This window comes from Methylosinus sp. DMC45 (assembly GCF_056313885.1).
Window position 1 is genome coordinate 1 of sequence record NZ_JBQUZK010000009.1, and the last position, 46,247, is coordinate 46,247.

30 protein-coding genes and 1 tRNA gene are annotated in these 46,247 nt (G+C 62.2%); 15 read left to right on the forward strand and 16 right to left on the reverse strand.

Annotated elements, in window-relative coordinates:
* Nucleotides 1-33: 33 nt before the first annotated feature.
* Both ACT53T_RS03095 and ACT53T_RS03100 read right to left on the reverse strand, forming a co-directional pair.
* Nucleotides 34-612 (reverse strand): hypothetical protein, encoded by a 579-nt coding sequence (locus tag ACT53T_RS03095; RefSeq protein WP_476160005.1) that lies wholly within the window; start codon nt 610-612, stop codon nt 34-36.
* Nucleotides 613-816: 204 nt separating this feature from the next.
* Nucleotides 817-2,757, reverse strand: a complete 1,941-nt coding sequence (locus ACT53T_RS03100; protein WP_476160006.1) for an aldehyde dehydrogenase family protein — start codon at nt 2,755-2,757, stop codon at nt 817-819.
* A gap of 287 nt (nt 2,758-3,044) precedes the next feature.
* On the opposite strand from ACT53T_RS03100, the gene ACT53T_RS03105 reads away from it, so the two are divergent.
* Nucleotides 3,045-4,106 carry an AraC family transcriptional regulator gene (locus tag ACT53T_RS03105; protein ID WP_476160046.1) on the forward strand — a complete coding sequence of 354 codons (1,062 nt, stop codon included), beginning with the start codon at nt 3,045-3,047 and terminating at the stop codon, nt 4,104-4,106.
* Nucleotides 4,107-4,191: 85 nt separating this feature from the next.
* Here the strand turns inward: ACT53T_RS03105 and ACT53T_RS03110 are convergent, their stop codons facing one another.
* Complete coding sequence (locus tag ACT53T_RS03110) at nt 4,192-5,661, reverse strand: efflux transporter outer membrane subunit (RefSeq protein WP_476160007.1); 1,470 nt, start codon at nt 5,659-5,661, stop codon at nt 4,192-4,194.
* Between the two features lie 244 nt (nt 5,662-5,905).
* On the opposite strand from ACT53T_RS03110, the gene ACT53T_RS03115 reads away from it, so the two are divergent.
* From ACT53T_RS03115 to ACT53T_RS03140, 6 genes are all read left to right on the forward strand, one after another.
* Entirely contained in the window at nt 5,906-6,634 is a 729-nt protein-coding gene (locus ACT53T_RS03115; protein WP_476160008.1) for a TetR/AcrR family transcriptional regulator, read from the forward strand.
* 84 nt (nt 6,635-6,718) lie between these two features.
* Entirely contained in the window at nt 6,719-7,828 is a 1,110-nt protein-coding gene (locus ACT53T_RS03120; protein WP_476160010.1) for an efflux RND transporter periplasmic adaptor subunit, read from the forward strand.
* On the forward strand, nt 7,825-10,968 hold the full coding sequence (locus tag ACT53T_RS03125; protein ID WP_476160011.1) for an efflux RND transporter permease subunit: 3,144 nt from the start codon (nt 7,825-7,827) through the stop codon (nt 10,966-10,968). The genes ACT53T_RS03120 and ACT53T_RS03125 overlap by 4 nt, the downstream gene beginning before the upstream one ends.
* 81 nt (nt 10,969-11,049) lie before the next feature.
* Complete coding sequence (locus ACT53T_RS03130; protein ID WP_476160048.1) at nt 11,050-11,790, forward strand: SDR family NAD(P)-dependent oxidoreductase; 741 nt, start codon at nt 11,050-11,052, stop codon at nt 11,788-11,790.
* A gap of 161 nt (nt 11,791-11,951) precedes the next feature.
* Nucleotides 11,952-13,136: a thiolase family protein gene (locus ACT53T_RS03135; protein WP_476160013.1), complete on the forward strand. Its 1,185-nt coding sequence runs from the start codon at nt 11,952-11,954 to the stop codon at nt 13,134-13,136.
* Nucleotides 13,137-13,743: 607 nt separating this feature from the next.
* Nucleotides 13,744-14,994 (forward strand): tyrosine-type recombinase/integrase, encoded by a 1,251-nt coding sequence (locus ACT53T_RS03140; protein WP_476160015.1) that lies wholly within the window; start codon nt 13,744-13,746, stop codon nt 14,992-14,994.
* Nucleotides 14,995-15,078: 84 nt separating this feature from the next.
* Here the strand turns inward: ACT53T_RS03140 and ACT53T_RS03145 are convergent, their stop codons facing one another.
* From ACT53T_RS03145 to ACT53T_RS03165, 5 genes are all read right to left on the reverse strand, one after another.
* Entirely contained in the window at nt 15,079-15,486 is a 408-nt protein-coding gene (locus ACT53T_RS03145) for a hypothetical protein (protein WP_476160016.1), read from the reverse strand.
* Nucleotides 15,487-15,519: 33 nt separating this feature from the next.
* Nucleotides 15,520-15,831: a hypothetical protein gene (locus tag ACT53T_RS03150; protein ID WP_476160017.1), complete on the reverse strand. Its 312-nt coding sequence runs from the start codon at nt 15,829-15,831 to the stop codon at nt 15,520-15,522.
* A gap of 36 nt (nt 15,832-15,867) precedes the next feature.
* Nucleotides 15,868-16,902, reverse strand: a complete 1,035-nt coding sequence (locus ACT53T_RS03155; RefSeq protein WP_476160019.1) for a M12 family metallopeptidase — start codon at nt 16,900-16,902, stop codon at nt 15,868-15,870.
* Nucleotides 16,903-16,921: 19 nt separating this feature from the next.
* Entirely contained in the window at nt 16,922-18,901 is a 1,980-nt protein-coding gene (locus tag ACT53T_RS03160) for a hypothetical protein (RefSeq protein WP_476160020.1), read from the reverse strand.
* 325 nt (nt 18,902-19,226) lie between these two features.
* Nucleotides 19,227-22,655: a hypothetical protein gene (locus ACT53T_RS03165; protein WP_476160021.1), complete on the reverse strand. Its 3,429-nt coding sequence runs from the start codon at nt 22,653-22,655 to the stop codon at nt 19,227-19,229.
* A 296-nt stretch (nt 22,656-22,951) separates the two neighbouring features.
* On the opposite strand from ACT53T_RS03165, the gene ACT53T_RS03170 reads away from it, so the two are divergent.
* A tRNA-Gly gene (locus ACT53T_RS03170) sits at nt 22,952-23,055 on the forward strand.
* Nucleotides 23,056-23,191: 136 nt separating this feature from the next.
* Here the strand turns inward: ACT53T_RS03170 and ACT53T_RS03175 are convergent.
* The 7 genes from ACT53T_RS03175 to ACT53T_RS03205 form a co-directional block, all read right to left on the reverse strand.
* Nucleotides 23,192-23,479: a hypothetical protein gene (locus ACT53T_RS03175; RefSeq protein ID WP_476160023.1), complete on the reverse strand. Its 288-nt coding sequence runs from the start codon at nt 23,477-23,479 to the stop codon at nt 23,192-23,194.
* Between the two features lie 28 nt (nt 23,480-23,507).
* Nucleotides 23,508-28,142, reverse strand: a complete 4,635-nt coding sequence (locus ACT53T_RS03180) for a hypothetical protein (RefSeq protein ID WP_476160024.1) — start codon at nt 28,140-28,142, stop codon at nt 23,508-23,510.
* 349 nt (nt 28,143-28,491) lie between these two features.
* Entirely contained in the window at nt 28,492-28,971 is a 480-nt protein-coding gene (locus tag ACT53T_RS03185) for a very short patch repair endonuclease (protein WP_476160026.1), read from the reverse strand.
* Between the two features lies 1 nt (nt 28,972).
* On the reverse strand, nt 28,973-30,628 hold the full coding sequence (locus ACT53T_RS03190; protein WP_476160027.1) for a DUF2357 domain-containing protein: 1,656 nt from the start codon (nt 30,626-30,628) through the stop codon (nt 28,973-28,975).
* A gap of 9 nt (nt 30,629-30,637) precedes the next feature.
* Nucleotides 30,638-32,293: an McrB family protein gene (locus ACT53T_RS03195; RefSeq protein WP_476160029.1), complete on the reverse strand. Its 1,656-nt coding sequence runs from the start codon at nt 32,291-32,293 to the stop codon at nt 30,638-30,640.
* Complete coding sequence (locus tag ACT53T_RS03200) at nt 32,262-33,758, reverse strand: DNA cytosine methyltransferase (protein WP_476160031.1); 1,497 nt, start codon at nt 33,756-33,758, stop codon at nt 32,262-32,264. The genes ACT53T_RS03195 and ACT53T_RS03200 overlap by 32 nt, the downstream gene beginning before the upstream one ends.
* The gene (locus tag ACT53T_RS03205) at nt 33,755-33,958 is read right to left on the reverse strand and encodes a ribbon-helix-helix protein, CopG family (protein WP_476160032.1); all 204 of its coding nucleotides are present in this window, start codon (nt 33,956-33,958) and stop codon (nt 33,755-33,757) included. The genes ACT53T_RS03200 and ACT53T_RS03205 overlap by 4 nt, the downstream gene beginning before the upstream one ends.
* A gap of 341 nt (nt 33,959-34,299) precedes the next feature.
* On the opposite strand from ACT53T_RS03205, the gene ACT53T_RS03210 reads away from it, so the two are divergent.
* The 7 genes from ACT53T_RS03210 (at nt 34,300) to ACT53T_RS03240 (ending at nt 46,011) form a co-directional block, all read left to right on the forward strand.
* Complete coding sequence (locus ACT53T_RS03210; protein WP_476160033.1) at nt 34,300-35,496, forward strand: DUF932 domain-containing protein; 1,197 nt, start codon at nt 34,300-34,302, stop codon at nt 35,494-35,496.
* A gap of 173 nt (nt 35,497-35,669) precedes the next feature.
* Nucleotides 35,670-37,781 carry a ParB/RepB/Spo0J family partition protein gene (locus ACT53T_RS03215; RefSeq protein WP_476160035.1) on the forward strand — a complete coding sequence of 704 codons (2,112 nt, stop codon included), beginning with the start codon at nt 35,670-35,672 and terminating at the stop codon, nt 37,779-37,781.
* A gap of 236 nt (nt 37,782-38,017) precedes the next feature.
* Entirely contained in the window at nt 38,018-42,340 is a 4,323-nt protein-coding gene (locus tag ACT53T_RS03220; protein WP_476160036.1) for a strawberry notch-like NTP hydrolase domain-containing protein, read from the forward strand.
* 1 nt (nt 42,341) lies between these two features.
* Nucleotides 42,342-43,403, forward strand: coding sequence for a DUF7146 domain-containing protein (locus tag ACT53T_RS03225; RefSeq protein WP_476160038.1), 1,062 nt, complete (start codon nt 42,342-42,344; stop codon nt 43,401-43,403).
* Between the two features lie 329 nt (nt 43,404-43,732).
* Complete coding sequence (locus tag ACT53T_RS03230) at nt 43,733-44,671, forward strand: DUF2493 domain-containing protein (protein WP_476160040.1); 939 nt, start codon at nt 43,733-43,735, stop codon at nt 44,669-44,671.
* 583 nt (nt 44,672-45,254) lie between these two features.
* The gene (locus ACT53T_RS03235) at nt 45,255-45,428 is read left to right on the forward strand and encodes a hypothetical protein (protein WP_476160041.1); all 174 of its coding nucleotides are present in this window, start codon (nt 45,255-45,257) and stop codon (nt 45,426-45,428) included.
* A 142-nt stretch (nt 45,429-45,570) separates the two neighbouring features.
* The gene (locus ACT53T_RS03240; RefSeq protein ID WP_476160043.1) at nt 45,571-46,011 is read left to right on the forward strand and encodes a hypothetical protein; all 441 of its coding nucleotides are present in this window, start codon (nt 45,571-45,573) and stop codon (nt 46,009-46,011) included.
* A gap of 17 nt (nt 46,012-46,028) precedes the next feature.
* Here the strand turns inward: ACT53T_RS03240 and ACT53T_RS03245 are convergent.
* Nucleotides 46,029-46,247 (reverse strand): hypothetical protein (locus ACT53T_RS03245; RefSeq protein WP_476160044.1); only part of this gene is annotated, 219 nt, incomplete at its 5' end.

Here is a 46,247-nt window from a genome sequence, read left to right on the forward strand (position 1 = left end):
CCCCGCGTTCAGCAAACCTCGGCAGAGATCCACTTAAAATCCGCGGGGAGTTGTCCAGAGAAGCGGGGCCAGCTCTATGTCGAGCGTCAAAAACTGCCCGGCGACATGGCGGAACGGTATCTCTCCCCCTCGGGGATCGACGAAGCGAAAAGTCTTGACGTTGTGAGTGACCTGCAGGACTTCCTTCAGCGCCAGCTCGCCATGCCACCGGACCTTGCCGATTATCCGATCGTTCTTCTCATAAGGTTTGATCGAAGGTCGCAGCAAGGAGGTCTCTGGGAGCACTTCGACATGCTTGTGCTTGATGCTCGGCGAAGGGAAACATTTGCCAAACGCCAAAAGCAGCTTCGGGTTGCCAGAGATACGTATCTTCCTGCCGATGAGCGCCCATGCCAGACTTTTCTCTTTCGCGAGATAGCCCAACCACACCTTGGAATCCGCAGTCACGCGAATGTCGGGCTCCCCAGTCAGCCCGTCGCGCACGTTGATCTTGCATCGAGCCTCGCAGGTCGCTGATGACCGCGAGACAATGCGCTTAGCCGCCGTGAACGATCTGTTCATCAAATGCATGGAGATAACGACTTTCTCCGCCAACTTGAAAATCTTCGTCACGGATGGGCGCTCGGCCGCTCATAGGGCCGTCTGCGCGATGGAAAAATCCTGCCTCGAAGATGCGGCTTGCACCTTCATGCCGTATGCCGTGCGGATGTCGGAGATCTCGAGCGCAAGGTGTGCGGCTTCTGAGCCGAAAACAAAGGCCGGCTGCAGGGGAAGCGGCCGGCCCCTTGTATCTCACATCGACTCGAAGCCGGCCATTCAGGAGCCGACGACGCCGGCGTTCCAAATCTTCCCACTGGCCGGAATCGTCTCGTGACCGGAGTATGGGCTGACCTTGTTTTCCGCGATCCAGCGCTTCTCCGCTACGGACTCGAAAGGAGGCGGAATCTGGCCTTGAATCGACCAGAGGTCGGCTGGAAGCTCATCCACCGTGACCTCCCAGTCGAATCCGCGATCCTTGACCCAAGGGGCGATAAAGCTATCGATGGTGTGAACCCACCAGCTTCTCACAACAGCGCCATTCGCCGTTCGGGCCATCTGGTCGATTTTGAATCGCACGAACTTCGGATGCGGCTTACCGCCGACGAAAATGTTGTTCGCCGCCACCTCCTCGAAGATGACCACGACATAAAACGCTGGAATGGGAACCGTGCCGTACGCTTCGGTGATCTTCGTCACGAACTCCGCCTTGTCGGCGTCCGAGTAGGCCCCGACCGGAGTGTAAACCTTCCATAGCGGCATTGTGCTTCCTCCCTCGATGTTATCGGCTGCGCTCTGCATCCTCCGAGCAGGCGTCAGCCGGATTGGACCGGTCCCCAGGGCGGGGAGCCAGCCTGAACGACAGTGACCAGCTTGCGATTGACAAACTCGCCGAAACCCAACTCCGACAGCTCGCGGCCGTAGCCCGAGCGCTTGACGCCGCCGAACGGCAGCTCCGGGGCCGTCCATGCCGGCTGGTTCACAAAGACCATTCCACTCTCGATCCGATCGGCGACCGCGCGGCCGCGCGCTGTATCGCCGGCGAAGACCGAGCCGCCGAGACCGAACGGGGTGGCGTTGGCGAGGGCGATCGCCTCCTCCTCGGTGTCGACGACAAAAAGGGACGCAGGGACCGAACAACTCCTGCGAATAAACCGGATTTTCCGAGGTTATGTCAGTCAGGACCGTCGCCTGCAGATAAAAGCCCGGCCGGTCGATACGTGCGCCGCCGGCCACCACTGTCGCGCCGCCCATCTTGGCGGCGCTGATCTGGTCCAGCAGAAGGTTCAACGCCCGTTCAGAAGACATCGGCCCGAGCCCAGTGTCTTCCGCGGTCGGCTCGCCGACTTTCAGTCCCGCCATGCCTTTGACAAAGGCGTTCTGGAACGCCTGTCCTCGCGCCCGGCCGACTACGATGATGCGCTTGGACGACACGCAGCTCTGGCCCATGTTGAACATCCGGCCGAAGATTGCGCTTTCGACCGTGGACTCGAGCGGCGCATCCTCGAGGACGATGAGTGGGTCGCTGCCGCCCAGCTCGGCGACAACCTTTTTCAGATTGCGTCCAGCCCGCTCGGCCACGGCGGCGCCGGCGCGCTCGCTACCGGTGACGGTCACCCCGACGATGCGGGGGTCGTCGATCAGGCGCCCGATCTGCTCGATGCTGGCGAAAAGGTTGGTGAAGACGCCTGAAGGCGCTCCGGCGTCGCGCATCAGCCGCTCGAAGGCCAGCGCGCATTGCGGCACGCTTTCGGCGTGCTTGAGCAGCACGACATTGCCCGCGGCAAGTTGCGGGCCGACCACGCGAGCCACCTGGTAGTAGGGGAAATTCCATGGCTCGATCGCCAGGATCGCTCCGATCGGCCGGGTCTCGAGCACGCTGTCGGGGAAGCCGGACAAGGTCCTGGGCTTCGAGAATTCCTCGGCGTGGCTGGCGTAGTAATCGAGGATCGCCGCGGAAAGCTGAACCTCGGCATGGGCCTCTCCCGAGAGCTTGCCCATCTCGAGGGTCACGTAGCCGGCATACTCATTTTCGCGCTCCCACATCAGCGCGGCCGCTTTGGAAAGAACTTGAGCGCGTTTCCCGACAGGGCGATCGCGCCAGTCCGTCGTATAGGCCCATTGAGCAGTGGCGACGGCCGATTCGAGCGCCGCCTCGGAGATATCGTCGAAGGACTTCAAACGCGCTCCCGACGCTGGGTTCACCGTTTCGTAAGCCATGCGTCTCTCCGCGGTTGTGATCGAGCCACGGCCCCTTGCTGCGCTTGCTCGTCCGTGTCGTCGAGGAGCTTAGGCGTTCGCGCCGTCGTCAGTAACGTCGAACTATGCCAATCTAGGCGTTCGAACGTGCCAGTGGGCGGTGCTGGGAGACTTTACAGCGGCTCCGAATTATCCTGTCCGGCCTGGTCTCTGATCGCCGCACGATCATCCATTGCGTCGTGGCAGAAGAGGTGGTCAAATCGTGCCAATGCTCCTGGGAGAGGGGATCGTTGAAGGCCATCAAGATCGTGAATCCACTGCCAGACGACCACGACGCTCCAACGCAAAGCCTCCTGGGGTTGAGCGCGCTCGCCGCAGAATTGGGCGCACAGGGCGTCTCCGTTGAAAACCTTTTCGCGCGGACCGGTATCCAGCCTTGCCAGTTGGAGGATCCCAGAGCGCGCATGTCGCACCGCCAGCGGCTGGCCATTTACTCCAACGCCCGCCGATTGGCGACGCGACCGGAAGTCGCCCTGCTCGCCGGCGCGCGGCAGCGGCTGAGCGACTATGGCATCTACGGTTACGCCATGGTCAGCAGCGCGACCTTCGGCCAGGCGCTGCTGCTCTCGATCAAACATGTCACCATGGCTGGGCCAACCGTGAGGCAGATCAGCTTCAGCATCGAGAACAACACCGCCATTCTGCGTAGTCACGGCGTGGAGGCGCTCGGCGACCTGCTGCCCTTCGCCGCCGAGTTCTGGCGCAGCTCGATGACATCGCTGTTCAGCCACGTGCTGGGGACGCACTTTCCGACCAAGCGCATGATTTTCACCTTCCCGCGCCCGCAATATTGGCGGCTCTACGAGCGAATGTTCGATTGCCCGGTCGAGTTCGGCGGCGAGACCATGGAGTGGCATTTCGACCCCGCCGTCCTCGATCGAGCCTGCCCGAACGCCAATCCGATCACCGCCCAAGTCTGCCAGCAATTCTGCGATCGGGTGTTGGCCGAGACGACCGGCGGCGCCGATTTGGCGCGGCAGATCCGCGTCGTCTGCCTCAACAGCTCGCAGCAATTTCCGCCCGCGCGGGAGATCGCGGACAAGTTGGGCCTTTCTTTGCGCACCCTGCATCGGCGGCTCTCGGAGAGCGGCGTGTCATATCAGGAAATCATCGACGATCTGCGTCGATCGATCGCCGCCGAGTATTTGGAGAACACGAGGCTGCAGATCGACGAAGTCGCCGAACGCGTGGGCTTCGCAGATGCGACGAGCTTCCGCAAGGCCTTCAAGAAGTGGACGGGACATGCGCCCAGCGTCTATCGCGGCCTCGCGAAGGAGAGCCCGACGAGAGCCTCTCCAACGTCGGCGTGATTTGATCCATTATGATCCCCTCGTCGACCGTGGATGCGCGCCGGACGCCACGGAGCCTGTCTATCGTCAACTCCACCGTGATCGTTCACGGTGCGGAGTCGGGCGTTCCACCCAATGCTCGGAACACGCGGACAGCGGCCCTCGCGGTGTCTGCACGACTGCGAGCGAACGCGCTTCTGGCGACCAGCAATTGCCGATTGGCGTCGAGCGCGTCGGTGAGCGGTATTCCGCCGGCGCGGTAGGCGCTTTGCGCGAGAGTGAGGGCTCGCTTCGTAGCCGATATCTCCGCCTCCAGCTCTTGCGATTGCGCCTTGGACTGCGCGAAGGCGGTGAATGCGTTCTCGACGTCTTCGGCCGCGCGCAGGATCGACTGCCGATAGCTGGCGAGCGCCTCGGCATGCGCGCCTTCGGCCTGCGCCACCTCGGCGTCGATCTTGCCGAAATCGAACAGCCGCCAGCGCAAGCCCGCGACCGCCTGGGGCTGGAATGTCGCGGATCTGAAGAGGTGCGAAACATTCATGCTTTCGAAGCCGAGCAGCCCGGAGACGGAAATCTTCGGATAGTAGCCGGAGATCGCTTCGCCGATGCGCGCATTGGACGATGCGAGACGCCATTCCGCGGCGATGACGTCCGGCCGGCGGCGTAAGACGTCTATCGGCTTATCGCCTCCGAAAACGCGAGAAACCGCTGGTATGCTCGCAGGCGCTCTCAGCTCCGCCGCATAGGTCCCGGGTTGCGCGCCCATGAGAACGTCGAGGCGATTGAGCTGCGCCTCCAGATCGACGCGCAACGGCGGAAGCGCGCTGCGCGCCTGATAGAGAAGCGCTTCGGCTTGCGCCGTTTCCCGCGCCGATGCGAGGCCGAGGGAGGAACGTTGTCGAACGAGGTCGAGCAGATGCGCGTCGGTTGCGATCTGCCCTTCCGTCGCAGCGATTTGCGCCTGATCTCCGCGTATCTGAAAATAGGCGTCGCCGGCGTCCGCCGCCACCGAGACGCGCGTCCCTAGGCGAGCCGCCTCCGCGGCTTCGGCCTCGGCGCTGGCCGCCTCGGCGCCGCGACGCAAGCCGCCGAAGACGTCGATTTCCCAGCTCGAGCTGATTCCGAGATCGAACAAAGCCTGGTTCGGATCGTAGCCGGGCAGGTTTCTTCCGATCGCGCCGACCGGACTTTCGAGCGACTGGCGGATTTTCACCGCCTGCGCGGTCGCGTCCGTGGTCGGCAAAAGCTTGGCGCCGGCTTCCCGCGCGGCGGCGCGGGCCTGCTCGACGCGCGCGAGCGACGCCGCCAGATCGAGATTTTGGTCCAGGGCGCGTCGAATGATGCGTGTCAGCGTCGGATCGTCAAATCCCGTCCACCATCGCTCCAGCGGCGGAGACTCGTCCCGACGCGCCGGAAGGGCGCCGACGCTGTGAAAATCCGCGAGCGATATCGTCGGGGCCACATAGTCGGGACCGACTGCGCATCCCGAAACGCTCACGCCGAAGAGTGCCGCCGCCAGAGCGAGCGCTTTGTGATCTCGCGCGAGCGGAGATTTCGGAGTGGAGGCGAATGTCATCGGCCGGGCCTCTTCATATCGGGCAAAAGCGACGCTGCGCCGCCTCGGGAGCCGCGACCGCTGTCGCTTCAGCTCCCCGGCTCAGAAATAGGTTATGAGTGACGATATTGTCAATTCATAACTCGACGCGTAAGATGTGACGCATGCGAGCTATCACTCGGTCGAACGGCTGGAGTGGCCGGGTTCAACGCCATCGCGCCGCCTGGCCGAGGATCGACAAGTCCCATCCGAATAGGAGGTCAGAATGGACGCTGATCGCCAGACCCCTCATCCTCGAATCGCTCCTCCCGCGAGCCGAGTTGGATTTGAGCGCACGATTTTGGCATATGGTGGCTCCATGACAAAAAAGAGCGACCCAAAAGTTACTTCCGATTCGCCTCCGGGGCGCCGCGGGCCGGCTGAACATGAGCGGCGCGAGCAGATCGTGAACGCGGCGAACGAGCATTTCCGGCGTTACGGCTATAACAAGACGACGGTGGCGGACCTCGCCAGAGCGATCGGCCTGTCGACCGCCTATATCTACAAATTTTTCGAATCGAAGCAGGCGATCGGCGAAGCGGTCAGCGCAGCCGCTCTGGGAAGAATCATCGCCGAGCTGCAGAAGATCGTAGTTCAAAAGAAGTCGGCCGCCGAAAGGCTTCGCGCTATATACCAGCGCCTCACGCGCGAAAGCGCGGCGCTTTTCTTCAATGAGCGAAAGCTCCACGAAATCGTGATCACGGCCTGCTCGGAAGCGTGGCGGCCGATCTCCGACTACGAGGAAGCGATGCTGGGGCTCATCCGCGAGCTCGTCGCGGAAGGGCGCGAGAAGGGCGAGTTCGAGCGCAAGACGCCCATAGAGGAGACATGTCGCGCCATTCTCCAGACGATGGAGCTGTGCTGGAGTCCGCGTCTTCTCGAGCGGCACCTCGATGATCTCGAGGAGCGTGCGGCCGTCATGGCTAATTTGGTGCTGCGGAGCCTTGCCCCCTAGCTTGCGTTCTGTGATGAGTGACTGATTGACAATATCGTCACCAGTTTCTAATTTGGGTTCTGAGCTTGGCTTGGGACCCCGAACATGCCCCGATTTGAAAAATCGACTGTCGCCGCGACAGCTCTTATCGCCGCCTTGAGCCTCGCAGCCTGCGGCAAATCCGAACAAGACCCGAGAAGCAAGCAACAGCTTGTCCGAGTCGCGACCGTAGAGCGCGCCAGCGCGCCAGAGCGGGCCTTCACAGGCGTCGTCGCCGCGCGCGTGCAGAGCAATCTCGGCTTCCGAGTCGGAGGCAAGGTCATCGAGCGTCTGGTCGACACGGGCCAGAAAGTGCGAGCTCGCCAGCCTGTCATGCGTATCGATTCGATCGATTATCAGCACGCGATCACCGTTCGAGCCGGCGATGTCACCGCTGCGAAGGCCCGTTACGCTCAGGCGGCGGCAGACGAAGCGCGCTATCGCAAGCTGGTCGGCTCCGGCGCAGTGTCCAAATCGGCCTACGATCAGGCAAAAGCAGCAGCGGACGCCAACCGCGCCCAATTGGACGCAGCAGAAGCGCAGCTGAAAGTCGCGAAGGACGAGCTCGAATATTCCACTCTTCTCGCGGACGCCGACGGCGTCGTGGTCGAGACGCTCGCCGAGCCCGGCCAAGTCGTTTCCGCGGGCCAGATCGTCGTGAAGCTCGCACACTCCGGGCCGCGCGAAGCGGCCGTCAATCTGCCTGAGACGATACGACCTTCGATCGGATCGACGGCGCGGGCGACCGTATACGGGAGTCAGGCCGGCGCCGTCGCGCATCTGAGGCAGCTCTCGGACGCCGCAGATCCACAGACCCGGACCTTCGAAGCCCGCTACGTGCTGGAAGGCGCGGCGCAGCAAGCGCCGCTCGGCGCGACAGTCACCGTCTACCTCGCCAAGGACGATGCGGCTTCGGCGACCTCGGTGCCGCTCGGAGCGATCTTCGACAAAGGCGATGGACCCGGCGTTTGGATTGTGAACGGCGACACGGTTTCGTTCCGTCCGGTCCAGATCGCGCGCCTCGGCGCGGAAAGAGCAATTCTCGAGAAGGGAGTCGTCGCCGGCGAGCAGGTCGTGGCGCTCGGCGCCCATCTTCTGCACGAAGGCGAGCGTGTTCGCACCAATGGCGAGCGCGTGGAAGCAGGACAGGCTCGGAACGAGAAGGCGGCGAAATGAGCGGCTTCAATCTCTCCGCCCTGGCGGTTCGCGAACGGGCGATCACGCTCTTTCTTCTGATCGCCGTCAGCGCGGCGGGCGTCTTCGCCTTCAGCCGGCTCGGCCGCGCGGAAGATCCGGCCTTCACGATCAAGTCGCTGATCGTAACCGCCGCCTGGCCTGGGGCGACGGCCGAGGAGATGCAGAATCTCGTCGCCGAGCCGCTCGAGAAGCGGCTGCAAGAATTGCGCTGGTATGATCGCGTCGAGACCTTCACGCGCCCGGGCCTCGCTTTCATGACACTGACGCTGCAGGACAAGACTCCGCCGTCACTCGTTCAGGAGGAGTTTTATCAGGCGCGAAAGAAGCTCGGCGACGAGGCGCACAAGCTGCCTGCCGGCGCGCTCGGTCCATTCGTGAACGACGAATATTCCGATGTGAGCTTCGCGGTATATGCCGTGAAAGCCCGCGGCATGCAGCCGCGCGAGCTCACGCGAGAGGCCGAAGCGTTGCGCCAGCGCTTGCTGCATGTGGCCGGCGTCAAGAAAGTCGACATTCTCGGCGAGCGCCCGGAGCGAATATTCGTCAACTTCTCCTATGAGCGACTCGCGACGCTCGGCATCGCGCCGCGCGAAATCATCGATGCGCTCCGGCGTCAGAACGCGGTCACTCCCGCCGGATCGATCGACGCCAACGGGCCGCAGGTCTTCATTCGCATCGACGGCGCTTTCGACAGCCTGCAAAAGATCGCCGACACGCCTCTGGTCAGCGGCGGCCGTGTGCTGAAGCTGTCCGACATCGCGGAGGTCACACGCGGCTATGAGGATCCAGCGACCTATCTGATCCGTCACAATGGCGAGCCGGCCATGGCGCTCAGCCTCGTCATGAAGGAAGGGGTGAACGGCCTCGAGCTGGGAAAGGCGCTGGATGCGGAGGAGGCCAAGATCGCGCAGGAACTGCCAGCCGGGCTCTCCTTCACCAAGGTCAGCGATCAGGCCGTCAACATCGCGGAGTCGGTCGACGAGTTCATGCTCAAATTCTTTGTCGCTCTCGGCGTCGTCCTCGTCGTGAGCCTGGTCAGTCTCGGTTGGCGCGTCGGCATCGTGGTCGCGGCCGCAGTTCCGCTCACTCTCGCGGCGGTTCTCGTCATCATGCTGGTCACGGATCGCGTGTTCGATCGCGTCACGCTCGGCGCCTTGATCATCTCGCTCGGTCTGCTCGTCGACGACGCGATCATCGCCATTGAGATCATGGTGGTGAAGCTGGAAGAAGGCTTCGACCGCATCAAAGCGGCGGCCTATGCCTGGAGCAATACCGCCGCGCCGATGCTGTCGGGCACGCTCGTGACCATCATCGGCTTCACGCCTGTCGGATTCGCGCGCTCGACGGCGGGCGAATATGCCGGCAATATTTTCTGGATCGTCGGCTTCGCGCTGATCACGTCGTGGATCGTCGCGGTAGTCTTCACCCCTTATTTGGGCGTGAAGCTGCTTCCCGAAATCAAGCCGATCGAAGGCGGACACCATGCGATCTACGCAACGCCGAATTATCAGAAGCTTCGACGCTTCATAACATTGGCGGTGGATCAGAAATTCAAGGTCGCGGGGATCGTGATCGGACTATTCGTCCTCGCGGGCGCAGGAATGGGCGTCGTCAAGCAACAATTCTTCCCGACCTCGGATCGACCGGAAGTTCTGGCCGAAGTCCAGATGCCGGAAGGCTCGAGCATAGAGACGACCAGCGCCGCCGCCGCGAAGCTGGAGACTTGGCTGAAGCAGCAGCCCGAAACGAAAATCGTCACGACCTATATCGGTCAGGGCGCGCCGCGTTTCTTCTTCTCCTATAGTCCCGAGCTCCCCGACGCGTCCTTCGCGAAGCTGATCGTCCTGACGCCGGATGCAGAGGCCCGCGACCGCCTCAAAATACGCTTTCGCGAACGCGTCGCCGAAGGTCTCGCGCCCGAGGCTCGCATTCGCGTGGCGCAATTGGTGTTCGGCCCCTACACGCATTTTCCAGTCTCGTTTCGCGTCATGGGACCGGACACGACCAAGGTGCGCGCCATCGCCGATGAGGTGATGGCGGTGATGCGCGCCAATCCGAACACGCGCCAAGTCAATCAGGACTGGGGCGAGCGGGCGCCGACAGTTCACTTCGTCCTGGATCAGGATCGCCTCCAGCTGATCGGCCTCACCTCCGTCGACGTGGCTGAGCAGCTGCAGTTTCTGCTCACCGGCGTCACCGCCACGCAGGTGCGCGAGGATATTCGAATCGTCGACGTGGCGGGGCGCAGCGCGGGGCCGGAGCGTCTCGATCCGGTCAAGATCGGCGACCTCACACTCACGGGCAAGAGCGGGAATCCGATTCCGCTGAGCCAGATCGGCCACGTCGAGATTCGCCCGGAAGAGCCGATTTTGAGACGGCGGGATCGGACGCCGACGATCACGGTTCAATGCGACATCGACGAGGCGCTTCAGCCGCCGCAAGTCTCGGCTGAAATCCAGACGGCGCTGGCGCCGATCATCGCGCGCCTTCCCGATCAATATCGGATCGAGATGGGCGGCAACGCCGAGGAATCGAACAAGGCCAATTCGGCGTTGGTTCCGATCTTCCCGATCATGATTCTCTTCACGCTGTTCGTCATCGTCCTTCAAGTCCGGTCCTTGCCGGCGATGGGAATGGTGTTTCTGACGGCGCCTCTCGGATTGCTCGGCACGGTTCCGATCCTGCTGCTGTTCGGGCAGCCCTTCGGCTTCAATGCAATCTTGGGACTGATCGGCCTCTCCGGCATTCTGATGCGCAACACCTTAATTCTGATCGGTCAGATTCAGACCAATGAGGCCGAGGGCTTGGATGCCTATCACGCGGTTATCGAGGCGACTGTCCAACGCGCGCGCCCAGTGATCTTGACGGCGCTCGCCGCCGTCCTCGCTTTCATTCCGCTGACCCACTCGGTGTTCTGGGGCTCCATGGCCTATACGCTGATCGGAGGGACGGCTGTCGGCACTGTCCTGATCCTGCTCTTCCTCCCGGCGCTCTACGCGATCTGGTTCAAAGTGACGCCTGCGGGCGCGAGTCCGACGATCGAAAATGAACATGCGGCCTCGGATTCTCGATCAGCCGTCACTCGTGACGTGAGCTTGGAGGTGGGTTCGAAAGCGTAGCTCCAAAGCAGCGCCAACGTAATGACCCGCTCAATGCGATGAGGCCGCTCATCTCGAGCCGATCGACAAGGAGCCATGACGATGGAAATCGCAGGAAAACTCGCGCTCGTGACTGGCGCCTCGAGCGGCATCGGCGCCGCGACCGCACGTGCGCTCGCCCGCAAAGGAGCGCGCGTCATCCTGGTCGCGCGTTCGGGCGACAAGCTGGCGCAATTGGCGCGAGAGATCGAAGCGGCGGGAGGCAGCGCGCTCGCCATAACGTGCGATCTCTCGAGCTCCGATGAAATATCTCGCATGGGAGACCAAGTGCTCGAAAAGGCCGGAGCGCCCGATATTATCATCAATAATGCCGGCTCCGGCCGCTGGCTCCCGACTGTCGAAACTACTCCGCAAGAAGCTCGACAGATGATCGAGCTTCCTTATCTCGCCGCGTTCGACGTGACGAGAGTCTTCCTTCCACGATTGTTGGTGGCGGGGAACGGCCATATCGTCAACGTGACCTCTCCGGCGTCTTATATGGTGTGGCCGAATGCAGCCGCTTACATTGCCGCACGCCAAGCGTTGAAGGGCTTTTCGGATGCCCTGCGCACGGAAGTCGAAGCGAAAGGCGTGTTCGTCAGCCTCGTCGTGCTCGGACTCGTGGAGAGCAGCTATTGGGAGCATAATCCCGGAAGCCGAGAACATGCTTCGAAGGCCATTCCGCCGCTGACGACGGATCAGGCCGCAGCTGCGATCATCAAGGCGATCGAGCAACGGAAGCGACGTTTGGTTTCGCCGGCGATCTTCCGAGTGCTGTTTTTATTGCGAGCGCTGTTTTCCTGAAGCGCCGCCGGGAAAGCCTGCGTCACGTCACGATCCATAAGTCGCCACGCGCGCAGCTGACTGCACGCGAAAAAGCGCGGCCGCGCTCATTCAAACGTCGTGGTCACGGGCCTGATCTGTGAAGTGGCATGGCATCACGTACGTCAACACGGAGACACACTATGAAAACGCGCGAGATCGTCATCTGCAGCCCTGTCCGGACGGCAATCGGAGCCTTCGGCGGTGTTCTCAAGGAGGTGGCGGCGACGACACTCGGCTCGACGGTCGTCGCGGAGACGTTGCGTCGTTCGGGTCTCGACCCGGCCCGCGTCGGCGGCGTGATTATGGGCAATGTCATCCAGGCCGGCAACCGCATGAACCCGGCTCGGCAGGCTGCGATCGGCGGCGGGCTGCCAGTGAACGTTCCCGCAATGACCGTAAACCGTGTCTGCGGGTCTGGCGCCCAAGCCATCGCTACAGCCGCCACGGAGATCGTCGCCGGCGAGCTCGATGTTGCGATCGCGGGCGGACTGGAGAGCATGGACCGCGCGCCGTATCTTCTCGGCAACGGCCGTTGGGGCTACCGGATGGGGACGGCCGAGATCTTCGACAGCGCCGTGACAGACGGCCTCGAGGATGCATTCTCCGGCAAACATTCCGGCTGGCACACCGAAGATCTCGTCGCCCGCGCGGGACTGACGCGGGAACAGCAGGACGCATTCGCCGTCCGCTCGCAGCAGGCGTTCTCCCGCGCGCGGGAGGCCGGTCTCTTTACGGACGAGATCGCGCCCATCGAGGCGCTCGGTCGGAAGGGAAGCGTGCGGTTCGCTGTCGACGAAGCTCCACGTCCAGACACCACGATCGAGATACTCGCGAAGCTTCGGCCAGCGTTCAGAGACGGTGGAACCATTACGGCCGGCAATGCGCCGGGTCTGAACAGCGGCGCCGCGGCCATGGTCGTCGCCGAACGCGGATTCGCGGAGGCGAATGGGATCGCGCCCATGGGCCGGCTCGTGGCCTCGGCTGTGGCTGCGGTCGAGCCGGGCCTATTCGGCATCGGTCCTGTGCCCGCCGTCCGAAAGGCGCTGGACCGTGCGGGTTGGAAGCTGGGGGATGTGGAACGCTTCGAGATCAACGAAGCATTCGCCGCCGTGCCTCTCGCTGTCGCCGCCGAACTTGCGATACCTCTGGACCTCGTGAATGTGGAGGGAGGAGCCATCGCGCACGGCCATCCGATCGGGGCGACCGGCGCAATCCTCGTCACGCGCCTTCTCTATTCGATGCGGCGGGACGGCCTCAGGCGTGGTGTCGTCACACTCTGCATTGGCGGCGGGCAAGGCATCGCCCTTGCCCTGGAAGCGCAATGACCGAGGCTACGTTGGACGTCGGCGGCTCTGAGACGGTGTCGACGGTATGATAGAGGGGGTGGTTGGCGCCTTCGCGTTCCCCCTGCCAAGGGAGAACGCTGGCGACCTGCGTGATGCGTCGTTGATGCTCGACGCTCGGCGTCGCCAGCGTTTCGGCCGCGCACGCGCACGGGCTTGGACTGCGACTTCAGAGGCGCATCCGTCGCGCTCCTGCGCCGCTCGCCTGCGCCATCCAGTCAGTGTCGAGGGCGCCCCCAACCTTGGCGAGCTTGGATGGCTCCGGGGCTGAAATTGGTGACAATGTGGTGACTTGAATTCACGCGCCGAATTTTGCCGGGTCGCACACACGAAATAACGCTTGTTTTTCATATGTTTAATTGGCGCGCCGGTTGCAGGATTCGAACCCGCGACCTACTGATTACAAAGAGCGAAAATCGATTGCGCCTGTCTACGCCACCGTCGCACCACACGCGATATTTCAATGGGTTATGCCGTTTGAGATACGCCATCGTTCGCTGGGATACCCTCGGCTCGGATTTGATCGGCTTCTAATTGGCTTCTAAAATCCGACGTCGAAAACGCCCTTCCCGGCCTGTCGGAGGATCCCGTGGCGAAAGGCAGAATCAACAAAACGAACGTCGACCGGCTCGCGTGTCCCGTCGGAAAATCGATGGACGTCCTCTGGGACGACGCCCTGCGGGGCTTCGGCGTCGTCGTTCTTCCGTCGGGCCGCAAAACCTTCGTCGTGCAATGCAAACGCAACGGCCGCTCGCAGAAAGTCAAGATCGGCGTCTTTGGTCCCACCACGGCCGAACAGGCGCGCGCACAGGCGCTGAACCTCCTGGGCGCAATCGAGGCCGGAGCCGATCCTGTCGCCGATCGGCGTGCAGCGCGCGCCGTTCGTACTTTTCGTCAGGTCGCCGAAGACTTCATGGCCCAACACGTTCTCACCAAGCGAAAGCCAAGAACGGCGGAATCCTATCGTTGTCTGCTCGACAAATACGTCCTGCCAGAACTCGGCGCCAAGCGGATCGTCGAAATCGGCCGTGCCGACGTCGCACGCCTTCATTCTAATCTCGGCGCCACACCGCGGCAGGCGAATGCGGCCGTCTCCGTCATTTCGGCGATTTGGGGCTGGGCCGCGCGGCGAGAAGAAACAGAGTTCGGCAAGAACCCCGCGACCAGACTGGAGCGATTCCCGGAAAGGCGATGGGAACGCTACCTGTCGAGCGAGGAAATGGGACGCCTCGGCAAAGCGCTGCAGTGCGCCGAAACCGAAGGCATTCCTTGGATAGAAGAGGAGCCACAGTCGAAGCACGGGGTAAAGCCCGAAAACCGTCGCAGCATTTTCGATCCGTTCGCCGTGGCGGCAATCCGCCTTCTCATTCTTACAGGCATGCGCCCGCGCGAGGTCTTGAACCTCGAGTGGGGTCACGTCGACTTCGAACGCGGCGCACTGTTTCTTCCCGACAGCAAGACGGGACGTAAGACAGTCATTCTCGGCGGACCGGCACTCCGAGTGCTCAGCGAACTTCCACGCGTCGAAAAGTGCCCTTTCGTGATCGCTGGTCGCAGCCTCGAAAAGCCGCGCGCGGATCTGAACCGACCATGGGTGGCGGTTCGGCGTTACGCGAAGCTCGAAGGTGTGCGACTCTATGATCTGCGCCATTCCTTCGCCAGCGTAGGAGCAGGCGCCTCGTTGGGGTTACCGATCGTCGGGAAACTCCTCGGTCACTCTCAACCCGCGACCACGAACCGATACGCGCATCTCGACGCCGATCCTCTGCGTCACGCCGCAAACGCCATTTCGACTTCGATTGCTGCTGCGCTATCGGGGACGTCCGTTCACCACCGATAAGCGGTAATTATCGATGGTAACGCAATCCGAAATTTAGACGCTGACACCGTGATAAGTGCGCACCAATAGCATCTCGCTCACTCTTTAACCCTTTGGTTGTTGTGCTTCGCCAACGACCAGCTGCGTCGCCGCACCGGTAATCAGCGCCGTCAAGATGTCGACAGGCGCGCCCCCGCCTTCGTCGGGAACGACAAGAAAGCGCGCAGGCGCGGTCTTAGAACGCTCCCCGTCCGAGCGACCTTCCAGGGTGATTTCAATTTGGGCACCAAGCGCAGGGGGATTTGTAGCAATCACGTCGTAATTCCATGCCAAATCATCATTAATGACGTGCCGACGAATGAGATGATCTAAGTTTGCTGGCTTCCAAGAAATTTGACCTAAGAATTGCCCAATTCGCCCCCTTTGGCAACCGTTGAGACCAAGTCCTGGCCACGAGCGAAACTGAAGCGCAGAAGGATCGGATATTTTCGAGTAGACCGTGATCAGCTTCACGCTGCGGCTTTGGCACGAACGGCGCAGTTGCTATCAATCTGTGACCATCACCAACATGGTTGCCGCCTCCGACTCGCCGCGCCAAGGATCTCCGCGCATCAGCTTCAGTTTCGCCCCTCCGACGTCGCGCGCGAGGAAAGCCACGGCGTCCGGACTGCCCATGGCGTCCAGAACTCTTCCGTCCGGCGCGAGAGCGGCAGCGGCGAAAGCGCCGAGTTGCTCCATGAAGGCGCTTCCCTCGACGACACAGCCGCCGGTCGCACGTACGATCAGCAGGTCTCCCTTTCTTAGAGCAATGGCAGCAGGCATGGGCTGAAGCGCCGAGACGTCAATCAGACGGGCCATTGGCGTCGCTACCGACACAGTGATTGTCGAGGGAGTTCAATCGAAGAACGATTCGTCTGGATGCACATCTTCTTCCGGACTCCAATCTCCGCTCAGGGAGAGAGCGTGAGCGTCGTGGACGTCATTTTCGTCTCCGCGCCGGCTCGGCGGGGATTCGGTCGCCGCGCGGGCTCGCGGATAGATTCGCGCGCAGAAGGAGGCGTCGGTCGCATTGATATCGATACCGCCGCGAATTGGCCCCCCGTCCCGCGTGATCGATCCCGGAAGCTGGTAGCACATGATCGAATCTTGATCTGCCGGCGTACCCATGATGGAATTCTCATCGAGCGATGTCAGCACTTGCCGGTTCACCATGCTGCGATCCCAACCCTGCGTCCGCAAGAAATAGTCGTAGGCTTTCTGCGGATCGATCGCCGAGACGAGCTCCTTACGCATATGTTCATGCGGAAAGCCCATCGTATGGCCGGTCTCGTGACGGATGACGCGTCGGTACTCGCTCTCCGGCGTTTGCATCGTGAATCCTTGCAGGTTCATCGTCTGCCTATCTTGCGGAATGTGCATGATGTCGGTCCCGAGATAGGACCAATATCCGCCACCTCCGCGCGATACGCGCACATGGCCGACACCGCGCGTCTCCACGAAGGAGATGCAGCCGTATTGGGTCCAAGCATTCATATGGTCGATGATACGCTTGCGCAGATCTGGCTCCGTCGGCTCCATAAAACTAACGGTCAAGCGCCGCGGCTGCGGCCCCCAGTATTTCGTGGTCAGAAGCGTCAAATGTTCAGGTTGGATGACGTCGACTGCCGATCCCAACGAGGCCATGGCGGCCATGTTCAAACCGTTCACCGGATTGATCCGCATTGCTGTCTTGGCCGCCTCGAGCCGAACCCGCTCCGGAAGCATCTTGGGCGTGCAGCCCAAATCCGCGGGCGAGTCGCTCTTGTCACGATTATGATCGGCGCAATGATCGCCTCCGGGCCGGTTTCGATCGAAATGGCCCGATGCATTGTCCGCGATACGTGCGATCTCGACGAGCGCTCGGAACATGTCCTTTTCTTTGTTTCCCATCTCTATTCCTTCCATTGCCTCAGCCGATTTCAGAGCCGCGCCGGCCCGAACGCTGATGCATCTCGCGCAAAGATGCGCGTCGCAGGCGGCGCCTGCCGCCTTGCAACGTCCAATTCTCCTTCTCGTCCGCCCGCTCACGATGCGCCCTCGCACGCACGTTGTCGGTAAGGCGTTTTCGAATCACGTAGCGGACGTGGCCATCGGGCCCTATGATCGCCGTCGCGCCACCGAGAAATTCGATCGGCGCTTGTCCTGGTGCCGACAACCATCGGCGCTGCACAATTTCCGCAACGATATCGAAGACGACGGATTGGTCAGGTCCAACGCGTCGAAGCGACCGAACAGAGCACACTTCGGCAGGATCGACCCGATCGCCGCGTAGATCGGGATCACCCGGGATGGCGCAACCGAACTCTGACGCGATGTCCGGCCTCATGACATAGGCGCCGAGAGCCTCTGCTTGGCGGCGGAGCTCGACAGCGTCTGCGGCGCGGCCAGGGTCACCGGCGAATCTCAGATTGCCAAAGTGAAGCTCGAAGATTGGCGCGAGGCTTTTTTGCGGCGGTCGCCAGAGCAGCGCGTCCTCCGAAAGGCCGGGTACATCGTCGGGATAGACGCCACGCCGGGCGAAGGCGTCGATCAATGCTTCGCGATAGGCCAAAGGATCGTCGGGTACCAGATCGAAATCCGCCGTGATCATGGCGCGCAGAAACTCGCCGAAGCGCAAATCGACGGGCGGGCAATAGTCTATGGCCCGAACACAAATCGAGAAGAACTGGCGCGCCGATCGGCTCGCTTCCTGCGCCATCAGATTGCAGAATTCCGGATCTTCGCCGACGCTCGCGGAACGCTTCGACAAGCGCCGATACGCTTCGGTCCTACGCCGGAAAACAGTCTCGAATGCTTCGAACACCGCGGAGACGAGGACCGAACCGAGAGCATGCGGTTCGTCGCCTGCCTCTGCATACGATTTGGGACGTACATTTTCGTTGCCGGTCCGGAAGCCCTCCGCGTTAATCGCGCTTCGTAGCGGCCCGTTCTGACCCGTTGTCTGTCCGAACTGCGCCGCGATAGAGAGAAGCAACGAATCACGCAGCGCATCGCCCTCGGATCGCTCGATCGCGGCGAGCACGATATCCGGATAGGAGAAGCGCGCGAATATGGCGACCAGATCGGCAAAGCCCTCGTGAAAAGCGGCAACGTCGGAATGCGTAGGCAAGAGAAAATGTCGCCGCAGCCCATCGAGCAGTGCATGCGTCGTTTCGTGAACGATGATGTCATGGGAGAGGCATGTGTAGATGCGGCCGAAAGGAAGATTTCGGCCGGTCACTGAAGCAGTGGCGTCATAGTAGCCGAAACATAATTCGCCGGCGCCCGGTTGATAATAGGCGTTCGCTTCTTTGAAGGCGTGCGGGCGGATACGGAGCCTGGCGCAGGATTCGCCTGTCCGCGCGTGAAAACCCCAGGACGGATCGCGGCCGAGCGCTTCACGAAACATGTTCCAGGTCGAAGCACAAACGGCATAGACCATTTGCTGGTGGAAGAGCACGTCCGTTATCGACGGATCTCGTCCATTGCCGATTAGAGCCTTCGGGTCATCGAGGTCGAGCTGGTCGCTGCTCGCATCCTCGAGGTCCTCTTTCACTTCGAGGATGCCACTGCGTGGCCCCGGCGAGAGCCTTTCGTATGGCAATTTGATTGTGGCGATCGCTCCGTCCAGTCGGCTTGCGGAGGGGTCGAGAGCGAAGATTCGCAGCGGACGATAAGGTGGATCTCCTAATTGACGCCGATAGGGCGCAGCCTTCGCGGAATCGAGAAAAATCGGATCGACGATAAAATAGGTTCCGGTCGCGGTCGTGCCGACAACGTCTTGCGTCGTCGCTCCCGGGGAACGAGGTGCGGTGGACTCGCTTCGCGCTCGAAATTCTGCCTTCAATTCCGTGCCCCTTTTCCTTTCAATGTCCCTCGCCGCGACTTTGGAATTCGCGACATCGAGCATCTCCTTTCTTGCCTCGGTCTCAGTGGGGTAACGGCATTGCCGCAATGACGATGATGGTTCCGACTGAAATCGTCACCCGCGAATGGACCGCGGACAGTGGTCAGGCAGAAGGCCAGATCGACTGATCGACTGATCGACTGATCGACTGATCGACTGATCGACTGATCGACTGATCGACTGATCGACTGATCGAAAGCCCTTGAGCATATGCTCGACTCGCAGGCATTAAATTATTGCGTGCGCGAATACTGCCTACACAATCCCAAAATGACGAATGCCCGGTTTCCAGGTCTCGGCATGGAATAAGCACGGCGGTCGCCTTGAGCTATGGGCCGAAAGGCAGCTTGAACTGAATCAAATTCGTAACGCCTATGCTCGCCAAGGGAAGAGATAGCGCTCGGATGACAGGCTGTTCGAGCACGGGACTGAAGGCGCCGCCGCGCATGCGTTCGACGCGCTCGCGGAGCGTGTCGAGCTGGGGAGCCGACCAGTCCTTTGTCCTGCCGTCGCCCTTGCCGCCGTCGCCCTTGGTTCGGATGTCGACGTCGGAAATGTGATTGCGCGTTTCCGTGCGCGCCTTTTCGGCGGCGCGCCGAAAAGCCCAGACGCAGCAGAAGACGGCTAGGAGCCCGGCTGCCTCCGCCGCGAAGACGAGGCCGCTGACGGGATAAGGAGCAAACACGCCGCTCTGCGCGAGTATCACGATGGCGATCACGAAGAAGGGATAATAGACGAGCGCGTTGACGCATTCGGTTCGCCGCTGGATAAAGACGAGATCGATCCAATCGTTCAGAATGCGGTCCGGCGTGGAGCTGCCGACCTCGCTTGGCTTCGAAACCTCACCCACCGATTTTCCCAGCTTTTTCTCATACAGCGAGACAGTTGATTGCGGCCACTGCGTACGGCCTCGCGCGAGTTCCCAGATGAAGCTCAGACAGAGAAAAGTCGCGTCGAAGACAATAAAGATGAGCATAGAAATGAAGAACGCCTCGGCGAGACCGCCGAGCGTGGAGGCAGTTCTCGCGAGATCGCCGCGGATCGGGGGCCTCGGCGCGCCGAGTAGTGTCACCAGCACGAAAAGGGTGAGCGTGAGAATGGCGCTGGCGACGCCGCTGCGCAGAAGTCGGGCCTTCCGACGACCCTGGACCACATAGGTCTCCCAGGCCTTTTCTACCTCATACGAAGGCTCGTCGAGTTTCTCTTTCGCTTTTTTGTCGTCGTCCGTGTCGCCTGCGGATTTGTAAGAAGTCACGAAGGCGCGGAGGAAGTCCAGCCATGGCGTCCAAGCCCAGATCTGTGTCTTCGTCTTCGTCGTATCGCTTTTCATATCCGCCTGTTTCACCTCCGATCCCGATAGACGGTAAAAAAATATTCTTTTGAAATTCATCCAGCCGCTATTCTGCTTTGTCCTCTTCTCTTCGGCTTCGATCAGCGTTTTGCGTTCGGGCAGCCTCATATGCGTCGCGATTTCGTCGATATTGGCGTCGAGCTCCGCGCCGGCGCGCGCGATCAGCCGAATGGAGGCAAGCACGGCGAGGAAGGCGATCAATGCCGAAGGCCAAATGCTGACGCCGTGGAAGAAGGCGATTCGCTCGCCGGCGCCGTCCTCCGTCACAGCGCGCGCGAAAGACTCCCAGAACAATGCGACGAGGCCCCACAAAATGAGCAGCGTCCCGAGCCAAGCGAAGTCGATTGAATATTGATCCGGCTTGCCCCAATTGCGAAATCGCTCGCGGCGGATATAGGCGTAGACGAGAATGGCGGTTCCTGCCGATCCAAGCAGGATCGCCAAGCCGATCTGCGCCGGGACTCCAATCGCGGGATAGAGCCGCTGCGCGTCCGGCTGGATGTTGTCGCAGGACAGGAGATGGTCGCCGTCGCAGGGAGCCCGCTTCGTCTCATAATCGGTCCTATGGCGCGGAAGCGGCAGGATGTCGCCCGTTCTCGCAACTTCGAAAATCTGCGCTTCTGAAAACCAGTCCGCGATGTGGCCCGCGTCATGATCCAACGGGACTGTCGAATCCAAAGAGACTGTCGAGCCGCGATCGAGCGCGAGTGTCGCGGCGCTCGGCCCCGCGGTCGAAACAGTGCTCGCTGGAATAGACTTGTTTGCACGGCCCTGGCGGCCCTTCGAGCTCGCGGGCTCGCCCACGCTACGCGGCTCCTGACGATGCTCGCTTTCACGCTGCGCATTGGCCTTAGCGCGCGAAATGTCCTCGACCTTCGCTTCCGCGACGACGAGTTGCGCCGCTAAAAAGGCCGCAGTCTGGTAGACGCTGCGAAAAGGCGCGATCTGGCCCTGAAGACGTTCGTCGAGCTCCGGCCCGAGACTGGAAGCGACGAGGAGATTGCGCGTCCATTCGAGCTCGCTTCTCGTCGTGAAGATCGTGTCGAAATCCGTCGTGAAAAACTGCACGTTGGGGAACGTCGGCTTCAGCGCGCGAAGCACGAGTAGCTTGTCGAAGGCCTCACTTCCGAGCACGCCGATCGCCCTTATGCCTTCCTTGCCCCGCTCGCGTAGCCTGTCGTCTATCCTGCGCAGCTTGTCGGCGATGCGGCGCAGATAATCGAACTGGCTCTGCCCATAGGGCAGATCGAGGGCGCGAGGATCGATCTGCGTCTTGGCCGTGTCTCTGTCGTTCGCATGCGACGGCGCGCCTTCGTCCTTGCGCTCGCCGCCAGTCTCGGATTTCGGACCGGCGCCGTCCAATCCGCGCAAATAGCCGAGCCTGTGCACGAAGGGCTCGCGGCAGCAGTCGCGGCGGTCGCCAATTCCCTTCGTGAGACGACGCTTGAATGTTTCCGCCAGACTCTGGCCGTAGATCGTGTCCAATTCGGCGATGAGCGCGACATGCTGGCGATCGCCGGGGGCAACGCCCCGCCTGTCCAATTCGTCGAGGACGACCTCGGCGAGCTTGTCGTCCGACGCGATCGCCCGACGGAGTATGACATTTCTCGGCTGAGGGACCTCTTCGTCGCGTTTTTCAGCGGTCACTCCGTAGGAGACGATCTGCAAGCGCCCGGCGTCTGCGGCCCGAACGCTGTCGCCTATCTTGGCGAGCGTGTCAGAAGATTGGGGTCCAATAATGAAGAGCTGTTCGTCTCGCGATATCTTGACCGATGTCCGAAGCGCTTCGAGCGTGTCGAAGGGCGCGCGGGCGACCACGTCTTCGTTCAACCACAGGAGCGTGACTCGCTTGCGCGCCGATGCATCGAATGAGCCTTCGGCGCTCTGGAGCCTCTGGAATGGCTTGGACTCGAACTGCTCGTAGGGGATGACGCGGAGCAGCCGGCAACCCTTCATGTCATTGGCCGCCGCGGGGATGAAATAGTGCAGATGCCGAGGGTCGGTCGGCCGAAACCCAGCTCGATCCAGACCCGCGAAAACGGCGTAGCGTAACCGACGGCGATACTCCGCATCGTCATAATTGGGCCCGCCAGACACCGTCACTGCGATTGGAATGGTCCCTTGGAGGGTCGGTGGTTCAGAATTGACATTCCGGTCGCAGGCGTCCTGCTTGCCGTCGGCATTCGCCTTTGTCCCCTGCGCGACCGCGGCGAAGGGGTCTTGCCATAACCTCGCATCCACTTGCGGGCCGGCTTCACGGACGACCGATTCAGTCGATGTCGGACGCGAAGGCAGGAGCGGCGCTTCACGATAGAAGAATGTCGCGCCTGTCATCACCACAGCGGCGACAATCATGCTGTTGCCGACGAGAGCGCCGCCCTGCGGCTTACTTTCGTTCTCGGTCATGGGCGAACTCCGACCTTCGCAGCCGCGACGCGCGTCAGATAATTCGCTCTCTCTGGTTGTCGAGCCCCATCGACCCTCTATCGGCCGATGAGCTGCCCCATCCGAGGTTTCGATCGAGCTCCCGGTGTCAATCTTATCGTTGGCAACTTGCAGTTCGTCTGGCTTGAAGGCTCTGGAGCAAACCGCAGGAGACGGTCATACTTACTCGATATGAGAAGTGATTTGCTTGGCGAACATTATGTCGAGCGTCAACGATCTATTCAAAGGCGGAGCAACCCACTTCATACGCCAAGTCGGCGGATCGTGGCGCAACACGGGAGTCGGAACTCTACTTGCCAATGCCCACGCCCCAACCTTGCCAAGGTTGGGGTCGAGGGTTCGAATCCCTTCGCCCGCTCCAAAATCTCCGATAACTTTCAGCTATTTGTGAGAAGGCCGCCGCAAGGCGGCCTTTCGCTTTCCCGGCTTGGTGTCCACATGGTGTCCACCATGGTAATTTGCAAATTCGACGAGAAACGACGCAAATCGCGCAAACGTCATCCCTCGGCACCATCGTTCGGACCTTGGCGCAGGTGACGCTGACCAAGAAATTCTGACGCACCTGGATCCATCGGCCCGTCGTGAAAATTGCCAAGCATGATCCGATCAGGACTGGCGACGATCTCGCCTGTTGCCAGCTTCGGCGTCAATTCGAAGATGATAACTTCGTCGAAGCGCCTCCCCTTCGCCTTACCCATGTTCATCACGATGCCAGATTCTCGCTCGCGCACCCTCGCAAGAGTGGCACCCAGCTGGCGTGAACGAGAGAGGTAGTCGACAGCCACCTTTCTGAATCGCATCCCGAAGCAAGATCTACCAGTTGGCGCGCGCGCTTCGCCGTCTCTCGGTTTCGAGGTTGTTTGCCGTAGTTTGCAGAGCCTTCTCTCTTTCTCGAAGGAGAGTTCTTGCCTCTTCCTTGAATTCGTCGCCGAGCTGATCGAGCAGGCTGGATATCGAGCGAGGATCATCGCGATCCGTGAGTGCCGCAGGATCGCCTCGTTGAACAAGAGCGCGGAGCCAAGCCCATTGCCGAGGTCTTGGTTGGCTTGCCAGTGAACCTATCAGCGTCGCACATTCAGCATCCGCTTGTCGTTGGCGCAGCGCCATCAGCGCGGCCTTTTCGACTATCTCGGCGTCATCATCGACAAGACGATCGAGCCAATCGACGGACTGCTCAAAAGGAAGCCATCCCGCAATCTCCGCTGCGGTTTGGCGCTCCTCATCCGCGCTGCTGTCCGACATGATGTTCAATGTTTCGACCAGTTCGGCGCGAGGGGCTCTACGCCGCAGCAGCCGGCCGATCTGGTGACGATCTGGGACTGACGCCGCCGCATAGTCGTAGAGCAGAATCTTGGCCCCAGCCCCCGCGTTGAGCTCGAGCAAGAGACAAGCCGCTGCCCTTGACCGCGTTCGCCGGTAAAGCCGCTCCGTAGCCGCCTGAGCTGCAGCCGGTGACGATTTTCGGAGCGCCAAGATCGCGGCGACGGCGGAATCTACCCCTCGGCTCGGCTCCTGATAGGCCATGGCATGAAGCGCAGCGCGAGCCTCGTTGTCCCCGGCCTCGGCCAGCGGCGCGAGGAGATTCCCCTCGCCGAGGCTCGGCCATTTCGTCCAGATGCGCTTCAGGAAGGCTCGTGCGTCAGCGGCGGTATCGGGATAATAGAGCAAGCGCAATGCGATCTGCGACTCTTCCGAATTCAAGCTTGCCAAGTCATGGGCGCGTAGCCAATCGATCACCACCGCGCGTGCGTCGGCATCGCCATTCCACGCCAAGTAGCTGGCGGTCGAAATTCCTGTATCGTTACGCCCCATGTGGGTCTTCAGGCGCGACAGGAAAGTTGGGCGATAATAGCCGAGGTGAGAGAGCACTCCACGGACGTGGCGAACCTCTTCGTCCGTCGAGTCGTTTGCTTCGAGAAATGGGGCGAGCAGACCTCCAGCCGCCTCTCTCCCGAGAAATGCGCAGAGGCCGATACCGGCCAGCCGCTCTCGAGAGTCGGCGCTATTCAGTAGCCGAGTGACCTGAGCCAGCTCCGTGTCCGCCCATGGCGGGGCACGTTCGCGAATAGCGACTGCCCGGAGGAATACCGGCGATCCATTTTCCACCATTGCGCAGAGGCCTACATCCACCCTGTGTGCCGCAAGCGCATCCATCAATTGCACCTGACGATAGACATCGCTATCGACGCTCTGCGCGAGTTCTTTCAGTTTTTCCGCAACCGCTTGGCATCGCGTCCAGACGGCCGCTGTGAATCCGTCGGCTTGCGCATGCGGATTGGGCCGAGCGAGTTCCGCGAGGACGAGTTCGTCATAGCGATCTCCGCCTATAGCGGCCAGGATCAGCCGATATTCCATGCCTTCGCCATCTCGCAACGTCGACGTACGGCCGTCGCGGGAAATTGCGTTGCGGGCGACAAGCTGCTCGAAGCGAGTTCCCTTGCGGGCTGCCAAGCGCTCCAGGAGTGTCGGCGACGAGATTGACGCGATCAGCGCGCGCAAATGTCCATGCACGCCCGGGAGCACCGCGTCGCCGTTTGCTTCTTTTTCGAGGCACGCTTGGAAAGCGTCAATCAGATAGTCGAAGGTCGACGAATCCAGCAAGTCACTTTCGCCACAATAGAGCATCGCCAATTCTCGAACAGAGAACTCTCTTTCTCCCTGTTCGCGCCCAATCGTTTCCCGAAGCCGAGCATGCACCGCCGGGCCAACCCGTCGGAACAGCCCGTGCAACCACCAACCGCGTGTAGAACGCAGGTCGTGAGATGGTATTCTTTCCAGGCTTTGCAGAGCCGTCTCCGGGGCCAGATACGCCAACGCATCGAACCATAATACGGCGGCGTAGGGCTCGGGATTTTCGAGTGCTGCTTCGATCCGCTGAAGCTCATCCCGATCGCGGAAATAGCGAACGGCTCGCGGCGCCGATCTCTCGCCGCGCGAAAGACGCGCGAGCAGATTGCTCTTTGTCGCCGCCCAGATCGGCCTTGCAACATAACGGTCGATACGCATGAGTAGCCAGATCAGCTGATTCGCGTCCTCGGGGTCGACTGCGGAGGAGGCTTTCTCACGAATCCACTCCGGCGATTGCTGGACGGCGCGGGATAAAGCGTTGAAGCTCTGCTCGTGTGCCGTCACCAGCTCAAACCCACGCTCGGCGTGATCCTTCGACGCGACCAATGCCGCATTGCGTTGCTTGTTGATTTCCCACAGCAAGTCCAAAGCGTGGGGTGCCGGCGCCAACCGCAGGACGTTCAATCCGATGCTTCGAGACGGCTCGACGTCATCTCGTATGAGTGCGCAGGCTGCTTCGGCGACGTCCGTCTCCGCCGTCTCCGCAACTGCGACAAAGGCCTCCGCCAAAAGGCGTGGGAGGGGCCAATCCGAAGGGGCTTTGGCCCGTCGCGCCATCCACGAGAGAGCGGGAATGATTGGACTGCCCAGGTTACCGAGCTCCTTGAAAAAGTGCTCCTGTTCACCCGGCGCCTCTCTCGACTTGATCATCAGCAGCGCTAGCTGACCGACATCCTCAGGCTTTGCGCTTCGTGCGAGCTTCCAGAACAGGTCGAGCAGGACATATCCCAGTCGACGGCCAACCGGACCACCATGCGGCGCAGCAATGTCATCAATCCGCAGAAGGAGATCGGCGATACCCGCCGCCGTTAACTCACCTTCGAGAAAGCGTCGTTCGATTTCACCCGCGACCGCCCAGTTGAGCACGCGGTCGTGCGAAATCTGGAGCGCTCCTTGCGCATCTTGCCGCAACACACCGACCGCTATCAGCCGTTCGATCGCTTCCGCGGTAAGGCCACGACGGCGCTGAACACTGACGGGCCAAGGATAGAGGCGGGTTCCGTCGAGCAGTGTATCTGCCAGACCAAGGACCTCATATCCATCGCCTCGATGCAGGTCCTGGGTGCGATGCTGCATCGTGGCCCATTTCCAATATCGATCCATCAGCTCATACTCGCTGACGGCCATCCAACGGGCGCTTCCCGGAATCCTGCAAAAGATCGCCGCCAGCACAGGACGTGTGAGAAAAAAGAGCACATCGTCCGGAACGAGATTGGTGTCGCGGTCAGCTCGGATCAGATAATCGTGTAGCTCGGGAAGAGTGAAATCCGGCACCGCCACTTCGCTGAGGTCTTCTATCTTGGTGCGAAGGAAGCTGGCGATGCGGTCTTGAGCCGAGATCACGACTCTGATGCCCATATGCGCCCACGGCGTGCGCGCCAGCTCGAAGGCGAGATCTGAATCGGTCAGATCATCAAGAAAGATTGTCAGCCACGCCCCGTGCTTGTCGGGTAGCTTAGGCTGCAATCTTTCGGCAATTCGAAACAAGGGGAGACTGCGATCGAAGCTGGTGAGCCAAATATGCCGGACGATCTTTTCCTCGATATCAGCGAGTGCGCCCTTCGCGGGCAGCAGCATTGCGCATTCACCCGCCTCGACGGCCGTCAAGGCCGCACGGCACAGAAGCCATGTCTTGCCTCGTCCCGATTCACCGCTGAATACGGATAGCAGAGCCTCCGGAACGACCGGCGCCACACGCACATCCATTGTCCTGTCGTATCCTTCATTTTGAATTTCGGTTTCGACCTGCTGACGCAAGACGGCAGGCAGCTGACGGGCGTGAGTCAGTCTTGCCGGATCGAGATTGACGGCTCTCAGCAGAGCCTTGGTGGAGATCGATCCCCCGGTCTTCCCCATGCTCAAGAGATGTGTGCACAATGCGTCGCGCTTGGTGTCTATGTCCTCACGCTCCGTGACAAGCTCCGAGAGGATGTCATTAATCTCAACCAATATCTGCACTTCCGACAGAACGACGACACGGACAGCGGCCAGGAATTGCCAAAGTGCAGCGCGGGGCGCGATTAATGTTTGTTCGATTTTCGTGAAGAGATATTCGGCAGAGATAGTCTTGTTTCCCCATCGAAAGCGCAGCTCACAAGTGACGAGGTCCGCCAGACCTTTTCCTTCCGAATTTAGGCTACGGAGCATCTTCAGAAATCCATCAAATTCGACGGTGCCGTCCAAGTTATCGGTAACGAACCTAAACTGCGATCGGGTATCCTGTTCACCAAAAGCTTTGAACAAATCAGGCAGAACATCCTCGACGATTGCACGGGTAGTCCAGGGAAATTTTCCTCGTCGAATTTTAATTTGATCGACCTGCCGAACGCCCGGCCGGAAAATTTGTGTATCGCCGCCCGTAAATGGCTCGGCGACGATTCGAACGCTGGCAACATCTCGACTGATCGCAACTTCTTCCACCGTCGCGTTCAGACCCGACCTTAGGGACGCGAGCAGCTGATAGAGCACGCCGGAAAAATTCCACTGCCCTCCTGTCGATGCCACGCTATGCCGTTTCGTTGCCATCGGTATTTCTCGATCCCAATTGTCGATGCTTTCAGAACGAAACTCTAATCCATAGGTCCGCGCATCGCGCGTCATCCGCGGGAGCGCCCTCCGGCGCGAGGCGCGATCATCAGCAGATCAACGCGGGCGAGCGCGGCCCCAGGGCGGTGACCGCCGTCGGCAGCGTCTGACCCCTTGAGTTCGATAAGCTGCCCGATCTCCCGGACACAGGAATTCGCGACCCTTCACGTCGGGCGGCTGGTCGCCGCGAGAATCTCTTGACAACCAAGACAGCTGCCTCCTCGCACGAAAGAACGCGCGGACACGCAGACCACAGAGGGAGCCAGCAATGCGGGATCGATCGACTTCTCGACGAGTTGATCCAAGCGCTGACCGCCCATCTCCGACTCGAAGGCGTCGGAGCGTTCTCCGAAGCGCCAAGCATCTACGCTCCGCCGCCAGAGCTACTTCGGTGAGCGATTCCCCACAACTCGCCCTCACGCACTTCGCCTCTGATAAAGGTGGCGCAGTAATCTATGACTTCCGGAACCGGCCTGCGTCCTGGTCCCTTCAGGCTGCACTCCCACACTATCAGCAGGCGCCAGCCGGCACGTTGCAATGCTTCGGATGCACGAACATCGCGTTCCCGATTGCTGGCGATTTTCCTTGCCCAGAATTCCGGTCGCGTCGCTGGCATCTTGAAGAGCGAGCAGTTATGACCGTGCCAAAAGCAGCCATGAACCTGAATAATCGCGCTATGTTTCGGAAACACGATATCCGGCTTGCCCGGCAATCGCGCCGCGTGCAGCCGGAAGCGGAACCCGGCTGCATGGAGTCCTCGGCGGAGCAGCATCTCGGGCTTGGTATCCTTCCCCCGAATGCGGCTCATATTGAGCCGGCGCTGTTCCTTAGTGAGCACATCCATTTCAGGCCGCTTCCGTTGCATCAGCGACGATCTGCCTGAGCGCCGACATAATCTCTCCCGCCGCCATGCCAGGACGCAATGTCACGGCGCCAAAGCGGAAACCGGCACGATAAGCTGGATGAAACAGCCGTCCCGGCATGGGCGTTTCCCTGTACCCGGCTGCGAGCTCCGGCAGGTGCGGTGTCAGCAGGTATGCTGCGCTGACAATCCCTTCGACCAACCCGGACTGGGCTTCACGCACAAGCGCGTCGCGATAGGTGTGGATCGAACTGAGAGCATCGCTGAGCCCGTCATCGATGCGGTACTTTGCATCAAGAATGATGAGCCCCCCGACCTCCCCGGCCGTCTCGTGTGCAGCAACAATATCTGGCGCCATGATGCGACTGTAGGAACCACGCCGGTCAGGCTCGATCCAGAATTCCCGATACCGTTTCTGAAAGCAGAGCTTCCACCCGGAGCCGACGGGCACGGCAACCGAGCCGGTCGCCAGCGTCACACGGCCGGCGGCGTCACCGATAAAGAGATCACGTATATCCAGCCCCGCCGGCCCGTACTCCTCCGCCGCCGCGCGCACGAGGCGCAGGAAACACCACAGCTCGTAAAGCTCGAAGGTGCGCGCGAGCGGTAGGTTGAGGAAATCGCCGAACACCGCAGCAATGCCGAGGTTCATATCCTGCCACAGTCGGTAGAAGGCGCGGTAGTTCGGATCGTTTCGAAAAAGTGCCGAGAGTGTCAACCGCGACGCCGCGTCCCCCGCTTCAGCAAAAGGCGCCGCTGCGGCGAGCGCGCCGACACGACGGGAAAGTCGCCGACAGCGCACAGCCCATGCAGCGGCGCCCGCCCGGAACTCCATATCGCTGTCGGATTGGCTGCGCTCGAGCTGTTGCGCCACCGCTTCGAGCCACGCAGACCAGCTTCGTAGGCAGGCGCCCATCTGACGATGCTCAGGGAGATCAAACGAGCTGAGGCGCTGTCGGACGCGGATGCGTTCCGGCAACGCGCCCTTCAGCGTCGTCGGCAGGCGCGATGGTTTTCCTGTTTCGTGGACGATCCGCCCCGAGCGGAAGGAGCGCAGGACTTCAAGCCCTGTGGCCCGGTTCGCGCGATGGTAGGGCAGCACAATCTCTTCCGCCGCAAGCATCCGGCGTGGATTGCGCGCGATGGCGGCGACGACGGTTTCCAACTTCTCGACTTGAGAACGCAGGAATTCGAGACGGGCAATAGCCGGCGGACGGCCGCCTGCGCCGCGCGCGATGGACTTACGAAAACCACTCAGCGAGAAGAGAGCGAACGTATCGTCCAGAATTTCCCGCACCATCGCATCGAAATTATCGCGCGTGAGCTTGCGTCTGTCCGGATCGGTTATGACCTCGAACCGGCGTGGCACATGACCTGGCAATCGCAGCTCCACCTCGACTAGGCCGGCGTGAAATCCCGGCGACCAGCGCCAGCATGCGGTGTCAGGCGCGCGGGCGCGAAGGGCTTCGAGAGGGATCTCGTCAATCAGCAGCTCGGCATTTGCCGCGTCTACGCCGCCATGAAGCTCGAACAGATAGCTGCCAGCTTCCTGCACCGACCCGGCTGCGACCGGCTCGGGGTCCGGCCATAGCCGCCATGTGGCGCCCGTAGTCTCGCTGCGCAGGAGCAGAGCAGACATGGGCTGACCTTACCTGCTGGCCTGAAAGGACCCGAATTCATCGAGGTCAGCTGTCAGCTTTGCGATGAAGGTCTGCGAGCGCGGCAGGCCATCGAGGGCCCTGGCGAGGCCAGTCAGCAGCGGACGTTGGCGCTCGCCGCCGCGCAGCTTCACCAGCACCTTCTGAACCATGAGTTCGTCAGTGACGCCCGCCGGGGGCGCTGCCAGATGTACGGCACTGAAGGAGTGATACCGCACGGCCTCTTCGGCGACGCGATAACCAAAGCCGAGCCCGTGTGCAGCCATGACTTCCTGTACGGCGACGAGATGACGTTCGCAAGCTGCGCGCGCGTCCCTCAATGCTGGTTCGCGCTCTTCAAGACTGGTAAGAAAACCAAGCAAATCAATCGCCGACATGTCGATGACAACCGCGCGGTCGAGAACCTTGTCGCTCACAGGGTTCGTCGTCTCGTCGATGTTGATCGTGCCGACAATGTAGAGATTTGGCGGCAGCGGCAATGCCGCCGGCACGGTCGTTCCGTTGGAGCCCTCCAGCGGAACGCCATGAGCATGGAGCTGAAGCGCTTCTTCCGTCTCAATCGCCGACAGGACATCCGAAAAATAATATTCCACCCGCGCCAGATTCATTTCATCGAGCACTACGAAGACCGGCGAGTGCCGGTGCGCGGTTGCGAGCAACACTGCTTCGAGAAAGGGCGGGACCATGTACCGGTTTGACAATACATCGTAATAACCCGTCAGCCCGGTCGGGTCGGTCCACTCCGGCCGCACCGGACAGACAAACAGAAAAGGGTCTTGAGCGTGCAACCCCAGCCCGTGAACCGCGCGCGCGTATTTCAGGGCGAGCTGCGTCTTCCCGGTCCCCGAAAGACCTGCGAGAATAACGAAATGCTTATGCAGCAGGAAATTCAGTGCCGCATGGAAGCGGCGGACCTCGCCGCCCGGATAGTGCCCGCCGAGTCCCGCGACCGCCGTTTCGATCTCGGCAATCGGGATGGTCGCCGGCATACGCTGCATTTCCGGACGCACTGCTCCGGCTTCATCCCAGACTCGCAGCTCGTGGACTTTCTCACGTCCAATCAGATTGCCAAGATAGCCGACGAACTCACGCGCCAGCAGACTGCGGCGGGCGGAGGCCGCCGGCGGGTAGAGCGCGATATTGATTTTATCGACAGGGATCGACTCGCCAAACGGCGTCAGGTCCTCTGGAAGTTCGTCCCAGAAGCCCTGATTACGCAAATGGAATCCGCCGTCGGAAGCCAGCACAACGACGACATTGTTGTTGCGTGCGGCATACCCGATTCGGCCGGCGCCCGCCTCTTCCGCCACGTCCTCATCGGCAGGCGGCGCCGGAACGGCCGGGGCGGTTGCTCCAAGGCGTTTCATGTCTGTCAGCCGAGCAATCATCGCCGGCGTGCCAGACCGTACATAGGCCGTAAAATAGACCTCATCGGCGGGCGGAAACACCATCGTGCAGGCGAAAGCAAAGCCGTCGACGTCGGCGGCTACATTGTCCAGATTCACGACTCCGAGCTGAAGACCCCTGCCAATGACCTTCGCGCTGTTCGAAACACCAAACAGCCGGTGAAATTTCGTGCGGCGCGAAACGAGCGGATCGGCTTTCGAGCCGGCCTCAAACTGCTGCCGCCGTCCGGACAGGCTCATTCAGCTCTTCCTCTTCGGTTATACCGAGAGCGCGCGCGATCGTCCCGGCGAGTGCTTTTGCCATGAGCGGCGGTACGGCGTTGCCAATCTGACGGAACGCAGGGTTCATCGTCCCGCAGAAGACAAAGCCGTCTGGGAAGGATTGAAGCCGCGCGGCCTCGCGTACGGAAATCGTGCGCGCCTGCTCGCTGTCGTAATGAATGTGACTATAGCTGTCCTTGCCAAGGTGGGCCATCAGCGTGCGCGCTGGCTGATCACGCCACATCTTTCGCCACTTGTTCGGAAACTTTCCTGCATCGTATGGCGGTACAATCGCCTCTTTCAGGCGGGCATATTCAGCCGAGCCTTCGCGAACGGTCTTTCCTTGCCGGCGCAGCGCCTTAACCTGCTCGGCCAACATCTCCAACGCGTGCTGATGCGCCTGCGGATACTGGTCACCGGGATTCAGGCGTGCAAACAGCTCGTAATCGCGCGGCAGATAACGGATCACATGATCCTTCAGTCCGTCGGGCGCTTCGAAGCCGGGCCAAGCGCGCATTAATTGTGCATACGCCGAAACTTTGCGACGCCGATCGTAATGCAGCGATTGATCAAAACGCCGGGCGCCGCGTCGCAGATCGCCCGAAGCAAGCTGCTGGCGGGCATAAATAGGTGGCAGATCGCCGATCGCGTCTTCGGCAGTCACCGCCCGCGGCAACCGCAAGTCTGCAGCCGGTGGATCGATATAATCGTGTGCACCGTCCAACAGCCCGTTCAGCACCTTTAGCGCAACCGCACGCGATCCTTCATAGCCAGGCGGCAGCACAAGCCAGTGACTCGGGACAGGGAATGCGACTCGCTGTGCCAGCTCGCGCCTGTACGCAATAAGGAACATGCGCTCGCGCATCTGCGGGACGCCGTAGAAAGCGGCGTTCAGCAGTGTGTAACCGCAGACATAGCCCTTCTCTTCCAGAACCTCGCAGATTTCTTCCGCAATATTTTGACCCCCGTGGTTCAAAACGTCCGGAACATTCTCGACGAGTACCGCGATCGGATGAAAGGCCGTCACGTAGCGCAGGTATTCCTGATAGAGGCGAGCGCGTGGATCGTGGCGGAACGCCTGCGGATGCGCGTCAATCTCGCGTAGCTTCGGACGTCCCACGCGCGCGAACGCCTGGCACGGCGGCCCACCAATGATCACGTCGATCGAGTCGGCAACCGTCCCTAAGTCCAGTTCAGCAGCGAGGTCTTCGGGCCTAGTTTCGATGATATCACGCGCACTGCTGTGTTTCGGATCGCCGATGTGAAAGTTCAGGCCATGCGAACGCGCCGCGTCCGCGTCGGATTCAACGGCTGCGCGCAGCGAAAATCCTGCGGCTTGAAAGCCCAACGAGAGGCCGCCGCATCCGGCAAACAGGTCGAGCACCCGAGGTTTGCCGCCGCTCCGCAGCCGGGCGATCTTCTTCCTCACGGTTTGATCGTTCATCGCCCCGTCGCCTTCCTCGGCAGTTTTAGCGGGAGCTGGGTTTGATCGCCGTGCTCTTCGAGAAAGCGTAGAATTGCGGCGCGGATTACCCACGCGGCCGACACATTGTTGGCCTCAGCGAGCGCTTGGATGCGGGTATGAGCTTCCTCGGGCAGGATCACCGAGGTGCGGACTGATTTCCTGAGGGCGACGGAGGACACAGCGAAATCCATCCCGGAATGAATAATGCACCCTTTTTATGCCAAACTGGTGAGGCATGCACCATTTATTTGGGGAGGTGCTGACTAGGGCATGGCATGGCTTGGGCAAGCCTGCGTGGAGAGCCCAGAAGCGTCGTAACTGACGAGAATACCGGCCATTCCGTCGGCGTGCCCAGAACTGGCTTCGCCCTGAACCAGGTGACTCGCGCCACCCGGCCGACAAGAACGTTCGATAATCCGCGGCCCGAAACCCCATTAAAGAGGGAGAGTGCGGAAGGGCTTCACCATGACGGGTTAAGCACTGGAGGAGAGGCCTCCGACGCCCGTCATGGAGATGACCCATGACCCAGGTGGAAACTCCGAGCGCCGCTCTTGACCGCGCCGGTGGCTACAAGGTGGATGTGCTTCGCGGCCAGCGCGTCAGTCGCGTGTCCTCCGAGTGGTTCTCGCGGCCGCCGGACGAGCGCTTCCTGTCCCTTTCGGACCTCTACGCGACTGTGCGCGGACGGACCGAGCGCAGCCGGACCCGGACCGTTGAGAGCGCAGGGATCCGGGTGGAGGCGAACCGTGAGGACGCCGAACGCCTGACGCTGATGCTGCCCGGCTCCGACGCGCCGGTCGCGCCGACGCATTGGAGCTTTGGTCAGCTCGCGAGCCTGGTTGGCGCGCCGGCCGCCTACCTCCGTCAGCTCCCGGCACCGCTCGCCGGCATCAACCTCCAATACGGCTTGACCTCGAATCGCGCCGAGCAGGTCAAGACGCTTGAGATCGAAGATGGCCGCGTTGAGCTGCGAGCCGTCACCGGCCCGGACTACGGCCGCATCTACGACCATGAACTCGTCGAGGCCGTGCAGCGCATCGCGGGAAACGGGACGGGCGACACGCGCTGGAAGGTGCCGGGCGTGCTCGACTGGTCGACAGGTATCTACCATCCGCGCGTCGATATCACCCAGGACACCACGACCCTCTATGCCTCGGACCGGGATGTCTTCCTGTTCCTGGTCGATGATCTCAATCCGATCGAGGCCGGTCGGCTGCCGGACGGCTCGCCCGATCTTTACTTCCGAGGCTTCTACTGCTGGAATTCCGAGGTCGGCGCAAAGACGCTCGGCATGGCGAGCTTCTATCTCCGCGCGGTATGTCAAAATAGGAATCTGTGGGGCGTCGAAGATTTCGAGGAAATCACCATCCGCCACTCGAAATACGCCGCCTCTCGCTTCGCGCATGAGGCGGCCCCGGCGCTGACACGCTTCGCCGTTTCCTCGCCCATGCCATTCGTGAACGGCATCAAGGCGGCGCGGGAGAAAATCGTCGCCCGCACCGACGAGGACCGAGACGAGTTCCTGCGACGGCGCGGCTTTTCCAAGAAGGAGACGGCGAAGATCATCGAGACCGTGTTGGCCGAGGAAGGCCGAAAGCCCGAGAGCATTTTCGATTTCGTGCAGGGCATCACCGCCGTCGCGCGCAACAAGACACATCAGGACGCGCGTCTCGATTTGGAGGCGCGCGCCAAGAAGCTTCTCGATCGCGCAGCCTGAATTCCGGAAAGCCGTAGATGCGGAAATCTACATCTCCGGCTTCGTGCATTTCCGCATCTGCTGATCCTCGTTCCCGCGGCGTCGTCCTCAGAGTCAGAGGGCGGCGCCGCGCTCCGTGACGAGCTGCGGGCCGAGAGAGAGGCTTTCGGCCGCCCGTCGTGGAGCTCATCCCCATGGCTACTGCTGTTCAGAAAATCACTTTGTCGTCCTCGCGCGACATTCCTTTCAACAAGCTCGTCCTCTCCCAGGCGAATATCCGGCGGGTGAAGGCCGGAGTCTCGATCGAGGAGCTCGCAGAGGACATCGCGCGCCGCACCCTGCTTCAGAGCCTGAACGTGCGTCCCGTGCTCGACGCCGATGGCGCCGAGACCGGCATGTTCGAGATTCCCGCGGGCGGCCGCCGCTATCGGGCGCTCGAGCTTCTGGTCAAACAGAAGCGGCTCGCCAAAACGGCGCCGATCCCCTGCGTCGTCCGAGATCCGGCGAGCGACATCCTCGCGGAAGACGACTCGCTCGCCGAGAACATCCAGCGCGCGCCGCTCCATCCGCTCGACCAATTCCGCGCCTTTCAGGCGATGCGGGCCAAGGGCAAATCCGAGGAGGACATCGCTGCGGCCTTCTTCATCGGCGTCAATGTCGTGAAGCAGCGCCTGCGGCTGACCACCGTGTCGGAGAAGCTCCTCGACATCTATGCCGAAGACGGAATGTCGCTGGAAGTGTTGATGGCCTTCACCGTTTCGTCGGACCATGCTCGGCAGGAGCAGGTCTGGGCGGCGTTGGAAAAATCCTGGTCGAAAGAACCATACCAGATCCGGCGCATGCTGACGGAAAAAGCCGTGCGCGCCGCCGATCGGAGAGCCGTCTTCGTCGGCCTCGACGCTTATGAATCGGCGGGCGGAATCGTCATGCGCGACCTGTTCCAGCACGACGACGGCGGCTGGCTGGAAAATGTCGCCTTGCTCGACAGCCTCGTTATCGAGAAATTGAAGGCGGCGGCCGACGCGGTCGCTGCCGAGGGCTGGAAATGGGTCGAGGTCGCGGTCTCGTTTCCGTTCGGACATACGAACGGGCTGAGAGAACTCGTCGGCGCGCCCACCGGGTTGTCCGACGACGAACAGACGACGATCGATTCACTCGAGGCCGAACATGAGAGCCTGGAGACCGAATATGAAAAAGTCGACGAACTGCCGGAAGATGTGGACCGGCGCCTGGGCGAGATCGAAACGGCGCTCGCCGAGCTGCAAAATCGTCCTCGGAGCTTCGACCCGTCCGATGTCGCTCGCGCCGGAGCATTCGTCAGCATCGACGCCGAAGGTTTTCTCTCTGTCGATCGCGGCTATATGCGGCCCGAGGACGAGCCGCCCGCTCATGAGGAGAACGCGAACGAGGATGCGGGCACAGGCGAATTCTCACCAGCGATTGCTCCGACCACACAGCAGCCCGTCATCACCATCGGAGGGCGCCCGGTCGACTCGGAGGAAGATGAAACCGACGCGCTCGCGCCATTGCCCGAGCGGCTGATGATCGAGCTGACGGCGCACAGAACATTGGCGCTGCAGAACGCCGTCGCGAATAATCCGAATGTCGCCATGACGGTCCTGCTGCATAAGCTCGTCGCCGACACGTTCCCTTGCGCGGCGACTTCAGCCGCCGGCTTGGAAATTTCCTTGCGGCAGATCTCCTTTCCGATCCAACCCACGGATCTGAAAAACAGCGCCAGCTCACAGGCGATCGCGAAGCGGCAGGACGCGTGGAAATCGAGCATCCCCAGAGACGATCAGGAGCTCTGGGATTGGCTCGTCGGCCTCGACGACACGCATCGCCTCGCGCTGCTCGCGCATTGCGTCAGCCATGGCGTCAATGCCCTCCATGAGAAGGCGGACCGCTATGGCGGCGGCGCGGTCACGGCACATTCGGTACTGCAGCGCTTGAAGAATGCCGACCGGCTCGCTCGGGCGGTCGGCTTGAACATGGTCGACGCCGGTTGGAAGCCGACCGTCGACAATTATCTCGGTCGCGTGCCGAAGCGACGAATCCTGGACGCCGTCCGCGAGGCCAAAGGCGAACGGGCGGTCCAGCTCATCGAGCATCTGAAAAAGGGCGAGATGGCGGTCGAAGCCGAACGGCTGCTCGCCGACTCCGGCTGGCTGCCGGAGCCTTTGCGGCTCGACGACGTCGAACAAGCTGATCTCGAAGCGGGCGAAACAGCCGACGAATCCGAAGAGCTGCCTGAGTTTCTCTCGGGCGATAAAGCGAACGAGAGCACCGATTCCGATTGCGGCTGAATGATCTATCGGCGGAGCGTTGCAGAGCGCTCCGCCATTTTTCATGCCGGCGATCGAGAGCTCCATCATCAAGCGCCTGTGAATTCGCCGTCACGCGATTCGGAATGACCGTGCTCTCACGCGAGTCGTCGGAAACACGGTGAGAGGAAAAGTCCGGCCGGGAGGGATGCGAGCCGGCGGGTCCGAGAGAGAGCGCCAGCTGGCTCGTCCGCTCCCGCTCTCCCGAGACCTCTCCCATGTTCAAGAAGTCTACCCCCGCGGCCGCCGACGCGGCTGCGCCGATTCTCGCCCGCCACTCTTCTACTGGCTCCGCGATCGCCGACGCGGCTCGCCGCCTGCTTCCCCATCTCGAACATGGCCGACACGTCGACGCCGCCATTGTTCGCTCGGCGATGGAATCCGCCTTTGGCGCGTCGGACGTCTCCGGCGCCTGGGACTGGAAGATGGGCTATGACGCCTGCGAGGCGGCGACAGTCCTTTTCCTGCGCAAATACGGAAAGGCGCTTTTCCGCAAAGCCGATTCTCCGACCGCCACTCTTCCGATGCTGTCGAAAATCGCAAACCTCTTGCCGACGCATACGCGCAGATCGGAGGAAAGCGAGACCTTCCAGCAATTCTCGACGCCGATCCCGCTCGGCCTCGCGGTTCTTGCCGCAGCGGCGATTTCGCCCGCCGACCGCGTTCTCGAACCGTCGGCCGGCACCGGACTGCTCGCCGTTCTCGCCGAGACGGGTGGCGCATACCTCATTCTCAACGAGCTCGCCGAGACCCGCGCGGAGCTTCTCTCCCTTCTTTTTCCCTCCGTCCCGGTCACCCGCTTCGATTCGGCGCAGATCGACGATCATCTCGATCCGGCGATCACTCCTTCCGTCGTGCTGATGAATCCGCCGTTCTCGGCCATGGCGAATGTCTCCGGCCGCGTGGCGGACGCGGCCCATCGTCACCTCGCTTCCGCGCTGGCGCGACTGGCCGATGGCGGCCGCCTCGTCGCGATCACGGGCGCGAGCTTCGCGCCCGACGCTCCCGTTTGGCGAGACGCCTTCGTGCGACTGCAGCAGCGTGGCCGCGTCGTCTTTTCCGCCGTGATAGATGGCGCCGTCTACGCCAAGCACGGCACATCGGTCGAGACGCGGCTGACGATCATCGACAAGCTGCCGGCGGACGATCCGACCGGCTCTCCGGCATCACCCGGCGTGGCGCCTGATGTCGCGACGCTCCTTGCCTGGATCGGCGAGTTGGCGCCGCCGCGCCTGCCGGTCGCCTTGCCGGCGCCGGCCTGCGGTCCGCGGCCGCGCACGGCGCCGGCCGTTTCCGTTCGAAACGCTCCGGTTCGCCGAGAGACGCTCGACCGCGCGCCCGATGGCGCCGCGCTCGCTTATGAGACCGTCGACTGGACGCCGCCGGAAGGCGCTCGCCTGACGGATGCGATCTATGAAGAATACGGATTGCAGTCGATCCGTATTCCCGACTCTCAGGCGCATCCCACCAAGCTGGTGCAATCCGCCGCCATGGCCTCGGTCGCGCCGCCGAAGCCGAGCTATCGGCCACGGCTGCCGACGAACATCCTCTCGGACGGCCTGCTCTCCGACGCCCAGCTCGAAACGGTGATCTACGCCGGCGAAGCTCATTCCGCGTTTCTCGCCGGCTCGTGGACGGTCGACGAGACCTTCGACGTCGTCGCGGCGGCGCGGGACGACGCCGAGAACGCCGTTCGCTTCCGCCGCGGCTTCATGCTGGGCGATGGGACCGGCGCCGGCAAGGGCCGCCAGTCGGCCGGCATCATTCTCGACAATTGGATGCAGGGCCGCCGCAGGGCGCTGTGGATCTCCAAATCCGACAAGCTGCTCGAGGATGCGCAGCGCGACTGGTCGGCGCTCGGCATGGAGCGCCTGCTCGTCACACCGCTCTCGCGCTTCCCCCAGGGCAAGCCGGTCTCGCTGCAAGAAGGCATCCTATTTTTGACCTACGCTACGCTGCGGTCCGACGAGCGCGGCGAGAAGGCTTCCCGCGTGCGGCAGATCGTCGAATGGTTGGGTCCCGATTTCGACGGGGCGATCATCTTCGACGAGAGCCACGCCATGCAGAACGCCGCCGGCAGCAAGGGCGAGCGCGGCGACCAGGCCGCCTCACAGCAGGGCCGCGCAGGACTTCGCCTCCAGCACGCTTTGCCGAACGCCCGCATCGTCTATGTCTCGGCGACGGGCGCCACCACGGTCCATAATCTCGCCTACGCCCAACGTCTCGGCCTCTGGGGCGGCGAGGATTTTCCGTTCGCGACCCGCGCCGAATTCGTGGAGGCGATCGAAGCCGGCGGCGTCGCAGCGATGGAAGTGCTCGCCCGCGACCTTCGCGCGCTCGGCCTCTATACGGCGCGCTCGCTCAGCTATGAGGGGGTCGAATATGAGCTGGTCGAGCATCGGCTGACGCCGGAGCAGACCCGCATCTACGATTCCTACGCCGAAGCCTTCGCCGTCATCCACAATAATCTCGACGCCGCCATGCAGGCGGCAAACATCACCGGCGCGACCGGCACGCTCAACCGCCAGGCCAAAGCCGCCGCGCGATCGGCGTTCGAGTCCGCCAAGCAGCGCTTCTTCGGCCATCTGCTGACCAGCATGAAGACGCCGACGCTGATCCGCTCGATCGAGCGCGATCTGGAAGAAGGCCATGCCGCCGTCGTCCAGATCGTCTCGACCGGCGAAGCTTTGATGGAGCGACGCCTCTCGGAGATTCCGACGGAGGAATGGAACGACGTCCAGGTCGACATCACGCCGCGCGAATATGTTCTCGACTATCTCGCCCACTCCTTCCCGGTGCAGCTCTACGAGCCTTTCACCGACAGCGAAGGCAATCTGTCGTCGCGACCCGTGTTTCGCGACGGCCAGCCGGTCGAGAGCCGCGAGGCGGTCGCCCGCCGCACTGCCCTGATCGAAAAGCTCGCTTCCTTATCGCCGGTTCCCGGCGCGCTCGACCAGATCGTCCAGCGCTTCGGGACCGATATGGTCGCCGAAGTGACCGGGCGCTCGCGGAGAATCGTGCGCAAGGGCGACCGCCTCGCTGTCGAGAGCCGCGCCGGCTCGGCCAATCTCGCCGAGACCGCCGCCTTCATGGACGATCAGAAGCGCATCCTCGTCTTTTCCGACGCCGGCGGCACCGGGCGAAGCTATCATGCCGAGTTCTCCGCCCGGAATCGTCGGCTCCGCGTCCACTATCTGCTCGAGCCGGGGTGGAAGGCCGACACCGCCATCCAGGGCCTCGGGCGCACCAATCGCACCAATCAGGCGCAGCCGCCGCTGTTTCGGCCGATCGCGACCGATGTGAAGGCGGAGAAGCGCTTTCTCTCGACCATCGCGCGCCGGCTCGACACGCTCGGCGCGATCACGCGCGGCCAGCGTCAGACGGGCGGCCAGGGCCTGTTCCGTCCCGAGGACAATCTGGAGAGCCATTACGCGTGCGACGCGTTGCGCCAGCTCTATCTGCTGCTCGTCCGGGGCAAGATCGAGGGCTGTTCCTTGCAGACCTTCGAAGAGGCGAGCGGACTGGCGCTGACGGATTCGAACGGGATCAAGGACGACCTGCCGCCGATCACGACCTTCCTCAATCGATTGCTGGCGCTGACCATCGAGCTCCAGGGCGTTCTGTTCACCGCATTCGAGCAATTGCTGAACGCCAAGGTCGAAGGCGCCATCGCCGCCGGCGTCTATGACGTCGGACTCGAGACGCTACGCGCCGAGAGTTTCCTCGTCAGCGATCGTCGGACCATTTACGTCCATCCCGGCACAGGCGCGGAGACGCGCCTGCTGACGATCACGCAGCGCGAGCGCAATCATCCCCTGACGCTCGATCGGGCGTTCGGTCTTCTCGCCGATCGGCGCGCTGTGCCGCTCGTCAACGAGCGCTCCGGCCGAGCGGCGGTCCAACTGCCGGTGCCGTCGCTGATGCTCGACGATGGCGAGATCGAGCGGCGCGTACGCCTCGTCCGGCCGATAGAGCAGCATTATGCGCCTCTGAAGATGATGGAGGAAAGCCACTGGGCCGAGGCCGACCGGGACGCATTCGCCGCCGCATGGAGCGCCGAGGTCGCCGCCGTCCCGGAATTTTCCGACAGCACGATCCACATCGTCACCGGCCTGCTGCTGCCGATCTGGAAAAGGCTGCCGAAGGATTCGACAAGGGTCTATCGCCTTCAGACCGATGACGGCGAGCGCATCATTGGACGCCGAGTCACGCCCGGCTGGGTCGCGGAAGCTCTCGCGAGCGGCGCAGTCGATTTGTCCGCAGAGGACGCATTCACCGCCCTGACGGATGGCCGCACCATCCTCCACCTTGCCGAGGATCTCCAACTTCGTCGCGTCCGCGTCATGGGCGCGCACCGCATCGAGCTGTCGGGATTCACCGACGCCATGCGCGAACGTCTCTCCGCCTATGGGCTGTTCCACGAAATCATCTCCTGGAAGCTGCGCATGTTCGTGCCGGTCGACGCGAGCGGCCCGGCCGTGCTGGCGAAATTGATGGAGCGCTATCCGCTCCAGCGCGTCAGCGACAAGGAGGCGGCGTGACATGCCTCGTCCCGACGCCTCCGATCTTGCGCAGCGTCTCGGCCGGCAGGCCGAGGCGGTGTGCCGTCATTATCTTCACAATGGACATCGCGAAGGCCGCTATTGGCTGGTGGGCGATGTTCGCAACACGCCGGGCCGCTCCATGTTCGTCCGGCTGATCGGGGCGAAAAGCGACAAGGGCGCCGCAGGCAAATGGATCGACGCCGCGACCGGCGAGCACGGCGATCTGCTCGACGTCATCCGAGAGAGTTGCGGCTTCGCCGATTTCAAGGAAACTGTGGCCGAGGCGCGCTCGTTCCTGAGACTGCCGAGTCGGGAGTGGGTGCCGATGAAGAAGAGGACGAAATCACCTTCAACACCTGCCAACTCGCGGGAGTCGGCGAGGCGGCTCTTCGCCATGTCGCAGCCGATTTCCGGGACTCTCGCAGAAGCGTATCTGCGCAATCGCGGCATTACGTCTTTGCACGAAACCGCATCGCTTCGCTTTCATCCGCACTGCTATCATCGGCCAGACGAGCACTCCCCGACCGAAATCTGGCCGGCCATGATCGCCGCCGTCACGGACCTCGACGGGCGCCTGACCGGCGTGCATCGCACATGGCTCGATCCTCGCGGCTTCTCGGAGACGACGCTTGGAAAGGCGCCGATCGAAACGCCGAGACGGGCGATGGGCGATCTCAATGGCCATGCGGTCCGCTTCGGCGTGGCGGGCGAGGTCCTGGCGGCGGGCGAAGGCCTCGAAACCGTTCTGTCGCTGCGATCGGCGCTTCCGACCATGCCGATGGCCGCGGCTCTGTCCGCGGCGCATCTCTCCGCCATCCTCCTCTCCGACACATTGCGCCGGCTCTACATCGCGCGAGACGACGATCCGGCCGGTGACGGCGCGGTGATGGCGTTGATCGACCGGGCGCAGCAGCTGGGGATCGAGGCGATCATGCTTTCTCCGGCGCTTGGCGACTTCAACGAAGATCTGCGGCTGCTCGGACTCGATGCGCTCCGGGCGGCCGTACGCGTGCAGATCGTCCCGCAGGACGTCGCGCGCTTCATGGAGCTGGCGGCATAGGCTCGGGCTGAACGGCTCACGCTCGCTGCCGGCGGATTCACGTCACGGTGAATGATGACGCTTCCCGACTTGTCGGAGAGGTCCGCCCCCACGGCCTTCTTCAGAGGGCGATCGATCGGCAGGCGGCTCGGATCGGCAACGGCTGCGGCCGGCTATTTTCCGGCGCGGCCTGCGGCCGCGTTCCATCGCGAAACAAAATAGCCGGCCTGCGCCGTCCTCCGCTACGCTGCGGCCCTTCGCTTCGCTGCGGGTGCAGGTCCGCTCCGCCCGCCGCTTTCGTCGCCATGAAGGCCGCGATGGGCGCGGTCGATCCGACGAAAGGAAGCGCCATGATCACCGATCGCGACGATGACCGCCACGAGCCGCCACACGCGTCATCCCCGACCGACCATATCCTCCAGGAACTCCAGCTCTACGGCTATCGCCCCTTTCAGGACGAACCCGATCCGAGGCCTCTGCCGGAAGGGCGTATCGTCTCGGGCGCCGTCGCCGACATCTTCGACGCGCTGATCGCGGCATTGCAGGATACCCGCCTCGAGCCGGATCTCGGCGACCTGCTCTGGTCGACCGTCAATCTCTTTCACCGCGCCGTGGAGCGGATCGAGCGCGAACTCGACGATAATGAGCAGGCGCAACGCCGCTCGCAGCGCGAGCAGGACGGCGGCGAGGTGAAATCCGTCGAGCTGGAGCGTCTCACCGCGGAAGGGCAGACTCTCCTCGAGCGCCGGGACGCTTTCGAGCTGATGCGCGATCAGGCCGCCGAGCATTACGAGCGCCACACCGGATCGTCCTGGCGACCGCGCCGCGGATCGATGGTCAATCATCGCAATCTCACTTCGGCGATGATCGACAGCCGGGACTTCCTGGCAGCGAAGAAGCGCTCCGAAAACGAGGTGCTGTTGCCCCCCGGTCCGAAGATCGCCGTCACTGGAGGCCTCGACTTCAACGACCATCGCCTGATCTGGGCCAAGCTCGACCAGGTTCACGCCAAGCATCCCGACATGGTGCTGCTGCATGGCGGCAGTCCGAAAGGCGCCGAACGGATCGCCGCCCGCTGGGCCGATCACCGCAAGGTTCCGCAGATCGCCTTCAAGCCCGACTGGACCAAGCACGCGAAGGCGGCGCCCTTCAAGCGCAACGACGCGATGCTGGAGGTCCTGCCAATCGGCGTCATCACCTTTCCCGGAACCGGCATCCAGGAAAACCTCGCCGACAAGGCGCGCAAGCTCGGTATTCCGGTTTGGCGCTTCGGCGCAGGCGGCGCGTGAGCGCCGCCGACCATGAGAGCCGGAAATGAGCCGAAACGCAAAAGCGTGTCGCCGCCTTTCCGTAAAGCCTTATTTCAGTCGGGCGCGCGGTCACGGCGACATTCGCCGCGCGCGCGTCATGCGCCAATTCCACATCGTCCTCGATGATCTCATCGAGCAATGCCTTCATGTTTCTCAAATCCAAGGCGGACTGTGCCCGGGCTGCCTCTCTATCGCCAGCGCCGCGATGGCGAGCGCCTTCCTCACGAGATGGAGATCTTCCCGTGAACTCCGCCACGCCGACTCCTGAGCCGTTCGCTCTGCAGATGCACGTGGTCCGCCGACGATAGACGAGGTTCGAGCAGTCCCTGACCGGGCTCCATGATTTCGAAGCAATCGACTCCTGTCGGCGAGCGCCATCCCGCTCTGATCGGCGCTGATCCTCTATCCGACCGATGGCCTGACGCCATCAACCCACGAGGGGTCGGCTACGCGAGCGTGCCGCCGCTTCGGTTTCACCTGCGCGGTGATCGCGGCCATCGGCCGGACACATCGGGCGCCTGTCGCGCGGGAATGGCCCCCGCCTCAGAACAGGAGCCGATCGATGTCTCGAAACCTCACATTCGCCCACGCTCGCGGTTGGGACCTCGCCAACACCCTCATGATCTGCGTCGTCGTCTTCCATGACGGCGCGGGAGACTACGGCATCATGCCGTCGACCGAATACGACGGCGATTCCGCCGCAATTGTTTACGAATTCGATCCCTTCCAATCATGAAGGAATCCGCCACCACGAGCGGCGAAAATCCTACGGGGATTTTCGCTCGCCCTGTCTCATCTTTCCGGCTAGACTCGCTGCTGCGCCGTGGTGGTGGTGGAAGGCGCGCTCGTCAGACCTTTGTCTCACGGAGACCACCGCCATGATCATCTTCGGACCGCTGCTCGTCATCGCCGGCATCGGCTTCTTCTGCTGGCTGCTGTTCACGCTCGCCGTCTTCGCGCTCCCTTTCTATGCCGGCCTGACTGTCGGAGCCTGGGCTTTTCACACGGGCGCCGGCTGGCTCGGCGGCGCCGTCGTCGGCGTCATCGCCGCAGGCGTGACATTCGGCGTCGGGCAATTGGCGCTCGCCTTCGTTCCCTGGACATGGCTCCGGCTCGCCATCGTGCTCATCTACGCTGCCCCCGCGACGGTCGCCGGCTATTACGCCACGCACGGAATTGCCCAGATGGCCATGCCGTCCGCGATATGGCAGATGATCTTTTCGCTCGTCGGCGCGGTCGCTGTCGGCATCAGCGCTTTGATCCGCATCACTGGAACCACCGCGCCGGGAGGGGAAGAAACGCGTCTCGCGCGGGCCTGACGCCGTTGCAGCCGCTTCTATCGGCGCATGTCAATCTGCATCTCTCCGAACTCCTCGTCGTGACTGACGCGGCGAGTTCGAGTCGTCGCGGCGAGCCGGTCGAAATTGTTATGCTCCTCGAAGCAATCCTTTGGCGAGAGCGATCTCATGGTCGTCCGATGACGTGCCCCCGAAGTTTCATCCAGCGGCGAGTTGAGTCCCGGCGGTTGATACGCCCGCGGGCGTGGGGTGAGCAA

Excerpts from the sequence above, each read along its gene's own strand:
- ACT53T_RS03230 (WP_476160040.1), top strand. The coding sequence starts at position 43,733 with ATGATCACCGATCGCGACGATGACCGCCACGAGCCGCCACACGCGTCA.
- ACT53T_RS03180 (WP_476160024.1), bottom strand. The coding sequence starts at position 28,142 with ATGACGCGCGATGCGCGGACCTATGGATTAGAGTTTCGTTCTGAAAGC.
- ACT53T_RS03120 (WP_476160010.1), top strand. The coding sequence starts at position 6,719 with ATGCCCCGATTTGAAAAATCGACTGTCGCCGCGACAGCTCTTATCGCC.
- ACT53T_RS03160 (WP_476160020.1), bottom strand. The coding sequence starts at position 18,901 with ATGCTCGATGTCGCGAATTCCAAAGTCGCGGCGAGGGACATTGAAAGG.
- ACT53T_RS03150 (WP_476160017.1), bottom strand. The coding sequence starts at position 15,831 with ATGGCCCGTCTGATTGACGTCTCGGCGCTTCAGCCCATGCCTGCTGCC.
- ACT53T_RS03100 (WP_476160006.1), bottom strand. The coding sequence starts at position 2,757 with ATGGCTTACGAAACGGTGAACCCAGCGTCGGGAGCGCGTTTGAAGTCC.
- ACT53T_RS03115 (WP_476160008.1), top strand. The coding sequence starts at position 5,906 with ATGGACGCTGATCGCCAGACCCCTCATCCTCGAATCGCTCCTCCCGCG.
- ACT53T_RS03240 (WP_476160043.1), top strand. The coding sequence starts at position 45,571 with ATGATCATCTTCGGACCGCTGCTCGTCATCGCCGGCATCGGCTTCTTC.
- ACT53T_RS03235 (WP_476160041.1), top strand. The coding sequence starts at position 45,255 with ATGTCTCGAAACCTCACATTCGCCCACGCTCGCGGTTGGGACCTCGCC.
- ACT53T_RS03130 (WP_476160048.1), top strand. The coding sequence starts at position 11,050 with ATGGAAATCGCAGGAAAACTCGCGCTCGTGACTGGCGCCTCGAGCGGC.
- ACT53T_RS03200 (WP_476160031.1), bottom strand. The coding sequence starts at position 33,758 with ATGAACGATCAAACCGTGAGGAAGAAGATCGCCCGGCTGCGGAGCGGC.
- ACT53T_RS03195 (WP_476160029.1), bottom strand. The coding sequence starts at position 32,293 with ATGAGCCTGTCCGGACGGCGGCAGCAGTTTGAGGCCGGCTCGAAAGCC.
- ACT53T_RS03210 (WP_476160033.1), top strand. The coding sequence starts at position 34,300 with ATGACCCAGGTGGAAACTCCGAGCGCCGCTCTTGACCGCGCCGGTGGC.
- ACT53T_RS03155 (WP_476160019.1), bottom strand. The coding sequence starts at position 16,902 with ATGGGAAACAAAGAAAAGGACATGTTCCGAGCGCTCGTCGAGATCGCA.
- ACT53T_RS03165 (WP_476160021.1), bottom strand. The coding sequence starts at position 22,655 with ATGACCGAGAACGAAAGTAAGCCGCAGGGCGGCGCTCTCGTCGGCAAC.
- ACT53T_RS03215 (WP_476160035.1), top strand. The coding sequence starts at position 35,670 with ATGGCTACTGCTGTTCAGAAAATCACTTTGTCGTCCTCGCGCGACATT.
- ACT53T_RS03190 (WP_476160027.1), bottom strand. The coding sequence starts at position 30,628 with ATGTCTGCTCTGCTCCTGCGCAGCGAGACTACGGGCGCCACATGGCGG.
- ACT53T_RS03225 (WP_476160038.1), top strand. The coding sequence starts at position 42,342 with ATGCCTCGTCCCGACGCCTCCGATCTTGCGCAGCGTCTCGGCCGGCAG.
- ACT53T_RS03135 (WP_476160013.1), top strand. The coding sequence starts at position 11,952 with ATGAAAACGCGCGAGATCGTCATCTGCAGCCCTGTCCGGACGGCAATC.
- ACT53T_RS03110 (WP_476160007.1), bottom strand. The coding sequence starts at position 5,661 with ATGACATTCGCCTCCACTCCGAAATCTCCGCTCGCGCGAGATCACAAA.
- ACT53T_RS03185 (WP_476160026.1), bottom strand. The coding sequence starts at position 28,971 with ATGGATGTGCTCACTAAGGAACAGCGCCGGCTCAATATGAGCCGCATT.
- ACT53T_RS03125 (WP_476160011.1), top strand. The coding sequence starts at position 7,825 with ATGAGCGGCTTCAATCTCTCCGCCCTGGCGGTTCGCGAACGGGCGATC.
- ACT53T_RS03220 (WP_476160036.1), top strand. The coding sequence starts at position 38,018 with ATGTTCAAGAAGTCTACCCCCGCGGCCGCCGACGCGGCTGCGCCGATT.